Below are 57,671 nucleotides of genomic sequence, written 5' to 3'. Positions count from 1 at the left end.
AACGTGTTCTAGTTTAGAACATGTTGCAGTTGTGCGACATGCCCCCGCCATCAACCCCACCAGACAACGGGCACCCTTCGCCCGTCCCCGACCACTCAGTGGGAGTCAACACAGTTCTGCCCACCCAGATGTAGCGGGAATCGACTCCTGGCGACGATTCCCGCTACATCTGCGTGGAGGCGGCGGCCGAGAGCGCAGCCACGATCCTGGCGATCACGTCGTCGGGGTGGTTGACGAGGTCGTTCCAGGTGAAGTTGAGTACCGTCCAGCCGGCGGCGATGAGGTCATTGCGGCGAGTGCGGTCGTTCTGGAATGCATCGGCGTCACGGTGATAGGCCATTCCGTCGATCTCGACGGCGACACGCTCGGCGACGAACGCGAAATCGATGACGTACCGCCCGCTCGAATAGTTGGCGATCCAACCGGTGATGCCGGCCGCTTCGAACAGACCGACCGTCAACCGCTCGGCCGAGGAGCGCGCGCCCGAGCCGACGCCCTCGAGCAGGCGTCCCATCGCCGTCGCCCCGACGGTCCCGCGCCTCCTGTCGTAGACGGCCCGAAGTTGCCGCTCGGACACACGGCGCAGGAGCAGTGCCCGATCCAGAACGGATACGTCTCCTTCGACAGCGCCCTCGAGAACGGACAACGGCAATCCAGTCACCATGAGGTGGGAACGTTCGACCACATCACGATCGTCGAGACGACGAACAGCCCGGACGCCGGGTACCGGCTTCACGTGGCCACCGGGAGTGGCGGTGACCGTGACGGTCGCCGGCGGCGAGTTGGCGACGCCATGCCAGTAGGCGGCACCCAGTCCGGACAGAATCGCGGTGCCACCCACTCTGAGAACCGCGATACGGATCGTGCTGCGCGGGGTGACCGGATGATGGGCGAGACGGTAGATGCCGTAGGCCTCCCGCACCCAATCGCCCGACCCAACCAGCCTGCGCAGCGCCGAGTTGTCGAGACCGTGTACATCGGCCTCTGCCGCGGTCACCACCCCATCACGTTCGAGCGCGAACTGGCGGAGTTGCTTGCTCAACTTCACCCGATTTCGACGCACCAGCCCACCGACGGGTTCCCCGCCCCGGCGCGCTGTGCAGACGTAGCCAGAATCGGCACCCACCGACGATTCCCGCTACGTCTGCGGCGGGTGCCGGCCGCGGCCCCTGGCGCGAAATTTCTGCAACGTGTTCTAATTCTAGGTGAGAACACGTTCCACCCGTGGCGCATGAAGGGACTTCCATGGCCGGCGCGACCGAACCGACAGAGACCACCACCTCCCCGGAGACCGACACGGAGACCTACGACGTCGTCGTCGTGGGCGCGGGTGCGGCCGGCCTCAGCGCGGCCATCACCGCAGCCGCGAGTGGCCTGAAGACCGTGATCATCGAGAAGTCTCCGTACTGGGGTGGTTCGACCTCACGCTCGGGTGGCGGCGTCTGGATTCCGAACAATTCCGTACTCAAGCGCGACGGCGTCGACGACACCGTCGAGAAGGCGCGCCAGTACGTCCACGCCATCATCGGCGAGCACGCTCCGGCCGAGCGGATCGACGCCTACATCGACCGTGGCCCCGAGGCGCTCGACTTCCTGATGAAGCACGCCCCGTTGGAACTCGAATGGGTGAAGAACTATTCCGACTACTACCCCGAGGCGCCGGGCGGGCGGCTCGGCGGACGGTCGGTGGAGCCCCGGCCCTTCGACGCCCGGGCGTTGGGCGATGATCTGCAGACCCTGCACCCGCAGTACACCAAGGCGCCGCTGAACATGGTGGTGTTGCAGTCGGACTACCGCTGGCTCAACACCGGACTGCGGCATTGGCGTGGTCCGCTGCGGATGGCGAAGGTCGGCAGCCGATTCTTCTGGGCCCGTTCCCGCGGCAAGAAGCTGATCGCGATGGGCGCGGCGCTGGCCGCCGAACTCCTGCTGGGCGTGCGACAGCTCGGCGTGCCGCTCAAGCTGAACACAGGTCTCACCGACCTGCTCACCGAGGACGGCCGCGTGGTCGGGGTGTTGGCCGAATCCGCGGGCAACCAGTTCCCCATCCACGCCCGACACGGCGTCATCCTGGCCTGCGGGGGTTTCGAGCACAATGCCGAGATGCGGCAGAAGTACCAGCGCGAACCCATCGGCTCGGACTGGACCACCGGCGCCCCGTCCAACACCGGCGACGGCATCAACGCCGGACTCAAGGTCGGTGCCGCGGTGTCGTTGATGGACGACTCCTGGTGGGGCCCGACGATTCCGCTGCCGCGCGGACCGTGGTTCGCGCTGTCCGAGCGGTCGGTGCCGGGCACCTTCATCGTCAACGAGCGCGGCGAGCGGTTCATGAACGAGTCCCTGCCGTATGTCGAAGCGGTGCACCAGATGTACGGCGGCGACTTCGGGCAGGGCGACGGCCCGGGTGAGAACGTGCCGTCCTGGCTGATCATGGACCAGAATTGCCGCAACCGATATCTGTTCGCGGGGGTCAATGCGCGCCAGCCGCTTCCGAAGAAGTGGTTCGACGCCGGGGTGGTGGTGAAAGCCGGTTCGATCCGCGAACTCGCCGACAGGATCGGGATTCCCGCAGACGCGCTCGCGAACACCACCGAGCGGTTCAACGGTTTCGCCCGCTCCGGTGTCGACGCCGACTTCGGTCGCGGCACGAGCGGCTATGACCACTACTACGGCGACATCACCAACAAGCCGAACCCGAGCCTGGGTGCGCTGACCAAGGCTCCGTTCTACGCGGTCAAGATGGTGCCCGGCGATCTGGGCACCAAGGGCGGCATCGACACCGACGCGAGCGGTCGTGCCCTGCGGGCCGACGGGTCCGTCATCGATGGCCTGTACGCGGCCGGCAACACGAGCGCGCCGGTGATGGGGCACACCTACGCCGGGCCCGGCGCCACGATCGGCCCCGCCATGGTGTTCGGCTATCTCGCCGCGCTCGACGCTGCCGGCCGGGCCGCTGCCGCATCCACCACCACGACCAGCACAGGAGCCTGATCACCGTGCCCATCGATCCCGCGAGTGCCGTCGGCGCCGAACTGCCCGAGGTCAGCTTCGAATGGTCGGCCTCCGACGTCGCGCTCTATCACCTCGCGGTCGGCGCGGCTGCCGACCCGATGGACACCGCCGGGCTGGCCTACGTCGACGACAAGTCCCCCAAGGTGCTGCCGTCGTTCGCCACCGTCGCCGCATCCTTCCACGCGACCGAGGCACCGAGGGTCTCGTTCCCGGGCATCGACATCGACCTGGCCAAGGTGGTGCACGGCAGCCAGCAGGTGACCGCGCACCGCCCGTTGCCGGCGAGTGGGAAGGCGACCACCCGGACCCGGATCGCCGAGGTGCAGGACAAGGGTTCGGCCGCCGTCGTCATCCAGGAATCGGTGACCACCGACGACTCGGGGCAGCCGCTGTGGACAGCACACTCGTCGATCTTCGCCAAGGGCGAGGGTGGATTCGGCGGCGAACGCGGCACGTCGAACAAGGTCGCCTATCCCGATCGCGAACCGGACCATCGCCTTTCGGTGCCGACACTCCCCCAACAGGCGCTGCTGTATCGCCTGTGCGGTGACCGCAATCCGTTGCACAGTGATCCGGCATTCGCTGCAGCGGCGGGCTTTCCGCGACCCATCCTGCACGGCCTGTGCACCTACGGCACCGTCTGCCGCGCGGTCACCGACGCCGTACTCGACGGCGATGTGACCGCGGTGCGCGACTACTCATCCACCTTCGCCGGTGTCGTCTTCCCCGGCGAGACACTGAACGTCAACGTCTGGGATGAGAACGGGACGCTGTTGATCGCGGTGACCGTCGCCGAGCGCGACAATGCGCCGGCGCTGGGGAATGTGGTGCTGGCGATCTGAACGTGAGCCGAACCGCTGGTCGAGGAGCGACCGACCGAGTGACCAAACCGCTGGTCGAGTAGCGACGAACGGAGTGAGGAGCGTATCGAGATCAGTCACCACCGGTGGTTCTCACCACACCACGGTGGGCGTCGTCCCGGGACGACGAATCGGACAGTAGTCTCGACGCGGACCATCCGCAGTCAAACCCACGCCCACCCGGGCGATCCCGCGAGGAGACCTGATGAGTGATTCGCTGCAGTCCCTGCTCGACAACGACCGGCCGGCCGTGGTGGCCGACCTCGTCAACGTGATCGATTCCGAGGTATCGGATCAGAAGGGACTCGGTGGCGCCGCCGTGAAGACCGCCTACGCCGCGGCACAGAAGGTGAAGCCGGGCGTGGTGTCGTCGGCGACCAACCTGATGCTGCCCGACTTCCTCGCGGCGCTGCAGCCGTTCTGGGATTCGAAGCCTGCCGGGACGCCGTTCGCCGATCACCTGGTGGCCAACGGCGACGCCGCGGCCGAAGCATTGCTGACGGTGACCGACGATCAGGCGGAGTCCGCCCGACCGGCACTGGCCAAGGTATACAACTCGCTGCGCGGCAAGGCCAAGGGATATGTCGCGGCGTCGCTTCCGCGTGTCGGCGCGGCGATCGAAAAGCACGCCGCCTAACACCTCACCTATCGACCCGATGCGCTCATCGACCGGCCCGCACGGCCGATCGGTGGGCGCATCCGCGTATGGGGGTGCGCCTGGCGTGGATGGGTCAGGCTGCCGAGGTGACGATGAGCAGCAGGCCGACGACGACGGCGATCAGCGCGCCGAGCATCGACAGCACTCGCCACACATGCACCCGCGCCGGCGTGTAGTCGGTACGTTGCGAAGAGGCGACTTGTGGTGACGCCATGACTTCTCACTTTCGGTAGTCCGGGTCAACGCTGACCAGCTGGACGGCGATCACCGGTCTCGTGGTACTGCAGTGATAAATGTGTCACAAGTTTTCCGGTGATCGCGCTCACCGACGGCGCGTGTCATGATCACGAAAAGGCAACAGGTCGGAGGGCACGTGGTGCAGACGGCAACGAGGAGCACACGGGGCTTGGACCTCCGGTCGATCTGGCTCATCACCATCGCGTGTGCCGCCGTCAGCATGGTGGTCGCCGCGATGGCCGCGCTCAACACCGCACTGCCCGCGATCGCCGTCGACACCGGCGCCGATTCCGCTCAGATGACGTGGATCGTCGACGGGTACACCTTGGCGCTGGCGGCGCTGTTGCTGCCGGCCGGGGCCATCGGCGATCGGTTCGGGCGACGGGGCGTCCTGATCGTCGGCCTGTTCGCTTTCGCGGCCGCGTCGGTGCTGCCCATCTGGATCGACGAGCCGGTGCAGTTGATCGTCACCCGCGTCCTGGCCGGTGCGGCCGCCGCGCTGATCATGCCCGCGACGCTCTCGCTGATCACCTCCGGCGTCCCCGAGCATCGCCGCGCCATCGGCGTCAGCGTCTGGGCTGCGGTCGCCGGTGGCGGCGCCATCGCCGGCTTTCTGGTGACCGGTCTTCTGCTCGAGTTCTTCAGCTGGCATTCGATCTTCATCACGTTCGCCGCGTCGGCTCTGCTCACCGCGCTGCTCAGTCTCACCATCGGCACATCCCGTGACAGCAATCCCGGCCGGTTCGACATCGCCGGGTCCCTGACGTCCATCCTGGCGGTCACCGGGGTGGTGCTCGGTCTGCTCGAGGCACCGCACCGGGGCTGGGCCGACCCGCTCGTACTCATCAGCCTGGTCGGCGGACTCGCCTTGGCCGTCGCCTTCGTGATACTCGAATTGCGACGCATCTCTCCGCTCCTGGACGTGCGATTGTTCACCAACCGCGCTTTCGGCTCCGGCTCACTGTCGATCGCCATGCAGTTCTTCGCCTCGTTCGGCGTGTTCTATCTGATTCTTCAGCAGCTGCAGTTGGTATTCGGCTACACACCGCTGCAGTCGGCATTCGCGCTGATGCCGATGGTTGCCGGCGTCGGTGTGTTCGCGTTGCTCGGCAACTGGATCGCCGTGCGGTTCCACGCCCTGCGGTTCGTCCTGGCCGGCGGCATCATGCTGTGCGGCATCGGCATCGTGCTGTTGGGGGCCGTCACGTACGACAGCTACTGGGGTGCGTTGTGGATCATCGTGCTGTGCGCGATCGGGATCGGCCTGGCGACCGCGTCGTCGACCACCGCCATCATGGCGAACACGCCGATCGACAACCAGGGTGTGGGTTCGGCGGTCAACGACACCGCGCGCGAACTCGGCGCGGCCATCGGGATCGCGGTGGCCGGCAGCATCATGGCCGCCGGCTACTCGTCACGAATCGGACCCGTCGCCGACAATGCGCAGGCGCAGCTCACCGCGGCAGGTGAGCGACGCATAACCGCCGGCGACCCGATCGTCGGGCAGATGTTGGTGCAGCAGGCAGGTGAAGCCGCCGAATACATCCGGCGATCGTTGGCCGAGGCGACGGCCGTGGTCGACCGGCTGAGTGAGCAGGCCGGTCCGCTGGCCCTGCAAATCGCGACCGACGCCCAGAACGCCTTTCTCGAACCGATGCGCCAGGCCTACATCGTGCTCGGATCGGTGCTGATGGCCAGCGCGGTGGGGCTTCTCTGGCTCGCGCCGCGTCGCGTGGTGCCGCACTCGGCCGCAGGCTCCGATGCCACCGCAGAGACCGACGCGGTATCTGTCGGAGCAGCCGACGCCGACGAGGGGCCGTCCACCACCCCGCCGATCGAGTAGGGCCGAGCTTGCGAGGGCCGGTATCGAAATCGCCCAGCCACCGGATACCTCAGGAAACCGCGCCCGCGACCTCCCCGGCCTCGGCAGCCGCGTTCTTCGCCCACTTGTAGTCGGCCTTGCCGGCCGGGGTGCGCTTCACCTCGTCGACGAAGACCACAGTGCGCGGGACCTTGTAGCCGGCAAGCGATTCCCGACAGTGCGAACCGATTTCGTCGATGGACGGCTCGGCAGCGCCCTCGGCCACCGCCACGACGGCTGCCACCCGCTGGCCGTACTTGGCGTCGGGCACCGGTACGACGAGCGCGTCAGCGACAGCGGGATGGGCATGCAGCACCGCTTCCACTTCTTCTGCGTACACTTTCTCGCCGCCGGTGTTGATGCACTGCGAGCCACGTCCGAGAAAGACGATAGTGCCGTCGGCTTCCACGGTGCCCATGTCACCGAGGATCGAGATGCGGGTCCCGTCCGGCAGTGTCGGGAATGTCTTGGCCGTCTTCGCCTCGTCCTTGTAGTAGCCGAGCGGAACGTTGCCGATCCGAGCGATGTAGCCGACATCGCCCGAGCCGGGCTCGATCTTGCGCAACCGCTCGTCGACCACCATCATCTTGTCGGTCGGCGGCACCCGCAGGTTGCCGTTCTCGTCCATCATGATCTCACCGTCGTTGCCCGACTCCGAGGCACCGAAGTTGTCGCGCAGCAACAGGTCCGGCTTCACCGCGAGGAACCGCTCACGCACATGTTGGGACCAGATCGCACCGCCGGAGGTGACCGAGAACAGGGAGGAGAGATCGACCTCGCCCTGGCGGCGCTCGAACTCCTCGACCAGCGGCATCCCCATGGCGTCACCGACGATCAGGATGATCTGCACCTGTTCCTTCTCGACCTCGGAGACGATCGCCGACGGTGTGAAGTCCCGTTGAATGACCAGGCGCCCACCCAGAGTGAAGAAGGTGAACAACGAGTACGACGCAGCGCCATGCATCAACGGCGCAGCGAGCAGGAAGGCCATGGACGGGAAATCTTTCACCGCGGGGGCAATTTCGGCCAGATCCTTGCGCGCCTCACCGTACGGGTTGCCACCCGACAGCGGCTTGCGGAAGAAGTCGTCATGCTGCCACATGACACCCTTGGGGTATCCGGTCGTGCCGCCGGTGTAGAGCAGGTACAACTCCTCGCCGGTGCGCGGTTCGAAGTCGCGTTCGGTGGGCTTCGACGCGGCGTCCGCGAACGACACGACTTCCACCGACCGGTCTCCGGGTAGGTCGACGGCGGCGTCGGACAGTTCGGGTACCAATTCGCCGATCACGAAGACCACACGCACATTGGGCAGGTCGGCCAGGAGTTGCGCCACGCTGCGCTGGTGTTCGGGCAGTTCGACGATGATCGCCCGCGAGTCGGAGTTGTCGAAGATGTAGTGGAGTTCGGAGTTGGTGTACCGGTAGTTGATGTTGACCGGAACGGCACGGATCTTGAGCAGTCCCAACAGGCTGGTGACATGTTCGACGCTGTTCTTCAGGAACAGGGACACATTGTCGTGCGCGCCGATTCCCGCCTCCGACAACAGGTGTGCGACCTGATTGGCGAGCTGATCGAGTTCGGCATAGCTGATCTGGCGACCCTGATAGCTCAGCGCGATACGATCGGGCACCGAGTCGGCGACCGTCTCGAACACGTCGGCCAGATTGAACTTCATCATTTCTCCTTGGTGAGCGCCGGATCTAACTGGAACGGGTGAGGACAAGACCGCTGGTGGGCACACCGGTGCCGGCGGTGACCACGACACCGGCCGCATCGTCGACCTGGTTGACCGACGTCCCGCGCAGTTGCCGGACGGCTTCGGCGATGCCGTTCATGCCGTGGATATACGCCTCACCGAGTTGACCGCCGTGGGTGTTCAGCGGAAGCTGCCCGCCGACTTCGAGCGCACCCGGTTGCCGCACCAGGTCTTTCGCCTCACCTCGCGCACAGAACCCGAGTTCTTCGAGTTGCATGAGTGTGTACGGCGTGAAGTGGTCGTAGAGGATGGCGAGATCCATGTCGGATGGCCCGAGGCCGGACTGCTTCCACAGCTGGCGTCCCACCAATCCCATCTCGGGCAGCCCGGCGAGTTCGTCGCGGTAGTAGCTCGACATGATGAATTGGTCGTCGGCGCTGCCGGCGGCTGCGGCCGAGATCACCGCCGGGGTGTGCGGCAGGTCCTTGGCCCGCTCCGCGGACACCACCACGATGGCGACACCACCATCGGATTCCTGGCAGCAGTCGAGCAGATGGAGTGGTTCGGCGATGTAGCGCGACTGTTGGTGATCCTCCAGGGTGATCGGTGTGCCGTGGAAGAATGCGTTCGGGTTCACTGCGGCGTGCTTGCGGTCCACCACCGCGATCCGGCCGAAGTCCGCACTGGTGGCGCCGTATTCGTACATGTAGCGTTGCGCGACCATCGCGACGAAGGCGGCCGGGGTGGACAGGCCGTGCGGGTAGGAGAACGCGTTGTCGGTGCCCGACGAGTTCTCCTGATTGGCCACGGCGCTGTTGACCTGGCCGAACCGCAGGCCGGATCGTTCGTTGAACGCACGGTAGGCGACGACGACGTCGGCGACGCCGGTGGCCACCGCCATCGCCGCCTGCTGCACCGTCGCGCAGGCGGCACCGCCGCCATAGTGGATGCGCGAGAAGTACGTCATCTCCCTGATGCCGACCGACCGGGCGACGGCGATCTCGGCATTGGTGTCCATCGTGAACGACACCAGGCCGTCGACATCGGCCGGCGTCAGGCCGGCATCGGCGATCGCGGACTGGACCGCTTCGGCCGCCAGTCGCAGTTCGCTGCGTCCGGAGTTCTTGGAGAACTCGGTGGCGCCGATCCCGGCGATGGCTGCTTCTCCGGACAAGGTGCCCATCACGCATCTCCGTCGATGGTCAGCGTGACCGTCGAGATCACATGTTTGCCCAGCGAATTGGTACCGGTGACTGCCACGGTGATGGTGTCATCGTCGGCGATGTCGGTGACCTCGCCGGTGAACGTCACCGAGTCGTAGGCGTACCACGGCACACCGAGTTTTAGGTTGATCGATCGAATCCGCGCCGCCGGTCCGGCCCAGTCGGTGACGAACCGCTCCACCAGCCCGGTGTCGGTGAGGATGTTGACGAAAATGTCCTGGGACCCTTTGGCCTGTGCCAGGTCCCGGTCGTGGTGCACGTCCTGGAAGTCGCGGGTGGCCAGCGCCGTGGACACGACGAAGGTCGGCGATGCGTCGATGGTCAGCGGCGGCAGAGTGTCCGCGACCCGGACCGGTTGCGGGGCGAGGCTGGTCACTGCTGTCCTTTCGTTGTCGCAGGGGTCCAGGCATACAGGGTCCATGGGTCGGTTCCCGTCTCGGTGTCGGCCGGGAAGTCCAGGAACGTGACTTCCACCGGCATCCCGATCGTGACCGCGGCCGGATCGACGCCACGGAGCTCGCCCAACATCCGGACGCCTTCGTCGAGTTCCACCAGCGCCACCACGAACGGCAACTGCCGTCCGGGCACCTTCGGGGCGTGGTGCACCACGTAGCTGAACACCGTGCCCCGGCCGGAGGCGACGAGGTAGTCGGTGGTGGGTACGGTTCCGTCTGCCTGGCGCGGTTTCCACGTGGCCGGAATCGGCGGGTGCCGCAACGTGCCGTCGTCGAGCTGCTGGATGCGCAGTTCGTGGGCTGCGACACCGCCCCAGAAGAACGCGGTGTCGCGTGACGCGCTCGGCTTGAGCATCCGGGTCGGATCGAGATCATCCGGTATCTGCGGTGCCTCCGGTTCTTCCGGTTGGGTTTTCGCCGACGGCCGGAACTTCAGGATGCGGAAGGACATCTCGGCAACCACCTCGGCACCGACCGACCACACGTTGCGGGTGGTGAAGAACCAGCCTTCGCCGAGGGCGGTGTTCTTGGGGCCGACCACGTCCGTGAGTTCCGAGGAGATGCTGACCTGCTCGCCGGGCCGGGTGTAGCGGTGATAGACGGTGTCGCAGTTGGTGGCGACCACCGAGGTGTACCCGGCCTGGTCGAAGAGTTCGGTTGCGCGCCCGAGCGGGTCGTCGGCGGATCGCTGACCGTGCAGGCCGCGCATCGTCCACACCTGCGCCATCGCCGGCGGCGCGACGACGCCCGGGTGGCCCGCCGCGCGGGCGGCGTCATCGTCGACGTAGATGGGGTTGGTGTCCCCCATCGCCTCCACCCAATTGTGGATCATCGGTTGGTTGATCGGGTCTCGGCCGGTGACCGGTGCACTCGGGCCATCGGCCTTGATGGCCTCAGCCGCGGAGAGGATGTCGGTAGGTGTGCTCATCGCGGGGCTCGCAATCGGAGGTCGGCGGGGGTGATCTCGATACGCCGCTCGCCTAGCGGCTCGCAGCTACTCGACCACCAGAGGGCAGCACCCGTCTCCACCGGTCGAGCCACCGACCACCAGAGGGCAGCACCCGCCTTCCCCGCCGGTCGAGTAGCCGACGAGCGGCAGCGAGGAGGCGTATCGAGACCTCGTGACACCCGCGCCCTCATCGCTTTGCCCTCGGCAATCCCAGCCCCGCGGTGGCGATCATGTCGCGCATCACCTCGTTGACGCCGCCGCCGAAGGTGATGACGACGTTGCGCTTCTGCTGCACGTCGAGCCAGTCCACCAGGGCCGCGGTCTGGGGATCGGTGAAATCGCCGTAGCGCCCGACGATGTCATTGATCAGACGGCAGACGTGTTGCAGCCGCTCGGTGGCGAACACCTTGGTGGCGGCGGCGTCGGCCATGGAGATCGCCTCCCCGGTGGAGGCGACCTGCCAGTTGAGGAGTTCGTTGATGCGGGTGTAGGCGTCGATCTCGGCCAGCGCGCGCCGGACGTCGGGGTGCTTGGCGATGACGGTGCCGTCGGCGCCGGACTGCTGGGCCCAGGCGCGAACCCGCGCGGCAAGTCCATCGATCCGGCCCGCGGGACCGAGCATCACCCGTTCGTGATTGAGCTGGGTGGTGATCAGCTTCCACCCATCACCCTCATTGCCGACGCGCATCGACACCGGCACTTGCACGTCGTTGTAGTAGGTGGCGTTCACGTGGTGGGCGCCGTCGGCGGTGATGATCGGGGTCCAGCTGAAACCTGGATCGCGGGTGTCAACAATGAGGATCGAGATGCCCTTGTGCTTCGGTGCGTCCTTGTCGGTGCGGACGGCGAGCCAGATGTAGTCGGCGTCATGACCGCCGGTGGTGAAGATCTTCTGCCCGTTCACCACATAGTGATCACCGTCGAGGACGGCGCTCGTGGTCAGCGAGGCCAGGTCGGTGCCCGCCTCGGGTTCGGTGTACCCGATCGCGAAATGCACCTCGCCGGCGAGGATGTCGGGCAGGAACTGTCGCCTGAGTTCGTCGGTACCGTGCTCCTGCAACGTGGGACCGACGGTCTGCAAGGTCACCGAGGGCAACGGGACGTCGGCGCGGACCGCCTCATTGGTGAAGATCTGCTGCTCGATCTGACCGAAACCTTTGCCGCCGTATTCTTTCGGCCACCCGACACCGAGCCACCCGTCCTTGCCCATCTGCCGGATCACCTTGCGGTATGTCTCGCCGTGGCGTTCGGTGAGCATCACCCGCGCGTCCTCGGCGCTCACAAGATTCGCGAAGTATTCGCGTAGCTCAGCCCGCAGCGCCTTCTGTTCGGGGGTGAGATCAATGAACATCTGCTGCCTGCCCTTTCGGGTCGAGACGGGCGTCGGAATCGTCGGCGATCTCGTCGAGACGGGCGTCGGGCCCGCCGACCAGCCGGGCGAGGTCCTTGGCGATCGAGAAGTACCGGTGCAACGGATAGGTCACGTCCACGCCGATGCCGCCGTGCAAGTGGGTCATGATCCGCAGCGTTGCCGGGATCTCGGCGGCCACCCAGTAGGCGGCGATACCGAGATCTTGGGTGGCGTCGAGTCCTTCGCTCATCCGCCAGGCGGCCGCGGTGGTCGACAGGTCCAGCGATCGGGCAACCACGTAGACGTCGGCGAGTTGCTGGCCCACGGCCTGGAACATCGCGATCGGCTTGCCGAACTGCTCACGATGCGTGACGTGGTCGGCGGTGAGTCGAGCCGCGCCCGCCACGAGGCCTTGCGCATAGGTCGCCAGCGCCAGACGGTAGCGGTCCCGAACCGTGTGCGCGTCGGCGGCGACGACGTCGGTCGCGCTCACAGCGACACCGTCGAACCGCACGGTGAACTCACCCCACCCGCTCGAGGTCGGTGTGCGCGTCTTGCTCACCCCGTCCGCGTCGGAGGCCACCAGCACCGCGCCGTCGTCGGTCGTCACCAGCAGCGCCGACGATCCCTCCGCATGCAGGACTCCCGTCTTGGTGCCGGTGAGCCGGCCGTCGCGCACGGTGGTGCGGGGTGTCTCGGTGAGTGCATCGCCGAGTTCACCGACGGCGACGGCGTGCCACGCGTCGTCGGTGAGCGTCTGCCCCCATCTTTCGCGGACCGACGGGTCGGCGCCATGGATCGCAAAAGCTGACACCAGCGAACCCACCGCCGGGGTCACCGCCGCCGACTCCCCCATGCGTCGTAGCAACGGCAACAGGTCGATCACCGAGACGTCGTCGCCGCCGAGGTCGGCGGGCAACGGCAACGCGGTCAGCCCGGCGTCGACGACAGACCGCCAGAGGGCGTCGTCGAACCCGCCCGGAACCACTGCCTCCGAGTCACGCCGACCGAACATGGTCTCCCAGTCCGGTTCATGCCGCGCGAATACCTCTGCGGCGGCATCGCGAACCGCCACCGCCGTGTCGTCGAGGGCGAAGTCCACCCCGGTGCCTCCTTGCCACAAATTAGAACTTGTTCTAGTTGTATCAGATGGCGTGTCCGGTGTGGGAGTAATGGCCCCTCAACTGCAGATTCCTCGCGGTTCGATGCGCCGTCGGAAGGTCAGCCGCGGGGCAGGCCGAGAATCCGTTCCGCGGCCGCCGTCCGCAAAATCTGGGTGGTGCCCCCGGCGATGGACAGGCACCGGTTCTGCAGCAATGCGTCCGAGGCGTCGGAGGCGGCCACCCCGTCGACGCCGAGCAGATCGAAGGCGAATTCCGGCACCGCCTGACGATGCCGGACGCCGATGAGTTTGCGCACGCTCGACAACGCCCCCGGGTCGTGGCCCGCCAGGCGCCGGGTGACCGCACGGGCGTCGATGACACGACCAGTGTGGGCTTCGGCCACCAGCCGTCCGAGACCGGCCAATTCGTCGGGTGTCAGCTCGCGGGTCATCGCCTCGACCTGACGCAGCAGGGAATCCATCTCTTTGCCCAGGCCCGAACCGCCCATCGCCACCCGTTCGTTGGCCAGGGTCGTGCGGGCCAGTCGCCAGCCGCCGTTGACCGGACCGACGACGCAGTCGTCCGGGACGAACACGTCGTCGAGGAACACCTCGTTGAAGTTCGCGCGGCCGGTGAGTTCGCGCAGCGGCCGGATGTCGATGCCGGGGGTGTTCATGTCGATCAGGAAGTAGGTGATGCCCTTGTGTTTCGCGGCGTCGGCGTCGGTGCGCGCCAGGCACACCCCCCAGGATGCGTTGTGTGCCTGGGAGGTCCAGATCTTCTGCCCCTGCAGCCGCCAACCACCTTCGGCGCGGGTGGCTTTGGTACGCAACGCCGCGAGGTCGGAGCCCGCCTCGGGTTCGCTGAACAGCTGACACCACACGATGTCCCCGGTCAGTGTCGGCGACACGAAGCGTTGCCGTTGGTCGTCGGTGCCGTGTTCGAGGATCGTCGGGATCGCCCAGGCACCGATCACCAGGTCGGGCCGTTCGATCCGCGCGCGGTCGAACTCGTCGTCGATGAGCAGTTGCAGTGCCGCGCCGGCACCCAACCCGTAGGGCGCCGGCCAATGCGGCATCAAATAGCCGGAGTCGGCCAGGCGCGCCCGACGCCGCGACGGATCGAGGGCGGCGATGTCGGCCGCTGTCGCCCGGACCTCCGCGCGCCGGTCCTCGACCGCGGACAGATCGATCCGAAAGTTCCTTCGATGCCCCGCCATGCCGAGCCGGGCGAGTTCCCGAGCCGATGACACACCCTGGCCCAGTGCGGCGCGGGAGGTCAGCGCGGCACGCAGATAGAGGTGAGCGTCGTGTTCGTAGGTGAAGCCGATGCCACCGAGGATCTGCACGCAGTCCTTGGCATTGGCCGTGGCGGCCTCGGCCGCCACGATATCGGCCGCGCACCTGCTGACGGCGAGCTGCGCAACGACCTCCTCGTCGTCGGCCGCGAGACGTTCGTCCACCGCGCGCGCCAGATCCCACGCGACCGCGGTGAGCTCCTCGCTGCGGCACAGCATGTCGGCGCAGATGTGTTTGATCGCCTGAAACGAACCGATGGGTGCACCGAACTGGGTACGCACCCTGGCGTAGTCGACGGCGGTGTCCAGCGACCACCGAGCGATGCCGCTCAGGTAGGCGGCGGTCGCGGCCGACAGACTCGCGGTGATCAGATCGGCATCCGGCAGGTCGATGAGATCCGCGCTCTGCACACCGGTGACCTGCACGCACGACACCGACTCGATGCCGCTGATGACGCCCTGCGCCTCGGCTGTGGTGGCGCCCACGCCCGGGGGCAGGAGTCGCCAGGAGATCCCGTCGCCTCCGTCGTCGAACGGAAGAAGCACCGCGCAGCCGTCGACGTGCCCGGGCACCAGGCCCACGTCAAGCGCGCCGTCGTCCGGAGGATTTGCCGTGATCCCGGCGTACGCAGCTGCCGGAGCGACCACGGCCACCTCCCCGGAGGCGACCCGCGCGAGCAGGTCACCGGCTCGCGCATCGTCGGACCGCGAGAGCCCGAGCGCGGCGGCGACCATCGGACCGATGGGACCCGGCACCAGGCTGATACCGCACTGCTCGATCATGGCGGCGACATCGATGAAGGTCGCACCCAAGCCGCCGGAGTGCTCGGGCAGGGCACCCGCGAAGACACCGAACTCGGCGAGCTGCGCCAACAGACCGATCCACTGGTCGGCAGGCTTGTCGATGTCGGCGCGGACCAGCTCGGTGGTCGAGACGCTACGCGCCCAGGTCGCGATCGCGTCACAAACGGCGATCTGTTCGCTTGACGTGGCGATTGTCACGTGAATCCTCTGTATGTCAGGTTGTGACGGGCAAATAGAACCTGTTCTAATATGCCATGGGTGTTTGCCATCCGGTAGGCACCGTTCGAACCGACCACGTGAGGATGTCTTCGAGCACATGGCACGATCTGCAGCGGCCAAGGCGCCCGTCGAACCCGCGGCCCCGACCGCGCCAGCCGCTGGTTCAGCGCCGAGCGGGACCGAGACCGGTTCGGCGGCGCAACGCGAACGACGCCGTCGCATCCTGGATGCGACGCTGGCGTTGGCATCCAAAGGTGGCTACGACGCGGTCCAGATGCGCACCGTCGCCGACAAGGCCGACGTCGCCGTGGGCACGCTCTACCGATACTTCCCGTCCAAGGTGCATCTGCTGGTCACCGCCCTCGCGCGCGAGTTCGAGCGAGTCGAGTCGCGGGTGGATCGTTCACAGCTGCGCGGCGACAACGCAATCGAGCGACTGCGCCATGTGCTGGACATGATCACCTATGCGATGCAGCGCGATCCGTTGCTCACCGAGGCCATGACGCGGGCGTTCATGTTCGCCGATGCGTCGGCGACGGCCGAGGTGGACCAGGTTGCCGGGATCATCGACCGGCTACTCGCGGGCGCCATGGTCGACGAGGGTGAGCCGGGCGAAGAGGATCTCGCGATCGCACGCGTGATCTCGGATGTGTGGATGTCGAACCTGGTGCAGTGGCTGACCCGACGCGCGTCGGCCACCGACGTCACCAACCGCCTCGAACTGACGGTGCGGTTGTTGCTGAAGGATCGGATTCAATAGGTCTGCGGAGTCATCCGGTCTATTCGCGAGAGCCCGAACCCAACTGCCGATCGAGTAGTTCGAGCCGCTAGGCGAGAACGTATCGAGATCAGCCGCTTCCTACCGCCGCAGATCCGCCGCGATCATCGGCCACGTGCGCTTGAGGTCGGATTCCCAGTACTGCCAGGAATGCGTCCCGGTCGGCCGCGCAATCAGTTTCATCGGCACCCGCAGTGACCGCAGCCGCGCCGCCATGTCCTGGGTGCACTGGTTGACCGCCGCCTCGATCGCTCCGCCGAGCACCACCTGATTCGCCAACACCAACGGATTTCCCTGCACCAGTTCGGCATTCATCTGGTCGTACCTGCCAGGCAGTCCGGTACCGCTGGTCATGTAGACCTTGGTGCTGCGCAGCTTCGCCGCCCGGAGGTAAGGGTCGTTGGCCCGCCAGCCCGGTCCGCCGACCGGACCCCACATGTTGGTGAGATTGCCCTGCCCGCGGTCGGCCACCACCATCCGGATGTAGGCCTGCCCCAGCGGGTCACTGGTCCGCGCGCACCCGCTGTAGGCGGCCACCGAGCGATACAACCTGGGGGCGGCGATCGCCAGGTTCAGCACCGACGTCCCGGCCATCGAGATGCCCGCGATGGCATTGACCTTGGTGGTGTCGAATTCCTTGTCGATGAGCGGCGGGAGTTCTCTGATCAGGAAAGTCTGCCACTTGTTGCGCCCGAGCACCGGGTCGTCGCGCTCCCAGTCGGTGTAATACGAGAACGCACCGCCGATCGGGGTGACCACATTGACGTTCTTGTCGGCGAAGTACCTCACGTAGTCGGTCTTCGCCGTCCAGGTGGCGGAGTCCTCACCACCGCCCGCTCCGTTGAGCAGATACAGCGTCGGCCGCGGCTTGCTGGTGTTGCGCGGTCGCAGCACGGTGATCGGGATCAACTTCCGCATCGACGCCGACCACACGATCAGCGTCGTGTGTTGCGGGTTGTCGTGGATGACGGTGTCGATGCGGGAGACCTTGACGTCCGGCACGGGCGCGGCCTGCGCGGCCGCCGCACCGAGTGTGAGCCCCACGGCCACGGCCATCGTGGTGGCCACCCACGCGCGCCATCGACGTCCCCCGAGTACGTTCACCGGCACTTTCCCTCCAGCCTCACAAGTCACAGTTGTCACAACCTTAACGGTTGAGCCACTCAACCAACAGTCGGAGAGGTGTGCTCGTTAGGTACTTGTGACGTGCGGGCGCCGGCCGACTCGGCAGCCACCCCGAATCGCCAACACCACCTTGCTTCGGAAGCAAGGTGGTGTTGGCGATTGCGGCTATCTGTCAGGAGTGGGTGAACTTCGGCTCGCGCTTCTCGACGAACGCCGCCATCCCCTCGGTCTGGTCGTCGGTGGCGAATGTCGAGTAGAACAGTGACCGCTCGGCGCGGATTCCCTCGCCGAGGCCGGACTCGAAGGCGCGGTTGACTGCGTCCTTGGCCAGCGATGCCGCGATGAACGACTTCGACGCGATCGTCTCGGCCACCTCCTTGGCCGTCGTGAGGCAGTTCTCCTTGGGCACCACCCGCGACACCAAGCCGAGCTTGTCGGCCTCGTCGACCTTCATGTTCCGACCGGTGAGGATCATGTCCATGGCCTTGGCCTTGCCGACCGCGCGGGTCAGTCGCTGTGAGCCACCGATACCCGGGATGACGCCGAGATTGATCTCCGGCTGACCGAACACCGCGTTGTCACCGGCGATCAGGATGTCGCAGAGCATCGCCAATTCGCATCCGCCGCCGAGGGCGTAGCCGGTCACCGACGCGATGGTCGGGGTGCGCAGGCGGGCCAGGTCGTCCCAGGCGCCGAAGAACTGCTCACCGACGACGTCACTGTAGGACTTCGACGACATCTCCTTGATGTCGGCGCCGGCGGCGAATGCCTTTTCCGACCCGGTGATCACGATTGCCCCGATGTCCGGGTCCTTGTCGAATGCGGTTGCCGCGCCGACGACCTCGGTCATGAGCGTGGTGTTGAGCGCGTTGAGCGCCTTCGGCCGGTTCAAGGTGATGACGCCGACGCGTCCTTCGCGCTCGACGATGATGGTCTCGTGGTCAGACACTCGAATCCTCCTGCGGTGCGGGGTTGATGACAAGTTCCAGGCCGTCGGGCAGCGGCGCGAAGAAGGCGTCCACCTCGGCGGCGGTTACGGCAGCATGATCGGTGTGGCGCCACGCAGGGTTGCGATCCTTGTCTATCACCTGCGCGCGGATACCCTCGGCCATATCGGGATTGAGCAGGCTGCGCAGCGACACCCGGTACTCACGCTTGAGCGTCTCGGGCAGGGTGGGTTCGGCCTGCCGCAGCGACCGCAGGGTCACGGCCAGCGCGAGCGGGCTCTTGGCGGCGATGGTGGCGGCGCTCTTCTTGGCATCGTCGGTGCCGGCGGCACTGCAGCGGTCGATGATCTCGGCGATGGAGTCGGCGGCGAAAGCCTGAGTGATCCACTCCCGTTGCCCGGCGATCTTCGACTCGGGCGGTTCCTGTGCATACTTGGCGAGCGCGTCGTCGAGCGATGTCTCGCCGATGGCCCGACGGAATGCCTCGAGGTCGGCGGCCGGGACGTAGTGGTCGGCGAGACCGAGCTCGATGGCGTCCGCGCCGGACAGCTGGCCGGCGGTGAGCCCGGCGTAGACACCGAGGTTGTCCGGTACCCGCGCGAGCAGGTGTGTGCCGCCGACGTCGGGCACGAATCCGATCCCGACCTCGGGCATGGCGAGCCGCGTGCGGTCGGTGACGACGCGGGTATTGGCGTGCGCGGAGACACCCACACCGCCACCCATCACGATGCCGTCCATGATGGCGACGTAGGGCTTAGGGTAGCGCGCGATGTCGGCGTTGAGTCGGTATTCGTCGGCCCAGAACAGTGCGGACGGGCACGCTGCGGCCTCGGCGTCACCGGCGCCGGAACTGCTCAGCGCCGAGGCGTCACGGTGAATGGCCACGATGTCGCCGCCGGCACACAGACCGCGCTCGCCGGCACCGACCAGCACCACCGCGCTGACCTGCGTATCGGATGCCCAATCGCGCAGCAGCTCGTCCATGGCGGTCACCATTGGATGGTCGAGCGCATTGATCGACTTCGGCCTGTTCAATGTCAGGGTCGCGACCCCGGCGTCGACCGTGGACAGCACGGACGGTTCGTCCACCATGATCTGATCTCCTCGCGCAGATTTGTCCCGATACCCATCAGATACTTGCATATCCTAGTAAGGGAGTACAGCGCAGGTCCTGAGCAGCTCAGTCGCGGGCGCGGACGAACACTTCCATCGTCGTCGTCAGTACCTCGCGGTCGTCGCGATCGACCAGCACCCCGCCGACCGTCACGAGCGCACGCCCCGGTTTGTCGAAGACGATGGTGTGGACTGTCATCGACCCGGTGAGCGTGTCGCCGGGCCGGACCGGGCGCAGGAAGGCGACGTCGAGCAGACGGCGTCCGGCGATCACCTGCCAGTGATCGAAGACCGCCCGCACGGCCAGTCGCTGGAACACCGCCAGGGTGTGTATCCCGCTGGCGATGAGCCCGCCGAAGGCACCCGACTCAGCGACATCGGAGTCGATGTGAAAGCTCTGCGGGTCCCACTGGGTCGCGAAGTCCAGCAACTCGGTCTCGCTGATGGTCAAGGCCTCGAACTGGTAGCGACGTCCCGGTTCGATGTCGTCGGCAAAGGCCCGTCGAGTTTCCGTGGTCACGGCGGCCACGCTATCCGGCGCCAAGCGATGTGGCGCGATCGGCTGGAGCGGGCGAGGTGCGCGGTGGCCTGGTTCGCACCGAGGTGGCCGCAGATGCGCTTGCCGCCAATTTCTTCCGACGATCCCGACCCCGTCACGCCGACCGCCCACCTACGGTGAGCTCACCGGGACAGCGTCACGAGGTCCCACCGTCGAGAAGGAGTAACCAGATGACCATCCGCGTCGCCGTCTGCTACGGCCAACCCAACGATCCCGCCGCGTTCGATGAGTACTACGAACAAGTACACATCCCGCTGGCCTCGAAGGTGCCCGGACTGACGGAGTACACCTGGGGCAAGGTCGCCACCCTCGACGGTTCGGAGCCGCCCTACTACGCCGTCGCGAACCTGTACTTCGCCGACCAGGAGGCCCTGATGGCGGCTGCCGGGTCGGAGGAGATGGCCGCCGCCGGCGCCGACGTGGCGAACTTCGCCACCGGTGGCGTCACCATGTTCACCCAAGAGGAGTCCTCGGTTCTGCGCTGAACGCTATAGCGCACGACACCTACGGGCCGTCGTCCTGAACGGGGCGACGGCCGCCCCATCGGTGTGCGCTGGTATACACCGAAGCAGCCGAGAGCAGGAGGACCGCGTTGATCACCTCAGCAACTCCATTGGAGTTCGCCCACGGACCCGCCTGGGGTAACCGCCTGGCCCTGGCTCCGTTGACCAACATGCAGAGCAATCCGGACGGAACTCTCGGTGACGACGAGTACCGCTGGCTGGTGCGGCGCGCCGAGGGCGGCTTCGCCATGGTCATGACGTGCGCGGCACATGTCAGCCCCGGCGGCCAGGCCTTCCCTGGGCAACTCGGAATCTGCGACGACAGTCAGCTGCCCGGCCTGACCCGGCTCGCCGACGGTCTGCGGGCCGCGGGCGCAGTGTCCTCAGTGCAACTGCAGCACGGGGGGCGGCGGGCGAACACGACGTTGACCGGTCGGCCCGTCGTCGCGCCGTGGGGCGACCCGTCCAAGGGTGCGGTGGCACTGACCACCGACGAGGTCGAGCAGGTGGTGCGCGATTTCGTCGATGCTGCTGTCCGTGCTGAGAAGGCCGGCTTCGACGGCGCCGAGATCCACGGCGCCCATGGTTACCTGATCGGCCAGTTCCTCGACGCGCGACACAACGACCGAACCGATCGCTACGGCGGGTCGGCGACCAACCGTTTCCGCATCGTGCACGAGATCATCAGTGCGACCCGAGCCGCCACGTCGTCGGGATTCCAATTGGGACTGAGGTTGTCGCCGGAGCGCTACGGAATCGCACTGGACGAGTCGCGTGCCCTGGCCGCCGAGGTGCTCGCGGCCGGCGACCTCGACTATCTGGACCTGTCGCTGTGGGATGCGTTCAAAGAGCCCTACGAACAGCAGCATCAGGGACGCCGGCTGATCGACCACTTCATGGACCTCCCCCGCGGCGACACCCGGGTGGGCGTAGCAGGCAAGATCCTCGATGCTGCCGGTGCGCAGGAATGCCTCGATCGCGGAGCGGATTTCGTGCTCATCGGCACCGCCGGCATCATTCACCACGACTTCGCACGGCAGGTCCTCGCCGACCCCGCGTATCGCGCCACCGAACAGCCGGTCTCCGCATCCCACTTGACCGCCGAATCCGTGGGACCGCGTTTTCTCGAGTATCTGTCAACGAACTGGGACGACTTCGTCGCCTGACTGCCTACAGTGGACCGATGAGCACCGACCTCCCGCCCGCCGACCGCCGTACCGTCGATCCGCGCCGTCACCAGCTCGCCGAGGTCATTCAGTTACCTGCCGATCAGCCGATCACGATGCTCAATCTACTTCGGTATCGCGATGTGGCCGACTACTCCGCCGCCGATGACCTCGCCCCGGAGCACCCGATCTCGGGCGAACAGGCATATCGCCGCTACGGCGCGGCGGCGATGCCGCACATCGAGAAGGCCGGTGCCGAGGTGGTGTACCACGGCGACTGCGGTCCCACCGTGATCGGCCCGCCCGACGAAAACTGGGACTCGATACTGTTGGTTCGCTACCCGAGTCCGAAGGCGTTCTTGGACATGATCCCCGACCCCGAGTACCAGTCGTTGTCGCGCCATCGCACTGCAGCGCTGGCCGATTCGCGGCTCATCGCGACGACCACGTCGTAGCGAGAGCCGCCCGCCGCCTGCGGCGTAACGGTTCTGGCCGCACCTGTGGGTTCTGGCCGCAGTTCCGGCTCCAAGCCGGAACCTAGAGCTGCGGCCAGAAGATCCGACCGGCCGAGCTCAGATGGCCGTCGGGTGGAAATCAACCGCCATTTCCGGCCCACCGCTGTCCCGGTAGTCGGCGAGGTTCACCGGATCGTAGGCCGCGACCTCATCCATCCGGCGTGTCGCGCTCGACGCAACGAACTCATGCCCGGAGTCGACAGCCCCCATCGGGCGTGAGAACGCCTCGAGAAACCACCGATAGAAACCCTTCCTCGACTCCTGCAGCGGGACCGCGAACGCGTCGGTGTTGGTGAGGAATCGGCTGATCGCGCTCACCACACCCACGGCAACCTGTCTGGATGTGTCTGTCGGCGCAGGCTCGTCGTCGGTGAACGCAAGACCGTGTTCACGCGCACGATTCATCATCCACACCAGCGGGATGTCGCTGATCCTGCTGTCCGCGTAGCCGCCACCGACGTTGCAGTGCACTCCGGAGAACCAGACCTGCTCGATGATCTGACTGTCCGGCGCGTCCGGCTGCGCCTGCCACAACGTCGGCTTGAATGGTCCGCGCTTCTCGTCGATTGCCAACGCGTGATAGGCGGCCTCGACGGTGGAACTGAGCTGGGTGTCGTGAAATGCCCATCGCCGGTTGATCCACTCGAAGACCTTGCCGCTGAGCGGAATCCCCAACGATCCGACGGTGTCCCACACCCCGATGAAGCGGATCGGCACCTCATGTGAATACTGTGCGCGGAACTCGACGGCGCGTTCGCGGCTCGGCGCCGACGACCTGTCCCGATCACGGTAGAGCGCGAAGGCCTCGTCGAGACGGCCACGGTTGTCTCGCGTCAGCAGGCCGGCGTTACGGATGAAACCGGCGATGCTGCGCGCCGTGTACGCGCCGCGGCTGAATCCGAACAGGAAAATCTCGTCGCCGGGTTCGTACATCTCGACGAGTTCGAGGTACCCCTTCTTCACGTTCTTGGACAGCCCCAGACCGAGTGCTCCGCCGCGAACCTTTTGCCACGACTTGGTCCCGACTCCGGCCACGTAGACCGAATCCTGGATCACGCCGTCATCGTCGGCCCCGGCGATCGCCTCGTACAGCTTGACCACGTTCGTCGGGTGCTTCTGCCCGAACGCATTCCACGTGCCGTCGCAACAGACGATCAGCCGTTTGGGCATGTTGAGTCGGTCTCCTTCTCAGGTGGAACAAGTTTTTTCGATCGTATGCGGTGTCGAGTGCTTCACGCGTCGCGCGATTGATCGACAGTTGCCGCCTGGCCCGTTGACAGGTCACGGCGTCCGCAGCACACTGCGCGCCCTCGCGTCGATGGCGTCACGTATCCAGTCGGGCTCGACGACGTCGAAGGAGTGCTCGAGCAGCAGAGCCCACACCATTCTCAGTGCGCGGGTCCGATCGCCTAAAGCGCAGCCGGGCACGCACGCCCACCCCTGTCGGCGTGGTCGTCTCGATGAGTGAGACGCTGCGTCCAAGCCGGTTCGCGACACCCGACACATACGCTCGGCACCGTTCACCGTCGCGACGAGGTACCAGGTGTCGCCGGCCACGATGAGCCTCTGGCAGCGCGGCGACCACCTTGCGCATCGCGCTGGCGAATGCCCGCGAATCCAGTCGCGCGGTGCCGGCCAACAATGATGTCGCCTCATCGACGGTCAGCCCCGCCAGACCCATGCGATAGCCCGACAGCAACGCGAAACCACCGTGCCGGCCGCGTTCGGCTCGCATGTTCGCCATCATCCGGCAAGGCACGACAGAATCTGTCAGGTATCGACGTCTGGCTGACTGATCTCGCAAGCATTGTCACCCTCCGGGTGCGGCGACGGCTGACTCGTGCATGTCGGTGACGAGCACCCCCGCTCGGCGCCGCAATCGCGACACGGCAGCGAGAATTCGATCCGAAGACGACACGCAAGCGCAGCCGCCTCGGCGCACTCGACACGTTCGCCGACCAGGTCACGCGGGGAACGCGAGCAGGTGGCCAACCGTTCCTGCGCGCGTTCCCAGACCCGCTCGAGTTCGGCGACCAACAGCTGCGCCTGTGTTCGGGCGATTCGCCTGTGCCGGGCCCGGTTTCCGCCCGGAATCAGCTCCCATGGACGATCTTCCATCCGGACCTCACTCAGGCATGCGGCCACCCGGTGGACACGACGTAGGCGACCCGGCTGGCGGGCTGGTCACCAGGTCTCGCGTCCTCCGGGTGCCACCGCGAGCGGCACGCTTCATCATCATGACGAGGACATGTCGGATTCGGTCACTCGGGATCGGGCCATCGGTCGACCGCACGTCTGCCAGCGCTACTTGGCCAGGACTCCGCCGTCGACCGGAAGGATGACACCGGTGACGAAGGCGGCGTCATCGGAGCCGAGAAACGCCACCGCGGCAGCAACATCTGCAGGAACACCAATTGGAAGCGGGTGGAGGTCCTCCAACTTCTTCAGCGCCTCGAGGTCATCCCACAATGCCCGGTTGATGGCGGTCGGAAAGTACCCGGGCGCCACGGCGTTGACGTTGATCAGATCGGGTGCAGCCTCGATTGCCAGGGCACGAGTCAGATTGTGGACCGCACCCTTGGCGGCCGAATAGCTGGCCACGTCGGCCTGCCCGATATCACCCGCGATGGATCCGATGTTGACGATCCGTCCGCGGGCGCGACCCGAAGACGCCTGTCCCTTCATCACGCGCAACGCCGACTTGCAGCCGTTCCACGTTCCGGTGAGGTTGATGTCCACAGTTCGGGTGAACTGCTCGTGGGACTCCTCGACAGCTGATGCACTGCCCAGGAATGCGCCCGCGTTGTTGACCCAGACATCGATGCTGCCGAAGACCTCTACCGCCTGGTCCGCCACCGCGTCCAACGCGTTGGGGTCTGTGATGTCGGCCTGGACGTAGAGTGCGCGGCCGCCGTTCTTCTCGATGAGGTCATCGGTATCGACCTCGAGGTCATCTTCGAAACCATTCGGCAGCGCATTCTTGCGCAGGTCGACGCACACTATGCTGGCGCCTTCGCCGGCGAGTCGCAACGCGATCGCGCGTCCGTGGCCCGAGCTCGAACCTGTTACCACCGCCACCTTGTTCAGGTATCGCGCGACCGGCGTCGCCCATCCGGTACTCGTCTGTGTCACAGCGCTGTTCCAATCTCTGAGTAAGTATTGCCCGCAGGCACGGTCACCACCGACCTCATGACTCGACGCTCACCCGTGTCCGCAACTCGCCGACCCCATCAATCGAGACCGTGACGACGTCACCGTCCTTGAGGAACACCTTGGGGTCCATGCGGAACCCAACCCCGCCGGGTGTTCCGGTGAGGATGACGTCCCCGGGCGTCAACTCGGTGACCTCGGAAATCAGCGAGATGAGTCGGGCGACCGAGAAGATGAGGTACGAGAGGTTCGAGTCTTGCACGGTGTCGCCGTTCAGGACGGTTCTGATGCCGGCATTCGCGACATCCACTTCGTCCGGCGTGACCAGATACGGGCCGAGAGGTGTCGTCCGATCCCAGATCTTCCCGGCCATGAACTGGTGGGTCTTGTACTGGTAGTCACGCATCGTGATGTCGTTGGCCACTGTGTATCCGAGGACGTGGTCCAGGGCATCCTCCTCGGCGATCCGGCGCCCCCCACGCCCGATGACGACGGCGAGCTCACCCTCCCAGTCCACCTGCTTCGATTCCGGCGGCAACACGAGGGCATCACCGGCGCCGATCAGGCCAGACGCGTACTTGGGGAACAGCACGGGGTACTCGGGTAGATCACGGCCGGTCTCGGTGATGTGCGACATGTAGTTCAGTCCGACGCACACGATCTTGCGGGGGTCCACCACGACCGGGAGAAGTGTCACATCAGCCGTATCGACGGCGTCGGCGGTCTTGCGGGGCGCGTCGCGGAGCACGTCGGGGGTGGTGGTCAGACCAATGGCCGAAACGCCGCCGAGCGGGATGAGTGACGTCCCGCGGACCTCACCCACGTGGTCGACGCCGTCGTATTGGTAGCTTGCGTATTTCATTGCGCGGCCTCTCCGATATGGCGCCAGGTCGGCAGCTGCCCGCCCCACAGGTTCACCGTCGACGGTTGCGGTGTCCACTGGCGCGCAACATATTCGGCGCGATCATCGTGGAACTTCTCCATCTCAGCAGAGAGTTCGACATGATTGCCGGCGGGGTCTTCGAAGAAGACGAAAAGGTTGTTGCCCGGGCCATGGCGTCCCGGTCCCCATGAGACGGGAACCTCGAGATCGGTCAATCGGTCGCACCACGCCTTGAAGTCTTCCCACTCGGCGAGGTCATACGAGTAGTGGTCGATGTTGCCTGCCCGCCCGACATCGACCACGGCGAGCGAATGATGGTCCCGGTCGCTGCGGAGCCACGCGAACTTGCCGTCCACGAGCTGATCGGTGATCCGGAATCCGATGACGTCGGTGAAGAACTGGGCCATCGCCGGAACGTCGGCGGAACCGATGGTGATGTGTTGATACTTGACCGGCCGGGCCTTGGTGCTTCCGGCGGCTTCGCCTTGCCTCCAGACGGCGCTGTGGAACTGCACAGTATTGCCGTCGGGGTCACGGGTGCTGATGATCTCGACGTCACCCATCGCGCTGTCGACGAACGAGGCGTCGCCGTCCTCGACCCCAATGCCCGACTCCTGCAGTCGTTTTCTGATGCTCGCCAGGCCGTCGGTGTCTCTCACTTCGAAGGCATAGTGCGCCAGGGCGCGCTCGCCCGGCCGGAGGTCGAGCACATGATGGCCCAGTCCCCACCCCATTCGCAGCACCCCGCCTGCCAACTCCTCGTGGACGACGAGTCCGAGCACTCGGGAATAGAACTCGGCTGCGCCTTTGACATCGGGCACCTGCAGCCCGATATGTGACACGGCCGTGTGACGAAGGACGCCGGCGACATCGCCATCCTCCTGCAACATCAACCTTGCTGGCCTCATGGGACCCACCTTCTGATTCTGACGCCGCGACTGCGGCGGATTACCGTATTACGATCCTACGCAGAATCCGGTCCTGCTATCAAGGACTTTCGTCCTGTCGGGTGAAACTTCGTGCCACGAAGGGCGCCGACCCCCGTCTGAACACCTGCGCCGCAGAACACCGCCCTCACTGAGCGGTCAGCGCAACCAGTTCGGAGATCCGGTCCGCCGCGTCGCGCACCTGCCTGACCACTTCCGGGATGCGGGCCTCTGGGATTCGGCTTCTGACTGCCACGACGCTGATACCCGCGACAACACGCTCGCGATCATCGCGAATCGGGGCCGCGACACCGATCGCATCCGCGTCCAATTCGCCGCGCCCCACCACGTACCCGACCGACCGTATCTCGGCAAGGCGCTCCACCAGTGCACTTTCGCTGGTAATCGTCGCGTTCGTGTATTGCTGCAGACGCGACTCCGTGAGCAGTTCACTCACCACGTCGGCATCCTCCCAGGCCAGCACCACCAACGCGGAGGCGCCCGCGTTCAGGGGAAGCGCACTCCCCCGTTCGTAGCTGAGACGGACTCGATGCTCGAAAGGCTCTTCCTTCTCCAGGCACACCGCGCGGGCACCGGAGCGACGGGTCAGGAGAGCCGTCTCGTCCGTCGCTCGTGACAATTCCCGCATCACAGGCAACGCCACCTGCGAGAGCCCGTACGATGCCCTGGCAAGCCGGGACAGTTCCAGCACCTTCAAACCGAGCCGGTAACCACCAGCGGGATCCTCTTCGAGATAGTGCGCCGCGGTGAGGGATTGCAGATACCGGTAGGCGGTGGACTTTGCTACCGAAAGTTCCTCTGCCACCTGCGATCCCGAGATATTCAAGCGGCCGGGGGCGAACAACCCCAGAATGTCCAAAGCCCTGTCGGCCGTACTGTTGCGCTCGCGGTACACGCTGGAGCGGACTGGCCGCCCGTCAGTCATGATCTGCGGAACTGGGGAAACAGTGCATCAGCATTGTCGCGGTAGATGCGCTGACGCAGTTCGTCACTGAGCGCCGGGGTTCGGGCCAGCTCCGCCTGCAGGTTCACCGCAGACTCCGCCGGAGTGAACGGATAGTCACTGCCGTAGTGGAGATTCGAGGGGGCCGCGACCATGAGCAGGCCGGCCAGAAGCTCGTCCACCGGCGCGCCGGCGAGATCGTAATGCAGCCGCTTGAGCGCCTCGCGGACGCTCGGGGGCGCCGGCGACCCCTCTGCGGCCAAGAGAGGCAACAGCAATTCGACCCTGTTCGCCACGATCGGCAGCGCGCCGCCCCCATGCGGCACGATCACCTTGAGATCCGGATGCCGGTCGAGAACGCCGGACAGAATCATGTTGATGACCGACCGAGTGGTCTCAAACAGAAACTCCATCATCGGCCGGGGGCAGCCGAGAGCCAGGTGCTCACCGTGATACGGCGTCGTCGGGTGAAGGAAGACCACCTTGTCACGATTCGCGACCTCGGCATAGATGGGCGCCAGACGATCGTCGCCGAGATACATCCCGTTGTGATGACTCAGGAGCACAATCCCATCCGCGTCCAGATCATCGAGCGCATATCGCAGTTCGCTGATCGACGGCCCGATGTCGGGTAGCGGTAGCGAGGCGAAGAAGCCGAATCGACCGGGATGCGCGCTCCGCAGCCGAGCCGCGTCCTCGTTCACCATCCGCGCGAGCTCCGCGGCCTCGCCCGGGTTCCCGAAATGCACCCCAGGTGTCGAGATCGACAGCATGGCGGTGTCCACACCCAGTCGGTCCATCGCATCGATGGCCTGGCGTTCACTCCACCCCGGAATGGCACGTCCACCGTCAGGGTGCTGATGGCCGTTGGCCTCCATGGCGTCCCGATAGAAGTCCGGAACGTAGTGGGCATGAACGTCTATCCGCCCTGTCCCACCGTCACTTTGGTTCATCGATCACTCTCCACTCGAGTATCGCCGTCACTCGCTGCGACGACAGGAAGGTCGTACGGCGCCGCCACAATTCAGGAATCAGCACCTGCTTTGTAGGACCGTATTATGGTACTATCACAATCGTCGCCCGTAGCGCACTGCCGATCCAAAGGAAGCCAACAACCATGCCGGACAACCGCGTGACAGCCCGAGCCGCCATCGCCACAGGCGATGCCGACCAGCCATTCGAGATCGATGAGATCGAACTCGACGACATCCGCCCCGACGAACTGCTGGTGCGGATGGTGGCCACCGGGATCTGCCACGCCGACATCAGCGCGGCGACCGGGGTGATCCCTTTCGACCTGCCGGGCGTGCTCGGACACGAAGGGGTTGGGGTTGTCGAGGCGGTCGGCGCCAAGGTGGACACCGCCAACGTCGGCGACAAGGTACTGTTGTCCTTCACGTCGTGTGGCCGATGCCGCCACTGCCGGTCCGGCCACCCTGCCTACTGCGAGTCGCATCTTCGACTGAACCTCCTCGGCGGACGGCGGGATGACGGCTCGGCCACGGTTCGCTACAAGGGCGCCGACATCAGCGCCCACTTCTTCGGACAGTCCTCATTCGGTGAACGTGCAGTGGTTGACGAGAAGAGTGTCTATGTCCTACCTCCGAACACCACGGAGGAAGAAATGGCGATCTTGGCGCCCCTCGGCTGCGGAATGCTCACCGGCGCCGGTGCGGTACTCAATGTTCTGCGACCGAATCACGGCAGCACCATTGCAATCGCGGGAGCAGGAGCAGTGGGAATGGCGGCCATCATGGCCATGAAGTTCACTCCCGCAGCGCAGGTGATTGCCATCGACATCATCGACTCTCGGCTTGAACTCGCACGTGATCTCGGTGCGACCGCGACGATCAACGCAGCGAAGGAAGATGTGCAGCAGCGCCTGCTCGAACTCACCGACGGGGAGGGAATCACTCACGGACTGGAGACGAGCGGCAACGTCACGGCGCTGCAAGCACTGGTCGAGTCCTTGGCCGTCGCGGGTGAACTCGCGCTGATCGGCGCACCTCCGGCTGGATCTCGAGGATCATTTGAGGTCCAGAAACATCTTCCGGGCAAAGTGATTCGCGGAATTACGATGGGCGATGCGGAGCCCCAATCGTTCATAGCGACACTCATCGACGCATACCGCAAGGGACTCTTCCCGATGGATCGGCTACAGCGCCACTACAAGTTCGACGACATCCGTACCGCAATCGCCGATGCCAAATCCGGTGTCGCCATCAAACCCGTCCTCGTCTACTAGCAGCCACTCTCGAGGCAACCGGTGGTCATTGATGTCGGGGAGTCAACGCGCAGACAGACACAACCCTGGAGGAAGCAAATGACAGACAGTCTCGCCCTGCTCATCGACGGAAAACTCGTGGAGGCAGCCGACAACGCGACGTATGAATCGACTTCCCCGGTCACCGGCGAAGTACTCGCAACCGTCGCCTCGGCAGGCTCGGAGGATGTGTCGCGCGCTGTGTCAGCGGCGCGGCGCGCCTTCGAATCGTGGCACCGCGCGTCGTATCTCGAACGCCGCCGCGTCCTGCTGGCCGCAGCGGACTACCTCGAGCAGAAGGCAGCGACCAGCCAGGCCATCATGGCACTCGAGGTCGGCCTGCCGGCACCATTGACCGCGTTGAACATTCAGGAGGGCGCGGCCACCCTCCGTGAGGCTGCCGGACTGACCAGCGCTCCGCTCGGCGAGATCTTGCCGTCGTACGACCCGCAGACGAGCAACCTGAACATGCGAGTTCCCGCCGGCGTAGTGCTTGCCATCGTGCCCTGGAACGCACCGGTGATCCTTGCCGCACGGTCAACTGCGATCGCTCTCGCCGTCGGAAACTCCGTCATCGTCAAGCCGAGCGAGGAGTCGCCGAACAGCGCAGGTCATCTCCTGGCCGAGGCGCTGAGTCACGCTGGTGCACCAGACGGCCTGATCAACGTCCTCAGCACGGCGCCCGAACGAGGACCGCAGGTCATCGAAGAACTGCTGAGTCACCCGTATGTCCGACGTGTCGTGTTCATCGGCTCCACGCGCACCGGCCGCAAGATCGCCGCACTCGCCGGCGAACACCTGGTGCCTGCGGTGATGGAACTCGGGGGCAAGAACTCGACCATCGTCTTGGATGATGCAGATCTTGACGCTGCGTCGGACATGTTGGTACACGCCGCGTTCACCTACGGCGGTCAGGTGTGTATGGCCACCGATCGGATCATCGCGACGGATCGGATTTTCGATGATCTCACCGAACGCGTGTTGGCGAAGACGAGCGCGTTGAGAGTCGGGGATCCGCGCGATCCTGCCAACGACTACGGGCCGTTGATCAATCAGCGTGCGGCGGAAGGCTTTCGCACGCTGGTCTCCGACGCCGTCAACAGTGGCGCTCGTATCTTGCACGGTTCGGGGGAAACCGACGGCCTCTACGCGGAACCGGTCGTTCTCACGGATCTTCCGACGACCGCCCGAGCTTTCTACGAGGAGGCGTTCTCCCCGGTGGTCTCGCTGCAGCGCGCGTCCGATGAAGCCGACGCCATCCGCCAGGCAAACGACACCGAGCTCGGTCTGATGGCCAGCGTCATCTCCGGAGACGACGGTCACGCGCTCAGCGTCGCCAACCGGATTCATTCCGGTGCGATCCACGTGAACTCGTCCTCGATCGGCGACGAACCGCATGTCCCCTTCGGTGGCATCGGCGCCTCCGGTTTCGGTCGTCTGGGCGGGCTCGAATCGGTTCGCACCTTCACCGAGCAGCGCACAATCTATCTGCACGGCAACCAGCTGGCCGTCCCAGTCGTCAAAGAATGACACCACGGGATCACTCACTGACACCGGGTCGCCGTCGCTTTCAGGGCAAAACTGCCCTGATCATCGGCGGCACCGGTGTGATGGGCAGCACGTTCTGTCGCGCTCTCGCCGCCGAGGGGGCCGATCTCGTCATCGGCGCCCGCAACTCGTACCGACTACGAACATTGGCCGACGAACTCCGCGACGAGTACGGCATCCGAGTGGCTGCCGTCAGCGCAGATCTGTCACGACCCGAAGAAGCTGAGCGACTTGCCGATCAGGCCTGGCAGGCGCTCGGAAAGCTGGACGTCGTCGTGTGCAGCGCCTTTCCGGGCAACGCAGCGGCCGCTTCCGGCGACATCCTGTCGACTCCAGACGACGTGTGGCAAGCGTTCTACGAGGTGATCGTCTGGGGACCACTGCGGGTGATGCGCAAGCTCGCCCCGCTGATGAAGTCTGCCGGCGGTGGGTCGTTCATCAGCCTCATCTCCAGCACAGGACTCGCCCCCATTCCGGGGCATGACGCCTATGGTCTGGCGAAGGGGACCCTACTGCTGTTGACGCAGTACATGGCGAAAGAGTGGGGCCCGTTCAATATCAGGGCCAACAGCATCAATCCCGGCGTCATCGCCACCGACGAGGACCATGACTCGATGGCGGAATACGCCAGACAGTCCGGCATCCTGCAGCGCACCTCACTCAACAGGCTGGGCAGGATGGACGAGGTCGTCGGGGCCATGTTGTAGCTGGCGTCCGACGAAGCGAGTTTCACTTCCGGCCAGCTCATCAGCGTCGACGGTGGGCGATTCTGACACGTCCCTCCCTGGTCGTATCCGCAGTGTGACGGGCGACCGACGGGTTAATCACTGGTCGATACCAACGAAGTTCCCTGCCCGAGCGACGTTTACGGTCAACGATTTTCGTCGAGCATGCCACAGGGGCCCATCGCCGCAGGCGATGGGCCCCTGTGAGTTACAGGTGTGCCGACTGAGATCTACTTGATCGGAAGGTCGCGCTGGCCGCTCTGCACGTTGATCCAGATCAGGTCGGTGAAGTCGTCGACACAGTAGGGTCCGGTTCGGCCCCAACCACTGTCGCGCACGCCACCGATCGGGGCCTGGATCTCGTCATCGACGGTGGGGATGTTGACGTGAACCGCACCGGTCTTGATCTTGCCGGCAAGCTCGAAGCCGCGATAGGTATCACCGCTCAGGATCGAGGACGTCAGTCCGTACATCGAGCTGTTCGCGATGTCGAGGGCCTCCTCGGCGCTGTCCACCGGCTGAACAATCGTCACCGGTCCGAACGTCTCCTCGCACGACGCCACCGCATCATCAGACACGTCGGTGAGAATGGTCGGCGCGTAGACCTGTCCCTCATAGGTGCCACCGGTCACCAGCGTGGCGCCCTTCTCGAGGGCATCCTGCACTCGTGCGTGAACCAGTTTCACTGCGTCCCTCGTGATCAGCGGGCCGACGATGGTGTCGGGTGCCTCCGGGTCACCTTGCGGAAGCTCCTTGGTCTTGGCAGTGAGCTTGGCGAGGAATTCGTCGTAGATGCTGCGATGAACCAAGATCTTGCGAGCGTTCATACAGATCTGGCCTTGATGGAAGAACGCGCTGAAGGCCGCGACCCGCACCGCATAGTCCATGTCCACGTCCTCGAGGATGATCATCGGGTTGTATCCGCCGAGCTCCATGACCGAACGCTTGAGGACACGGCCGGCCCGCTCGGCCAACATACGGGCAGTCTGCACACTCCCGATGAAGTTGATGCATCGGACATCCGGGTTCTCGAAGAACTCATCGGCAATGGGCGCCGCCTTGCCCGGAGCATGGGTGACGATATTGATCACACCGGGCGGGAAACCCGCCTCTATCGCGACCTGGGCCACCATCAGACCCGCGGAGATCGGTGCGAGTTCCGACGGTTTCACCACGACAGTGTTACCCGCGGCAATCGGCGCGAGCACGGCCCGCCACGACAGGATGTTGGCGCCGTTCCACGGTGTGAAACTCGCGACCACTCCAAGTGGTTTGCGCACGGCGGTGGAGTACGTGCCCGGCACATCCGACTGCAGGATGTCGCCCTTGGGCTGATACACCCAGTTGGCGGCCTGCCGCAGCGTCTGAATAACCAAGTCCTGCTGGAAGTTGGCGAAGAAGAGCGTGCATCCGGTCTCCTTGGCCAGGGTGAGGGCGAACTCGGCTCGACGGGCGTCGACGATGTCAGCAGCCTTCAGGAACAGGTCGACCTTCTTCATCGGCGCGAGCTCCGACCACGCCGGGAACGCGTTCTGCGCAGCCGCGATTGCGCGCCGTGCATCGTCACGGTCGCAGTCCGCCACCATGGCGTACAACTCGCCTGTGTACGGCTCGTAGTCGTCGAAGTGCGTTCCGGCACCCGCCGGACTCCACTCACCGTTCACAAAATGGTCGAACGTTGGAACGTTCTGTCTGACAATGGTACTGGTCATGCTATTTCCTCCGAGGGCTGTGTTGACGCGCAACGTGGTCCGACCAGTTGCACACTTTTGGGGACTCTTTCGATCGCTTATCAGATGGAGCCGCTCAGGGCGGTACTCACTAGACCGGAGCCTGCCAGGCGATACCCTCTGCTTCCGCCTCGGCGATCTCGCTCTCCGAGTAGCCGGCCCAGGCCATCAACTCTCGCGTGTGGGCCCCACGCTCGGGCGCCAAACGATGGGGCGGCAGCTTCACATCGCCAATGCGCACCAACAGGTCGATCAGACGGATGGTCCCTTGTGGGGCGTTGACCGCCGCCGCACGACGGAGCTCGACATTTTCCGGGTCGGTCAGGAACGCATAGCCGTTGTACGGGACGGGTTCGACTGCGGGAACGCCTTCGGACTTCAGTTTCTCCAACGCCTGCGCAGTTGTCATCGAACCGAACAACAGGGTCAGCTGATCCGCCAGATCCTCTGCCTCGTCCTCATCCCACCGGGCTCCCGGCGAGTCGGTCGGCCGTGCGCCGGAGGCCATGCTGATGCCGGTGGCGCGTTCGAGGGCAGCAACCTCCTCGTCGGTTTCGGCCACCACGACGATCCACCCGTCCTCGGTCTCGAAAAGCCGGTTGGTGGGACCGAATCCGAGCTGAAGCGTGTCGAGGCGACCCGCACCGATCGGTTCCTTGTCGGCCTTTCTGCGCACGATGTGCGAAGTGTGTGCCAATCCGACGTTGAGCTGCGGCACCTCGGCGACCTGTCCCTGTCCGGTGCGCTGCTGATGCACCACTCCGAGCAGGATGCCGACTGCGCCGAGCAAACCCGCCCCCGGATCCTCGTTGCCGGGTACATAGATCGGATCGTTGAATCTTCCGGCCACTTCAAAGGTCTGGCCTGCGTAGCCCGATTGCATCGGCGCGAAACTCTGCCGGTTCTTGTCCGGGCCGGTCGAACCCCACCCCATCGCTTGCTGGTAGACGACCTCGGGGTTGAGCTTGCGAACCTGCTCGACGCCGAATCCGATGCGTTCGGCGGCACCCGGCCGCATGTTGTGGTGAACGACATCGGCCCACTCGGAGAGTCGATCGCGCAGTCGCTCCGACTTCGGGTTCTTGAGGTCGAACGCAACCGAACGCTTGCCGGCCTGACAGTTGTGGAAGATGCGAATCTGCCCGCGCAGTGGATCACCAAATGTCGTCTCGAGTTTGATGACATCCGCACCGAGATCGGCCAGGACGCGCGACGCCCACGGTCCGGCGTAGTAAGAACCGACGTCGAGGATTTTCAACCCTTCGAGTGGCGGTACGGCCGTGTCATTCTGTTTGATCTGAGCGGGCTCCTTGGCCGAGGCCGAAGCGAGTTCGGCACGAATCTGCGCGGAGTGTTCACCGACGGTCGGCGCCGGACGCCGGACTGTCCCCGGAGTCTTCTCCAGCTTGATCGCCGGACCGACCTGTTCGATCTCGCCGAACTGCGGGTCGTCAACGGTCACGATGAGCTCGTTGTGCACCACCTGAGGCGCGTCGTAGGCCTCCGTGGGACGGAAGTGCTCGACAGCGCAAACGTCGATCTCCTTGAAGATCTCCAACCATTCGTCGCGCGTCTTCGAGGCGATGATGTCGGGCACCTCGGCGTCGATGATCCGCTGCTCTTCCTCGGTCAGCAGGATTCCCATGTCGAGACCGGCCGGGTCGATGCCGATCCGGTCCTCGAGACCGAGCTGGCGGATCATCCGACCCCACGCGCCGAGCGCGCCGGTGTGAGTGCTGAGGTACTCACCGTCCTTGCAGATGAACGGGCGGACGATTTGACGAATCTTGCCGCGGCCGGTATGCCACGACGCAGACTCGTCGCCGATCATTCCCCACAGCATCATGAGGTAGGCCAAAGCGCCGTCGTACAGCGAGGTCTCGACGTATCGGCCGACGCCGTCGATGTGGCGCCTATACAGGGCCGACAGGATGGCGATGTCGATCAGATAGCCCGCCCCCTGACTGGCGAACGGCTGCGCCTCATAGATCGGCCCGTCCCGATAGCCGTCCTGCTCCCCCATCGTGCCGACGATGGCATGCACGATGGCGTCGTGTGCAGCCAGATCGGAGTGGCTGCCCTCTTGTCCGAATGCCGTGATCGCCGCACAGATCAGACTCGGGTGGGCCTCATGTAGCTCCGCGAAGTCGTAGCCGAGGCGTTCAGGCACTCCCGGCGCCCAGCTGTGCACGAAGACGTCGGCGCCGGCGAGCAGGTCGTCCAGCACCGCACGATCGTCTGCCTTCTTGAGATCGAGCTCGATGCTGCGGGTGCCGCGCCGCAGCACTGAGTGTGCCACCGGCTCGATGGACCGGTACGGGTCGCCACCGGGACGCTCGACCCGGATGACGTCGGCGCCGTAGTCGGCCAACAGGCCGGTCGCGAAACCGCCGGCCAACCCCTCCGATACATCGACGACTGTCAGCCAATCAAGTGGTCCGGACATTGGATTCTCCTTTGCGTACGAAAATTCGAGTCGGTGGCACATAGAGCCCAGAAGGCGTGGTCAACCCTGGACATGTGCGGACAGTCCGCTTCTGAAGCGCGGATGGGCTATGTCGATGAGCGCCCGGGCGCGTTCTGTGGTGGTGCGTCCACGCAGTTCGGCGACACCGAACTCGGTGATGACCGTGTCGATGTCACTGCGCGCGGTCGTGGTGATGCCCGACGGGATGCTGGGCGTGATCCGGGAGATCTCACCGGATCGGTCGGTCGATGCCAAGGCGATGATCGAACGCCCTCTGCGCGATGCCGCTGCACCCCTGATGAAGTCGACCTGGCCGCCTATCGCACCCATGTACTTCATGCCGGCCATTTCGCTGTTGACCTGGCCGGTCAGGTCGATCTCGATCGCTGAGTTGATCGATACGAACTTGTCGAGTTTCGCCAGCACGTCGTGTGCATGCGTGATCGTCACGGGCCGGAACATGATCTCGTCGTTCTGCGAGACCTGTTTGTACAGGTCGCGGGTACCGAATACCGAGCCGATCACCGAGTGCCCCGGGAACACACTCTTGCCCTGATTGGTCACGGCCCCACTGAGATGGAGCTTCATCAGTTCATCGGTCATCAGACCGCTGTGAATCCCGAGATCCCGATGCCCATGCAGTTCATGCAAGATCATGTCGGGAACGGTGCCGATACCGACCTGAAGCTGACTGCCGTCGTCGATGAGTTCGGCAGCGAATTGTCCGATGCGGTGCGCCTGTTCGGTCGTAGCCGCCGGCGCCACCTCGAGCAACGGCATGTCGACGTACTCGTAGGCATCCACTTCGTCGAGCGCAACGGTCGTCGAACCCGGTGTGTACGGCATCGCAGTGTTCACCTGGGCGATCACCGTCCGTGCTCCAGCGATCGCTGCCTGGAGGTAGTCATCGACGATGCCCACGGAATGGCGTCCATCTCGCGACTCGGCGCTCAAGTGAAGGAGGACCACGTCTGGCGCGAGCCGAGTCTCGAAGAGTGCGGGAATCTGCGACAGATGGCACGGAATGACCTCGCACGCACCACGTGCCACCAAACGCCGGGCAGTGCCCAAGGCACCGAAGGACAGAAAGGACAGGCGTGAAGAAGCGTCGAATGTATCCGAGAACAGCGTGCCGACGAACAACCGCACCGCCGGTAGTTGGTGTTCATCCGCGACGAGCTGGCGGGTGAGCGACAGCGGTTCGGCTGTGCCCTGCGGAACGACGATGAGGTCGTTGTCTCTCAAGTGCTGCGCGAAGTCGATCATGCCCCTGCTGCTTTCATCGTTCTGTCACTCTCCGGTCCACTGTGGCGTGCGACGCTCTTGAAAAGCCCTCGGGCCTTCGAGCGCATCGTCGCTCAGGTACACCGGTTCCCAGAGCTTCTCGGCCTCGTCGTACGCGCGTGTACGCTCCTGCGCCGCGGCGAGATACACAGTGCGCTTGGCGGCCGCCACCGACAGCGGTGCGTTGGCCGCGATACCTTCTGCCAGTTTCTGCGTCACCGCCCGCAATTGGTCCTGCGGTACAACGCGGTTCACCAGGCCAAGGGTGTACGCGCGGTGGGCATCGATCGGATCCCCGGTCAGGAGTATCTCCATCGCAACACGCGGTGGCATCAGCCAGGGCAGCGGCACGGCCCACGGGGCCCCGCGGCCGACCTTGACCTCGGTGATGGCGAAGCGTGCGTGCTCGGCCGCCACGACCAGGTCGCAGTTCTGCGAGAGGAGGAAGCCACCGGCGTAGGCGACGCCGTTGACTGCCGCGATGATTGGCTTCGCCACGTCGAGCGTCCGACCGGGCTGCGGGATGTAGTCGATCGGTGGTACCCGCGTCGATTGGTCGGCCATCTCCTTGAGGTCACCGCCCGCGGAGAATGCGCGATCGCCGGCTCCGGTCACGACGAGGACCGCGGCGCGCTCATCATCGTTGAAGCGCTGCATGCCGGCCGCGAGGCCTTCGCGGACTTCTTTGTTCAGTGCGTTGCGCGCCTCGGGTCGATTGATTGTCAACCAGGCGACCGGCCCCTCGAGGGCATACTCGACAGACATTTTCTTGTTCCTCAGTAGGACTTCGGCAGGCCGAGTGCGTGCATGGAGAGGTAGTTCAACACCATTTCTTGGCTCACGGGCGCGAGCCTCATCAGCCTGGCCTCGCGGAAGTACCGCTCGACGTCGTACTCCCGGGCGTAACCCATGCCCCCGTGTGTTTGCATCGCGCGGTCAGCGGCGAAGAAGGCAGCGTCGGCGCACAGGTATTTGGCCATGTTGGCCTCGGCACCGCACTTCTGTCCTCGGTCGTAGAGCCACGCGGCCTTGCGCGCCATCAGGCGAGCGGCCTCGAGTCGCATGTGCGCCTCGGCCAGAGGGAATGCGATGCCTTGGTTCTGGCCGATCGGGCGATCGAATACGACCCGCTCGTTGGCGTAGGTGGTCGCCTTCTCGAGCGCAGCGGTTCCGATGCCGAGAGATTCGTGTGCCAACAGGACTCGTTCGGGATTCAACCCATCGAGCAGATAGCGGAAACCCTTGCCTTCTTCGCCCACCCGAGCTGATTCGGGGACACGGAGTTCGTCGATGAACACCTGGTAGCTCTGTACCGCGTTGCGCCCCATCTTCGGGATCGCCTGCAACTGTACTTTCTCGGGATCGATGTCAATGAGGAACAGACTGATCCCGTCAGTCGACTTCGACACCTCCTCGCGGCGGGTGGTGCGGCAAGCCAGCACCATTTTCGTCGACTGAGCGGCCTTGGTGATCCACACCTTCCGCCCGCTGATGACGTACCCCGACCCGTCCTTCTTGGCAAAGGTGGAGATGCGTGAGGTGTCGGTACCGGCATCCGGCTCCGTCAGGCCGAAACACACGTGCAGGGACCCATTGGCCGCCTGCGGCAAGACCTCTTCACGCATTTCATCCGAGCCATGCTTGGTGACGGTGTTGATACCGAAGATGGTGGGGTGCAGGGGTGAGCAGCCATTCATCGCGGCACCGGAGGCCGCCACCTCCTCGAGCAACAGCGCCGCTTCGGTGACCCCCATGCCCGCGCCGCCGTATTGCTCGGGAATCGCCATGCCCAACCAGCCGCCTTCGGCAAAGGCGTTGTAGAAGTCCCACGGGAACTCGTGCTCCTCGTCCATCTTCCGCCAGTACTCATCGGGAAACTTGCCGCACAGTTCCCGGACAGCCTTCTTGATGACGAGTTGGTCGCTGGTGAGGTCGAACTCCATGATGTCCTAGTTCTCCGTTCGAGTCATGATCGTGTGCGCGTGCTGATAAAGCGGTTTGTCAACCATCTGGCCCTGATATTGGAAGACTCCGGGACCATTCACCGCCACAGCGTCGAGCAGCCCTCGGGCCCAGGTGATCTGCTCGTCGCTGGGTGCGTACGCTCTTCTGATCGGCTGCACCTGATCGGGATGGATGCACCCTTTCGCCGCGAATCCCATGTCGCACGCGAAGCGGCTCTCGGCTTCCAGGGCCTCAGAGTCTCGGATGTCGAGGAAGACTGCGTCGATCGCTGCTTTTCCGGCGGCCTTTGCCGCGAAGAGCACCTGTGACCGCGCGTTCTCGATCGGCGAGTGGTAGGCACCGCTTGGCGATCGGCTCGATCGGCCTCCGAGGTCTGCGGTGAGATCCTCCGCTCCGAAGAACAACGCCGCACAGTTCGCTGCTTGCGCTATCTCCCCGCTGTTGACTACCCCGCGAACTGTCTCGCACAGGGCAATCACCGTCAGGTCAGGTGTCTTGAGTAGCTGGCCGGCCGACTCGACCTTTGGCAGCACGACTTTCGTGGCGCCGACATCACGCAGCATGTCGACATCTGCGGCATACCACGGTGAATCGAGGCCGTTGATGCGCACGAAGAACTTGTCGGGATCACTGCGGAGGTGCTCGCGCACAGTCTCACGCGCCGACGATTTCTCGTCGTCGTCGTGCGCGATGGCGTCCTCGAGGTCGATGATGACCGCGTCAGCAGCGGAGAGCGCCTTCTCGAACCGAGCCGGACGATTCGCCGGGCAGAAGAGCAGTGAGGGACCGATTGTCGGGAGCACGCTCATGACGACTGCTCTGAGGTGCTCGGCACTGCCGCGGTGGTGCTCGGCACTGCCGCGGTCGGTTCATCGACACCATTCGGTGCGGGCTTGCGCCAGAAGAGCGCGAGCTGCCCGGCGCCGGCCAGTACGCCGAGGCCCAGAGCGAGCATGCCTCGCTGGGCGCTTGTCAGGCGATTGTCGAGGCCGAGCATGTTGTCGACGCTGTAGCGTCCGGGTCCCAGCGCGGCGACGGCCACCGCCGCAGCACCCAGATTCAGCACATATTCGTAACCCTCGCTGGTGATGAAGAACCCGTTGGGCTGGTGCACCGACCGCGCGGCGACCACCATCGTTCCCACGACTGCCGAGGATGCGACCGGGGTGGCAGCTCCCAGTATCAGTGAGGCACCGGCGCCGACCTCGACGACACTGCTTGCCACCGCTTGAGCGCGTGGCTGCCGAAAGCCGATCGAGCCGAACCACCCCGCGGTGCCGTCCAGCGACCTGCCGTGTTTGACACCGTGCGCAACCATGGTTGCGCCGACGACTGTCCGCAAGGCAAGGCGGCCCACCGCTTGGCCGGCCTTGCCCGTTGTTCGGCCACTGCCGGTAACTCGCGACGTCACGCCGGTCATCGAGCCCTCCTTACTGGTTGGAATGGGTGGTCCGCAGAGGACACTTCCCGTCTGCGGACCACCCACGTCTGCCAAGCGCCCCCACATTCAAGTCACCTCTCGGCTGCTGGTGAACGAGCGCTCGTCACGTTTGTCAGTCGCTGTGTTCCAGATCACGACTTCTGGGATTACCGTAATACGGTAGACCATATAACGCAACCTCGGGACACCCATCCGGCCCCGATGGAGCCGTCCGCCGCCGACGCAGCAGCCCCCTTCCCCCATCGCGGTCTTGCGCACAACCGAATCCCGTAATACGGTATTCTCACTAGAGGTGATCTGCGCCACATGGCGCGTACGCGAAACCTCTGTTCAAAGGAGATGATTTTGTACAAGCTATTCAGCGTCGACGATCATGTCATCGAGCCGGCACACGTCTGGTCCGACTACGTGCCCGCCAAGTACAAAGACCGCGCTCCGCATGTGGTCGAGGAGGATGGCCGGCAGATCTGGGTCTGGGAGGGCGGCCGCGAAACCACCATGGGACTCAACGCCGTCGCCGGCAAACCTCGTGAGGAGTGGGGCCTGGAGCCGGCCCGATTCGAGGACATGATCCCCGGGTGCTACGACCCGGAGGAGCGACGCAAAGACCTGCTCTCGAACGGCATCTTCGGCTCGCTCGCATTTCCCACGCTCCCCGGATTCGGTGGCCGAAAGTTCGCGACGTTCGAGGACAAGGACCTGGCGCTCGCGTGCGTGCGCGCCTGGAACGACTACATGTTGGAGGAGTGGTGCGCAGCCGCCCCTGACATGTTCGTGCCCATGACGATCGTGCCGGTCTGGGATGTGGATCTCGCCGTCGCCGAGCTCGAACGAAGCGTCGAGAAGGGTTCCAAAGCTCTCTGCTGGCTGGAGAACCCGGCGAAAGTCGGACAGCCCGGCTACCACAGCGGGTACTGGGACAAGCTGTTTGCGGCGACGCAGGCGATGGATCTCCCGGTGTGTATGCACATCGGCTCCAGTGGCGCGAGTAGCCTGGGAACCGCCGAGGAAGAGGACAACCAGATCGATGTGGTTCAGATCGCGTCTGCGTTCACGACCGCAGCACATTGCGCCATCAACATGATGTGCAGCCCGATTCCGCGAAAGTTCCCTGATGTGAAGCTCGTCTGGTCTGAAGGCGGCATCGGGTGGATCGGCGCGGCACTCGAGCGAGCGGACCGCCAATGGGATCGTCACAAGTACTGGACGCACCTGGAGGGCGACCACATCATGCCGTCCGAGGTGGCGCGACGCAACATGTGGTTCTGCATGATCGAGGAGCCGATCGGTTTCAAGTACCGCCATGACTTCGAGATCGACCGCATCCTGTGGGAGTCGGATTACCCGCACGCCGATACTCCGTTCCCGCGCGCCCAGGCCGGCGCGAAGGAGGTCTTCGAGGGCGTGCCGCAGGACGAGGTGGACAAGGTCACACACCAGAACGCCGAGAAGCTCTTCGATTTCAAGCTGAACGACGAGTTGGTAGCGGCGTACCTGACTCCCAACGCCTGATCGCGTCGCCCACAACTCAACACATGTCGGGCCCCGTGGCCATCGGCGTCCATTCGGACGGCGCCGGCCACGGGGCCGATGTGTTCGCTGCCGGTTTGGCCGTCCAAGTGGAAGAGCCCCGGCGAATTTGCGGACAGGGCCACTACACCGTGCGGAGTCGCCGGCGATATCGTGGCCCGGGTGGACACCGACGATCGTGTCGTCGCTTTGACGTTCGACGACGGCCGTCCCCAGAGGTCGTCGACGAAATCGTTTCGGCGCTGCGGGACAAGGGTGTCAGCGCCACGTTCTTTGTGGTCGGGTCGCAGGTTGTCGAGCATCCAGAAGCGGCACAGGCACTCGCGGCGGCGGGTCACCAGCACGGTAATCACTCATTTACCCATCAACGCATGTGGATGGGATGTCGAGCCTCTCGATTTGGGCGCGACGACGACGCAAGCTATCACCAACTACGTCACGGACGAGGTTCGTCCTGGATCGGTCGTCTTACCAGCCATGAACCTCAGACAGACGGCCGGCGGTGGAACCACTCCGCGATGAGCGCTGGTGGCAGCCTTGCCCGACGCCGCAACGCCGTCGATGTCCGCGGCTTCGGTAGCCCAGCAGAAGAATCGGCACCGATGCCAATGGACAGCATCGGTGCCGATCTACCTCACGGGCCGTTGATCACAACCCGCTACAGCTGGATTGCCTTCATCTCGAGAAACTCCTCCAGGCCCGCCACGCCCATCTCGCGACCGATTCCCGACCGCTTGTAGCCACCGAAGGGAGCAATCGGATTGTACTGTCCGCCATTGATATCGATCGATCCGGTCCGTACGTTTCGAGCGAAGGCGATCGCGCGATCTTGATCCGCCGACCACACCGCCCCGGACAGGCCGTAGTCAGAATTGTTGGCGATCGCCAGCGCCTCATCCTCGTCGGCGTAGCGAATGACAGACAGTACAGGTCCGAAGATCTCCTGTTGCGCGACAGTGGAATCGGGATGTACGTCGGCCAAGACGGTTGGCTGCACGAAGTAGCCACGCTCGAAGCCCTCCGGCGGTTCAGCTCCGCCTGTGACGACCCGGGCCCCCTCGCTCTGAGCGATTCCGATGAACTCCCGGATACGATCACGCTGAGCCGCCGATGCCATCGGACCCAATTTCGTCTTGGGGTCCAGAGGATCACCGGGCGCGTAGCCCTTGGCGACGCTGGCCACCATCTCGAGCACGTCATCGTACTGGGCGTCCGAGACCAACATCCGGGTCCAGGCAGTGCAGGTTTGGCCGCCGTTGAGGAAGGCGTTGCCCACACCAACCTTCACAGCCGCGCTCAGGTCGGCGTCGGGCAGGATCACGTTCGCCGACTTTCCGCCCAGCTCGAGGGTCACCCGGGTGATGTTGCGCGAGGCGACTTCGGCCACCCGCTGCCCCGCCCGCAGCGATCCGGTGAACGAAACGGCATCGATGTCGCGGTGACCAGCGATGGCTTCGCCGACCGAAGTACCGTAGCCGGTCGCGAGATTCACCACGCCATCGGGCAAGCCGGCCTCATCGAGGACGTCGAACAGCAGGTAGGCGGTGAATGGGGACACCTCGCTGGGCTTCAGCACGAAGGTGCAGCCTGCCGCCAACGCCGGCGCCAGCTTGTTCGTGATCTGGTGCAGCGGGTAGTTCCACGGCGTGATCGCCCCCACCACGCCAACGGGCTCACGGGCGACGATCGAGGTGCCGGCGACCGAGTCGAACTCGTAGGATTCGATGAGGTCGGCGACACCACCCACCACCGTTTGCGGCAGCGCCGCCTGGATTCTGCCCGCAATCCTGAGCGGACAACCCATCTCCGTGGCAATCGTCTCAGCGAACTCGTCCTGACGCTTGGCGAGTCCGTCACGGATACGCCGCAAGTAGTCTGCGCGATCTGACACCGACGTGCGTGACCACGCGGGGAAGGCATCGCGGGCCGCCGCAACAGCTGCATCGACGTCCGCGGCAGATCCTGCCGGCACCGTACCCAGTTGTTCTTCGGTGGTCGGATTCTGTACCGGTATCGTCTCGTCAGAGACTGGGTCGACCCATTTTCCGTTGATATAGAACGTATCTCGACTGTTCATCAATATCCCTCGTTGTCTGAGAAGGTGAGCGGCGCTACTGCCCGTCGGCGCCGGACGTACTCGTATGGTGAGGGCCACCGCAGGGTTATCAGTCCATCCCTGCGGCGGCCTTCACAATTCACATCTATCTGTCACACGGCGGTGGAGTCCGAAGCCGCCGACCGATCCCCGGCGTGGGTCACCGACGCCTCCGACGCGTCTCCCGGATTCCGGGCCTTTCGACGTGCGTGCAGAAGCACCGACACCAGGGCGATCATCGCCCACGCGCTCAACAGCACCCACGGGAACGGACCCGCGCCGAGCTGCGTGAGGATCGCGGCGATGACGAACGGTCCGAGAACGCTGGTCATACGCCCCCAACCGAATGTGAAGCCCATGCCAGAAGCACGCAGGTGGGTCGGATACTGGCCGCCTGTCGTCGTATCGATGAGGGGAACGAATGCGCCGCCCGAATAGAACATCATCAGCGCGCCGATGGCGAGAACCTCCGGACTGGGTGCCAGCGCGAGCAACACTGCGCCCACGATGGCCACCGATGCGACAAACACCATCGCAATCCACCGATGGATGTAGCGCATCGCGATCATCATGGTCAGCACACCCACCGGTCCGCCGATGGATCCGATCATCGCGGTGTTGAGGAGATCCTCACCGGTGTACCCGCGAAGCTGCAGCAGCGTCGGGAACCACACAGACATCGCCTGCGCCGCGAACTGGAAGAACGACCACAATGCCATCAGCAGAAGAGTCGGGATGAGCAGGCCCCCGCGGAAGAGGTCCGCCCATTTGCCCCGCTCCGCTTCCTTCTCGTCGCCGCTCGAATCGGCGAGCGGCAGGCTCGCCACATCCACCGGCTCGGGAGAACGGTCGAGCGAGTTCAACGCCGCTTCCGCATCGTCGTGACGTCCGCGCGACATCAGCCACAGCGGCGATTCCGGCAGCAGGAACTTCAGCGGGATAGTGAGCAAGAGACCGAGTCCACCGAGCGCAAACACCCAGCGCCACGCGTCCGGGCTCATGGGAATGATGATCCGGGCGAGCGTCGCGACCACGATGACCGACGTGGTACCGAAGAACGACACGAAAGCGGTGCGGGTACTGCGCCGTGACGGTGGACTGATCTCGATGACATACGTGATGGCAACGATGTAGAGCGCGCCCAGCGCCCATCCGGTGAAGAATCTCAGTGCCACGAACTCGGGGAGTCCTTGGATGAAGGCGAAGCTCAGCGTGCCCAGCGAACCCAACAGAACGCCGCCCTGCAGAACCCTGATCCGGCCGAAGCGATCGGCGATCCTGCCGCCGAGCGCGCCACCGACCATCATGCCGAGCAGCGTCGCACTGGTCAGCTGCGCGATGTTGCTGACCTCGAACCCGAGACGATCCCGTAGACTTGGCGCCACATAGGACAAGCTCAGCTGATCGGCGAAATCGAAGAGAACGGCCATGCCGAGCGTCAGCAGAATGCCCATCATGCGCCAGTCGAGTGGCACCCGCTCGAGCCGAGCGAGCGCGACGCGCTCACGCTGGGACGTGTAGTCGACACTGGGGCTGTGTCCACTCATGTGTATCTCCTTGCAATAGTGAAAATCGAGTGATGATGTGGCGCATGATTTTCGGCCAGGCAAAGGGGCAATGGCCTGGTCCATGCGCGCAGACGCCGATCAGATATGACCACATTCGGCATACGCTGGTTGACCGGTTTCAGCCGTCAATCAGCGGATCAGTTATGTGGTCGGCCCACCTGCCGGGTCGACTCATCTGTCGCGTGACCCATACAAATCCGTCCCGACTGTCGTCTGGGTGCCCGGAGCGCTGCCCGAAGCGATCCCGTCCGGCCCGAAGTGATGCAGACGACGCTCATACACCCGCCAACCATCGGCAGTACGCCGCCACTTGTCGTCGTAGCAGATGGCAACGGTCCAGTCCGCGCCGGAGCGATCGGCGTCATGGAACCAATGCGCGCACAACGCGTAGAACCGGCTCGTGGCCTCATCGCCGTTGACCCGAATGGCGTGGTTACCCATCATGTGCTGAGTTCCGGCGAACTGTGGCATTGTTTCGACGAAGAAGTCCATCAGCTCGTCGCGACCACGAATCACCTGCACCGGAGTTGCTTCGGGGAGATGGAAGTCGACACCGTCCGCCGTGAAGATCTCCTGCGGGATGTCTTTCCAGCGTGCGGCATCGAGCAGGAAGGCGTAGAGATCCATCCGTTCCCGGATATAGTCCTTGTCGCGAAGGATCTGCACTTCTCGGCGCAGCACACTCAGCTCGTCGAGGACGCCACTGAGGGCATTGCCGGCATCTGACAACGTCATTCATTACTCCTTATGCGCGACTCTGCCGCAGGCGTGGATTGAGGGCCGGGAATCGGTGACGTGAGAACACTGCGTCCACGCTCCGCGAAACGCTGCCGGGGATCGAAGGAATCGGCTGGCCCGCAGAGCGATCGACACCGAGGGATTGACGCAAAGGATCGACGTTGCCGAAGGAGGTGTACACGCATCTGCCTCTCACTGTGTGTCAGCTCCCCGATCGAGCCGTATGTGTCCCACATCACCCCCGGTGGGATTACTGTAATACGGTATTCTCACGGTCGCAAGAGTGTCGGCGCCAGTGGCCGAGTTGTTCTGTTCAGCAGAACGGAGCCGGTCCATGCTTGCTGACCGGCCGGCCCTGTTGAGCGCAGCCTCAAGCCGTCGGTTCACCAACAATCACCGCACGCGGACGCAGCCGCGGCGTCGCGCGTACCCCGTCAGTCGTGAAACCGCTGGTGATCATCATCGGATCACCGCTCTCGTCGGAACGGCGCCTCAGCCGGGGACGAGCGACACGGCTTGCGTGTGCGTCTCGCGACACTGGCCCCGAATGCTCAGAGGACGAACTCGCGGTCTCGCATGTGGGCGGGAATGCGGGGGTCTCGCTCCTGCAGTTCGGTGTCGCGAACAGCCCCGGTCTCCGAGATCGCCGTCAGCCACGGCGTCACACTGGCGCTCCAGTTCCAGCGGTCCATCTCACTCGCCGAGCGCCGTCCACTCAACCCGCGAACGAACTCGTATCGGTCGGCGACGACACACTCCACTGCGTACCCCTCGCCGGCGACCATGCCCCACTGTTCGACCGTCACGCGCAGGGGCGGCAGACCCTGGTCACTCACCCGCTCAGAGAAGTTTCGCCCCAATTCGACCAGCGCGTACCGAATCTCGGTTGTGTCACGACGTCCCAGTTTTCCGAGAGCCATCCGCAGATCATGCTCGTGCATCACCAGATCGATGATGAAACCGCGGCCGGATTCGCTCTCCACCGTGAGAGAGTCGCCCACACGGGGAGCGACAGCAGCCCACCGATCCCGCACGGAATCGACGGACGTGGCCGACGGCGCCGAACCTGCGAACGCATCTGGGCCGCAGGCGGCAAGCACATTCGACTCGCCATCGACCAATCGCTCCGCCATATCGACCAGATGCCCGTAGACCCCCAGGACCGATGCATCGGTTCCTACGGCCACGACGGGCAACTGCCACTGATCCGCCTCGATGTCGGCCAACAGCTCGTCGATCGCCTGCTTGGTATCGCCCCACATCTGCCTGAGGTCGTAGCCCTTTGTTGGTGTGACTTCGTTGTGCACAGCTGTCTCCTTTGCGTTGTGAATCGGTGTGGTCTGATCCCTCGATGCGACGGTTCTACGTCGTCACGGAAAGCCGAAGTGGCGTGAGGAAATCGAGGAGTCCAGCGGTGAAGATGTCGTTGTCGTCGCCGGCGACCATGTGTCCCGCCCCGCTGACGTCGATGCGCTGTGCCGTGGGTACGAGCTCCTGCAGCTCCGCTGCACCTTCTTGACTCACCACACGCGATGAGCCGCCACGGACCAGCAATGTCGGCAGTGTGAGACTCCGGGCGGCGGTTCGGCAGCGTTCTTGCATCTCCTTGTCAGCGTCGAAAGTCTGGGCCTGCGGATCATCGGAGATGAATCGTGGATCCCAATGCCAGAACCATCGCCCTTCGCGCAGCCGCAAGTTCTTACGCAGACCCTCTGGCCGCGGTGCACGCACCCGGTTCGGGATGTAGGCACTCACCGCGTCTGCGGCTTCTTCCAGCGACGAGAACCCGTGCGAGCCACTTCGCATGAACGCATTGATCTCCGCACTGCCCTCCGCTTCGATCCGCGGGGTGACGTCGACCAAGACGAGTCCCCGCGCCAAGCCAGGGGTTTGTCCCAGTGCGATCAGCGAGGTGATGCCCCCCATGGACGCGCCGACCAGAACCGGTTCGACCTGCAGGGTCGCCACGACCTCACGCAGGTCGGCGATCATCGCATCGACGCCATAGTCGGCGTCTGCCGCCCATTCGCTGTCTCCGTGTCCGCGTGCGTCGATGGCGATCGCCGTCCATCCGGCGGCGGCCAGCCGTGCGCCGGTCTTCTGCCATGAATGCCGCGTCTGACCACCTCCGTGCAGGAGCAGAACCGTTCCGTACTCGACGCCATGCGCTGCTCCCCACCGATCTGCGGCAAGGTCCACTCCGCTGCCGCGGAACGTCACTGGTTCACTGCGGCTGACCATCCCCGATCCTCCTACTCTCGAACCCCGTGGCATCAAATCACTCCGCGATCGCTGAATTCGTGGACTGCGCCGAACATCTGATCCGGCGAAATGGTGATGCCCTCGCCGTGCAGGCTCGTTTCGGCGAAGTCGATGGCTCGATCGTTGAGAAAGGACTTCGTGCCGGCGATGTCCTCGACCGACCAGGTGATGGAGTAGGCGCGCGGTTGCCGCTTCCGGAGGAAGTCGGCCACGCTCCCCTCTTCTGTCAGCGGTTGGACGAGTCCGACGACGTGCGGACCACGGACGCTTCCGAGATCCTTTGGGCCGAAGGAGATGTAGTACGTGGAAGTCGGGTTTGCGCCGTCCGTTCTCTGCTGACCGACCAGTGTGCCTCCCCAGACCTCGGTCAGATGTTGTGCTGCCGCCTCCGCGTAGGGAACGACGAAGTTGACCGAGCGCAGGCCACGTAGTCCGGCGGCATTCCCGTTGACCCATGTCGCATCCCATGGCGGGTTCATGAACCCTTCTGCAGCGCCGAGCATCAAACCGTGAGTCGATCGCGGATGAGTGGTGATGGCGAAGCGGTTTTGGGTCACCAGCTCGTATCCGCGTGACAGCAACTCCTCGCGCGCGGCATCGAGACTTTCCACTCCAAAATGGAAGAAGTGATATCCGTATCCGTACCTCGCCACAAATCGTTGCAGCACAGTGTCGTCCGGCTTCTTGTGCGGGGCGATGCTTTCGATCATCAGGTTGCCGACATAGAACAGGTTGTAATCGTAGTGTTCTTCGGCCAGACGACTCGGCGCCCCTTCGCGAAAGAACACTGCACCGAACACATCCATGTAGCGTCGCCGCGCCGTGCCGAGGTCATCGACCACCACGGTCGCATGATTGATGCCCAACGTGTTCATGGCTCCTGAACCCGCCACACGCTTCTCCTTCTACGCCGTAGGTCTCTTGGTTTCGGTGGTCACAGAACTCCGGCGGACCGCAGCTTGTCGATTTCGGGTTCACTCACACCGAGCTCGGAGAGAACCTCGTTGGTGTGCTCGCCCAGCGCGGGCGCCGACTTGTATTCGAACTCGTGTCCGTCCACATGAATGGGACTCCGCACAGTCTCGAAGGCGCCGAGCACCGGGTGATCTTCCTTGATGAACATCCCCCGCGCGTTCATGTGCGGATCAGTGGACGCACCCTCCAGGTCGTTGGCCGGACCGATGGCGATGTGATGCTCCACCGCGAGGGTCATCCAGTCATCCAGGGTCCGCTCGATGATGATCTGCTGCAGGACCTTTCGGAGCTCGACGTCATGGAACGCGTAGTCGATGACGAGCGTACGGTCGTGCCGATCCTTCAGGTCGGGACGCTCCACCGCATCGCAGAAGCGATCCCAGAACTTTGCCTCGACGCAGCAGAACAGGATGAACTTGCCATCGAGCGTCTGGTAGTACTGATACTTCGCACTCGAGGACACATCGTGGGCGTCCGAAGGCCGATGGCATTTGCTCGGATTGAGCTCTTCTATTGTTCTGAGCCAATCGGCCGCGAGCACCGCGTCGGCACACGAGATGTCGATGAAACATCCCTCACCCGTGCGGGCTCGACGTGCCAGTCCGGCCGCAATCGCGTATGCACCCTCGAGCGGGCCGAGCACCACCCCACCGCTGGACAGCGGCGCTTCCTGGCCCGGAATACTGCGGACGAGGCCATCGTCCCCGAGGGACCGCCCATCACTGACGCCGGCCAGCGCCTCCATCATATTGCCGTGCGTCGGTATCTCGCGATACGGCCCACTCGCCCCGAAACCGGTGATCTGGCAATACACGATGTCGGGTCGGATCGCTTTCACCGAGTCGTAGTCCAGTCCCAGCTTCCGGTTGGTGTCGCCGACGTTGCCGGTGATGAACACATCCGCCGAGCCCAGCAGCTTGCCGATCAGATCGTGCCCGTCGTCGGTCTTGGCGTCGATCGTGACACTCCGTTTCCCACGATTGACGGCGAGATGGAAAAACGACCAGTCAGGAGCCATCAAGCCCTGGACGTTGCGCAGATAATCACCGACCCCTGGCACCTCGATCTTGATGACGTCGGCACCCTCTTCACCCAAGAGCGATCCCAACCGACCGACTGCGAGCAGGACTCCTGACTCCACCACTCGGAAACCATCGAGCAAACCGGCCATTCTGATGCCCTCTTTCTCTGCTAGCGGTAGGCAAACCGCAACTCGAGCGCTTGCAACGCCAGTCGGGAGTTCGACCCACCACCGCGTGACTTCGTACTACCGTAATACTGGATTAGATCATACGGTTGTGACCGGGACTACACAAGGCACCTTGCACGCGCCACGTCACCGAGGCCAAACTGGTATCGAATGCCCTCCGGCCGCAGGTAGGCGACACAGATCCACGAGCCCAGCCGCCGCCTCCCTGCCGCGTCCTATAGGCATCTGCCCTGCTGGGCCGTAGGATCGAATGATCGTTGCACGGTATGACAATCGGAGGGATCATGCAGCAACAACAGGTACATCGCGAGGCCGCCCCGCTCCGTATGCAGGTGGTCAACCTGCTTCGGGGTGAAATCGTTGCCGTGCATTTCGAGCCCGGCGAACGGTTGATCGAGCGCACCCTGTGCGAGCGGTACGGAGTCAGTCGCACGGTGATCCGAGAGGCACTGAGGCAACTCGAGTCGGAAGGACTCGTCAACATCGTCCCCAACAGGGGGCCAGTGGTGGCCACGCTGTCGGCAGAGGAGGCACGTGGCCTCTACGAGGTGAGGGCGGTGTTGGAAGCCCTGGCGGGCCGCGATTTCGCCAATCGCGCCACCAAAGCCCAACGCGCCAGCCTCAAGGAGCGCATGAAGCGCCTGTCCGCTGCATATGCCGCAGGCGATGCCTACAAGATCGTGGCGGCCAAAGACGAGTTCGACGACGCCTTGCTCGATGGCGCCGGCAATCCGGCCATCCGGTCCACCCTCCTCGGGATCCGTGCGCGCACGAGCCTTCTCCGACGGTTGCTGATGTTCTCGGCGGAACGAAACGTTGTCGCTGAACGCGAGCTCAAGGAGATCACCCGGGCCGCCACCGCGGGCGACGCCGAGGCAGCCTGGGCCGCCTGCGAATCACACGTACAGACTGCGGCCACCCTCGCCCTGGAACTGCTGGAGCAATCTACCAACGCCGACCGAAGCGCTGTTCGCGTCGGCTCGGCCTGAGACACCGGCGCGCCGGTACAGCGGCCCCGAAATGGCGCTGTACCGGCGTTGATCACAGGCCCGGGGCCGGCGAGACAGGGAAACGTCACGTGACGCCCTCTATGGCACCCTCTGGGGCCCAGTCGGAAACACCGATCAGCCCATCACACGCACCGATGCGCGCCGTCGAGTCCAGGGCCAAATTGTATTACCGTACTCCGAGATTACGGAGTACGGTAAGATAGATGCGGGTCACACAGTCAGGTAGATTATGACCCGCGTCATTGTCTGTATTTGCGTCCATGTGAGGTGCCATGAAGCCCGCCGCGTTCGAGTACCACGCGCCGTCAACGGTCGAGGAGGTGGTGGATCTCTTGGCCGAACACGGCGACGAAGCCAAACTCCTCGCCGGCGGCCAGAGTCTGGTGCCGCTGATGTCCTTACGCCTGAGTCAGCCAGAGCACCTGATCGACATCAATGGCGTCGCCGAACTGTCGTCAGTCAACTGCACAGATGGTCGGGTGGCCATTGGCTCCATCACTCGCCAGCGTCAGGTCGAAACGTCACACGAGGTGGCACGAGTGGCACCGGTCCTGCCGGCGGCCCTACGCCATATCGGACATGCCACGATTCGCAACAGGGGAACGGTCGGCGGCAGCATTGCCCATGCAGACCCTTCCTCTGAGCTTCCGGCGATGTTGTTGGCCACCGATGGGGCCGTCATTGCTCGCAGTTCCAGCGGCAGTCGGACCATCCCGGCGGCCGACCTGTTCGAGAACTTCCTGACCACGACAATCGAACCGACCGAACTGATCACCACCGTCGTGGTTCCCTGCAGCCCGGCCAAAACCGGCTGGTCCGTGCGCGAATTCTCTAGGCGTAGCGGTGATTTCGCCATCGTCGGAGCAGTCGCCGGCATTTCACTCGACCAGGCGCACACAACCGTCACGCACGCATCCATTTCCCTGTTCGGTGTCGGTTCGAAGCCTGTACGCGCGGCGGTCGCCGAGAAGGAAATCCTCGGCCAGACGGCATCACCGAGCTTGTGGGACGACGCAGCTGCCGCGGCAGCATCCGAGATAGACCCACCGTCGGATGTCCACGGCTCTGCGGCGTATCGCCGCCAGCTCATGAAAACGGTTCTACGGCAATGCCTGACCGAAGCCTACGATCGATCGGGAGTCTCACGATGAAACGAATGCCCATTGAAGTCGTCGTCAACGGCGTTGAACGCGAGGGCTTTGTCGAGCCGCGTAGGACCCTGGCCGACTTTCTCCGAGAAGATCTCGAACTGACCGGTACCCACCTGGGCTGCGAACACGGCGTCTGCGGAGCATGCACGGTGGAGCTTGATGGCGTGCCCGTTCGTTCGTGCCTGGTGCTGGCCGTGCAGGCGGCCAACAAGTCGGTGAAGACCATCGAAGGCGTCGCGGACGGTGGCGAACTTCATCCGCTACAGAAGGCCTTCCGCGACAACCACAGTTTCCAGTGCGGTTTCTGCACGCCGGGCTTCGTCATGACTGCACTATCACTCTTGCGGGACGGGGTCGCCGAGACCGAGATTCGTGAAGAGCTCGCCGGAAACCTGTGCCGGTGTACCGGCTATCAATCGATCGTCGATGGTGTGTTGGATGCCGCTCGCCGCGTACACGAATCAGAGGGACAGGTCGCACAATGAGGTTGGTCGGAGCCAGTGTCCAGCGGGTCGAGGATGCCCGCATCCTCACGGGCAAAGGCAAATATGTCGATGATGTAAAGCTGCCGAGGATGCTGCACGCCGCATTCCTCCGAAGCCCGTTCCCACATGCTCGTGTCAACGGTATCGACGCCGAGGACGCTCGACGTGTCCGGGGCGTCGTCGCCGTGCTCACAGGTGACGACATCGCCGCGGTCACCAAGCCCTACACCGACTTTCCGGTCTTCCTCCCACCATTTCTGCACTCGCCGACGTTGCCGCTGGCGACCGATCGAGTGCGCTTCGTCGGCGATCCCGTTGCGATCGTCGTGGCCGAGAACCGCTACATTGCCGAAGACGCCATGGAGTTGATCGATGTCGACTACGACCCATTGGACGCAGTCGCCGACATGGAATCAGCCCTCGATCCGAACAGTGTGAACATCTTCGAGGACCTCGGCAGCAACGTGGCTTACCGAAAGGACACCACGTTCGGTGACGTCGACGCTGCGTTCGCGGAAGCCACCCACGTGGTGCGCGAGACACTGCGCCAGGAACGTCAGGCCAATGTGCCGATGGAGACCCGTGGGGTCGTGGCCGATTACGACGCAGGCTTGGGAAGTCTGACGTTCCATGCCTCGACTCAGTCGCCTCAGACACTTCGCACCAGTCTCGCGAATCTCCTCGATATCCCACTGGAGCGAGTCAGAGTACTGGCGCAGGACGTCGGTGGCGGTTTTGGGCTCAAGTCCGCCATCACTCGCGAAGACATCGCGATTGGAGCCGCGAGCCGGTTGCTCGGTCAGCCCGTCAAGTGGATCGAAGACCGCAACGAGCACCTGCTGGCCTCCGGACATGCGCGCGATGAGCGGATGGACGTGGAGCTGGCCCTTGCTGACGACGGGACGATTCTGGGTCTGCGCGCGACGCTCGTCATCGATCAGGGCGCCTACACATGCCTGGGCATTCCGGCGGCCCAGTTCCCCGACCTCATCCTGAAATACCTTCCCGGCCCATACCGAGTCGGAGCGCTCGCGTTCACCGGAATAGTGGTCACCACCAACAAGTGCACCGTGGTCCCCTATCGCGGCCCGTGGGAGATCGAGACCTGGGTTCGAGAGCGGATTGTCGACCTCGGCGCTCGCGCTGTCGGGCTCGATCCGACCGAATTCAGACGACGCGCGCTCTTCGATGGAGACGCCGACGATCACGGGATCACCGGATACAGCCTTGCCGGCATCACGTCGCGTCAGTCCATGGACCGCGCTTTGGAACTGGCGGAGTACAGCAAGTTCCGCGAGGAACAAGTACAGGCTCGGGCTGCGGGGCGTGCACTCGGCATCGGATTCGCCACCTATCTCGAGGCCGCGCCGGGACCAATGGGCGCCCGCGGCTATTCACCGGAGGACGCGACGGTCCGAATGGAACCCAATGGGCACGTGGTGGTCATAACGTCCCAGCAGCCGCACGGGCAGGGTCATCAGACGACGTTGGCTCAACTCGCTGCAGACGAACTCGGCGTACCGTTTGATCACGTACGCGTGATGTACGGAGACACCGACCAGACCCCGTACAACCTCATCGGCACCGGCGGTAGTCGAGCGGCAACATGGGCGAGCGGAGCGGTCGTGAAGAGCGCGCGCGTGGTGCGGCAACAGATCCTCGACACCGCCGCCGAGATGCTCGAGATCGACGCATCCGACCTCGCCATCGCGGATGGCGTTGTCGCACCGAATGGTGCTCCGGCGAGCGGGATCCCGATATCGTCAGTCGCCCACAAGGCGTACTTCAGCGACAACTCCCCGTTCTATGGTCAGGAGTGCGGGCTCGAAGCCACCGAGACCTTCACCGAGGACGGCGTCGGCGGTAGCGGCTGGTCCGGCGGCACCCACCTGTGCATCGTGGAACTCGACCTGGACACCGGAGCCGTCGACATCGTGCGCTATATCGCCGTTTCCGACTGCGGTCGGCTCATCAATCCGGCCATCGTCGAGGGCCAGATCCGCGGCGGCGTCGCCCAAGGTATCGCCGGTGTCCTCTACGAAAAAGTTCTCTACGACACCGACGGCGGCTGCCAATCGGGCACATTCATGGACTATCTGCTGCCGACGTCGGCCGAGGTCCCCCTGATCGAGATCGAACACATCGAGTCGGCGCCGACCGGCGGAATCGACCATCGCGGAATCGGCGAAGGCGGCGCGATCGTCGCACCGGCCGCCCTGACCAGCGCCATCGAGGACGCACTGGCGCACCTCGATGTACGCATCACCGAGCAGTACCTTCCGCCGGCCCGCATTCTCGAACTCGCCGGCGTCGTCGCAGCCGAACGATAACCACGACCTTCACCTCGTCATCCACCAGGAGGAACAACACATGCAACTCACCAACTCGTTCACCATCCCTGTTCCGGCACAAGTCGCATGGGAGACGCTGCTCGACCTGGAGCGAGTGGCACCTTGCCTGCCCGGAGCGAGTGTCGACCGGTTCGACGGCACTGTCTGCGACGGTCGCGTCAAGGTGAAACTCGGCCCGATCAACCTGCAGTACCGGGGCGAAATGATCATCAAAGAGCAAGACGACACCGCGCACCGCCTGACCATGCACGGAACCGGCAAGGAGATGAAGGGCTCCGGATCTGCGAACGCTCGGATCGAAGCGGTCTTGACCGAAGCGGACGGGATAACCACCGTGACCGTGGAAACCGATCTGGGACTCACAGGGCGCCCGGCCCAGTTCGGTCGCGGCATGATCGCCGACGTCAGCAACAGTCTGATCTCGACCTTCGCAGACAATCTCGCGAAGCTATTGGCTGACGATGGGGCAGCACCTTCGGCAGCTGATACCACCGATAACCCCGAATCCAGTCCGCC

At 64.6% G+C, this 57,671-nt stretch carries 51 protein-coding genes and 1 pseudogene (1 of these 52 cut by a window edge); 18 read left to right on the top strand and 34 right to left on the bottom strand.

All coding sequences use genetic code 11. The features are described 5' to 3' along the window. Positions 1 to 163: 163 nt before the first annotated feature. Positions 164 to 1,126 (bottom strand): PDDEXK-like endonuclease domain-containing protein, encoded by a 963-nt coding sequence (locus NWF22_RS15345; protein ID WP_309249714.1) that lies wholly within the window; start codon positions 1,124 to 1,126, stop codon positions 164 to 166. 119 nt (positions 1,127 to 1,245) lie between these two features. Between NWF22_RS15345 and kstD the strand changes: the two genes are divergently transcribed. From kstD to NWF22_RS15330, 3 genes are all read left to right on the top strand, one after another. After that, the gene (gene kstD / locus NWF22_RS15340; protein ID WP_160903537.1) at positions 1,246 to 2,994 is read left to right on the top strand and encodes a 3-oxosteroid 1-dehydrogenase; all 1,749 of its coding nucleotides are present in this window, start codon (positions 1,246 to 1,248) and stop codon (positions 2,992 to 2,994) included. A gap of 5 nt (positions 2,995 to 2,999) precedes the next feature. After that, on the top strand, positions 3,000 to 3,857 hold the full coding sequence (gene chsH3 / locus NWF22_RS15335) for an enoyl-CoA hydratase ChsH3 (protein ID WP_160903538.1): 858 nt from the start codon (positions 3,000 to 3,002) through the stop codon (positions 3,855 to 3,857). Between the two features lie 223 nt (positions 3,858 to 4,080). Further along, positions 4,081 to 4,512 (top strand): DUF6918 family protein, encoded by a 432-nt coding sequence (locus NWF22_RS15330; RefSeq protein ID WP_160903539.1) that lies wholly within the window; start codon positions 4,081 to 4,083, stop codon positions 4,510 to 4,512. 94 nt (positions 4,513 to 4,606) lie between these two features. Here NWF22_RS15330 and NWF22_RS15325 read toward each other — a convergent pair whose 3' ends face one another. Next, the gene (locus NWF22_RS15325; protein WP_202398899.1) at positions 4,607 to 4,747 is read right to left on the bottom strand and encodes a hypothetical protein; all 141 of its coding nucleotides are present in this window, start codon (positions 4,745 to 4,747) and stop codon (positions 4,607 to 4,609) included. 243 nt (positions 4,748 to 4,990) lie between these two features. Between NWF22_RS15325 and NWF22_RS15320 the strand changes: the two genes are divergently transcribed. After that, complete coding sequence (locus NWF22_RS15320; RefSeq protein ID WP_233751683.1) at positions 4,991 to 6,613, top strand: MFS transporter; 1,623 nt, start codon at positions 4,991 to 4,993, stop codon at positions 6,611 to 6,613. A gap of 49 nt (positions 6,614 to 6,662) precedes the next feature. On the opposite strand, the gene NWF22_RS15315 is transcribed toward NWF22_RS15320, so the two are convergent. From NWF22_RS15315 to NWF22_RS15285, 7 genes are all read right to left on the bottom strand, one after another. Beyond that, complete coding sequence (locus NWF22_RS15315; protein ID WP_160903729.1) at positions 6,663 to 8,306, bottom strand: AMP-binding protein; 1,644 nt, start codon at positions 8,304 to 8,306, stop codon at positions 6,663 to 6,665. Between the two features lie 25 nt (positions 8,307 to 8,331). Beyond that, complete coding sequence (locus tag NWF22_RS15310; RefSeq protein WP_160903541.1) at positions 8,332 to 9,510, bottom strand: lipid-transfer protein; 1,179 nt, start codon at positions 9,508 to 9,510, stop codon at positions 8,332 to 8,334. Then, positions 9,510 to 9,926 (bottom strand): MaoC family dehydratase, encoded by a 417-nt coding sequence (locus NWF22_RS15305; protein WP_309249713.1) that lies wholly within the window; start codon positions 9,924 to 9,926, stop codon positions 9,510 to 9,512. The genes NWF22_RS15310 and NWF22_RS15305 overlap by 1 nt, the downstream gene beginning before the upstream one ends. Next, complete coding sequence (locus tag NWF22_RS15300; RefSeq protein ID WP_160903542.1) at positions 9,923 to 10,933, bottom strand: bifunctional MaoC family dehydratase N-terminal/OB-fold nucleic acid binding domain-containing protein; 1,011 nt, start codon at positions 10,931 to 10,933, stop codon at positions 9,923 to 9,925. The genes NWF22_RS15305 and NWF22_RS15300 overlap by 4 nt, the downstream gene beginning before the upstream one ends. 208 nt (positions 10,934 to 11,141) lie before the next feature. Further along, the gene (locus NWF22_RS15295) at positions 11,142 to 12,305 is read right to left on the bottom strand and encodes an acyl-CoA dehydrogenase family protein (protein ID WP_160903543.1); all 1,164 of its coding nucleotides are present in this window, start codon (positions 12,303 to 12,305) and stop codon (positions 11,142 to 11,144) included. Beyond that, positions 12,295 to 13,407, bottom strand: coding sequence for an acyl-CoA dehydrogenase family protein (locus tag NWF22_RS15290; protein ID WP_160903544.1), 1,113 nt, complete (start codon positions 13,405 to 13,407; stop codon positions 12,295 to 12,297). The genes NWF22_RS15295 and NWF22_RS15290 overlap by 11 nt, the downstream gene beginning before the upstream one ends. Positions 13,408 to 13,526: 119 nt before the next feature. Then, complete coding sequence (locus tag NWF22_RS15285; RefSeq protein WP_160903545.1) at positions 13,527 to 15,707, bottom strand: acyl-CoA dehydrogenase family protein; 2,181 nt, start codon at positions 15,705 to 15,707, stop codon at positions 13,527 to 13,529. Positions 15,708 to 15,825: 118 nt separating this feature from the next. Between NWF22_RS15285 and kstR the strand changes: the two genes are divergently transcribed. Further along, complete coding sequence (gene kstR / locus NWF22_RS15280; protein ID WP_160903546.1) at positions 15,826 to 16,488, top strand: cholesterol catabolism transcriptional regulator KstR; 663 nt, start codon at positions 15,826 to 15,828, stop codon at positions 16,486 to 16,488. Positions 16,489 to 16,587: 99 nt separating this feature from the next. Here kstR and NWF22_RS15275 read toward each other — a convergent pair whose 3' ends face one another. From NWF22_RS15275 to NWF22_RS15260, 4 genes are all read right to left on the bottom strand, one after another. Next, the gene (locus NWF22_RS15275; protein WP_160903731.1) at positions 16,588 to 17,562 is read right to left on the bottom strand and encodes an alpha/beta hydrolase; all 975 of its coding nucleotides are present in this window, start codon (positions 17,560 to 17,562) and stop codon (positions 16,588 to 16,590) included. 241 nt (positions 17,563 to 17,803) lie between these two features. Continuing rightward, entirely contained in the window at positions 17,804 to 18,580 is a 777-nt protein-coding gene (locus tag NWF22_RS15270) for an enoyl-CoA hydratase (protein ID WP_160903547.1), read from the bottom strand. Continuing rightward, positions 18,573 to 19,670 (bottom strand): enoyl-CoA hydratase/isomerase family protein, encoded by a 1,098-nt coding sequence (locus NWF22_RS15265; protein WP_160903548.1) that lies wholly within the window; start codon positions 19,668 to 19,670, stop codon positions 18,573 to 18,575. The genes NWF22_RS15270 and NWF22_RS15265 overlap by 8 nt, the downstream gene beginning before the upstream one ends. An 88-nt stretch (positions 19,671 to 19,758) precedes the next feature. Beyond that, a complete protein-coding gene (locus tag NWF22_RS15260; RefSeq protein WP_160903549.1) occupies positions 19,759 to 20,211 on the bottom strand; it encodes a MaoC/PaaZ C-terminal domain-containing protein in 453 nt (150 codons plus the stop codon). Between the two features lie 209 nt (positions 20,212 to 20,420). On the opposite strand from NWF22_RS15260, the gene NWF22_RS15255 reads away from it, so the two are divergent. From NWF22_RS15255 to NWF22_RS15245, 3 genes are all read left to right on the top strand, one after another. Next, a complete protein-coding gene (locus tag NWF22_RS15255; protein WP_160903550.1) occupies positions 20,421 to 20,735 on the top strand; it encodes an EthD family reductase in 315 nt (104 codons plus the stop codon). 107 nt (positions 20,736 to 20,842) lie between these two features. Further along, on the top strand, positions 20,843 to 21,919 hold the full coding sequence (locus NWF22_RS15250) for an NADH:flavin oxidoreductase (RefSeq protein ID WP_160903551.1): 1,077 nt from the start codon (positions 20,843 to 20,845) through the stop codon (positions 21,917 to 21,919). Positions 21,920 to 21,936: 17 nt separating this feature from the next. Continuing rightward, positions 21,937 to 22,374, top strand: a complete 438-nt coding sequence (locus NWF22_RS15245) for a DUF1330 domain-containing protein (protein ID WP_160903552.1) — start codon at positions 21,937 to 21,939, stop codon at positions 22,372 to 22,374. A gap of 117 nt (positions 22,375 to 22,491) precedes the next feature. Here NWF22_RS15245 and NWF22_RS15240 read toward each other — a convergent pair whose 3' ends face one another. The 7 genes and pseudogenes from NWF22_RS15240 to NWF22_RS15210 all read right to left on the bottom strand — a co-directional run bounded on the left by NWF22_RS15240 (position 22,492) and on the right by NWF22_RS15210 (position 29,310). After that, complete coding sequence (locus NWF22_RS15240) at positions 22,492 to 23,604, bottom strand: T6SS phospholipase effector Tle1-like catalytic domain-containing protein (protein ID WP_160903553.1); 1,113 nt, start codon at positions 23,602 to 23,604, stop codon at positions 22,492 to 22,494. A gap of 382 nt (positions 23,605 to 23,986) precedes the next feature. Beyond that, positions 23,987 to 24,163: pseudogene (locus NWF22_RS15235) on the bottom strand (helix-turn-helix transcriptional regulator); the annotation flags it as partial. 575 nt (positions 24,164 to 24,738) lie between these two features. Beyond that, a complete protein-coding gene (locus NWF22_RS15230; protein WP_160903554.1) occupies positions 24,739 to 25,566 on the bottom strand; it encodes an SDR family NAD(P)-dependent oxidoreductase in 828 nt (275 codons plus the stop codon). 55 nt (positions 25,567 to 25,621) lie between these two features. Then, positions 25,622 to 26,446, bottom strand: a complete 825-nt coding sequence (locus NWF22_RS15225; protein WP_160903555.1) for a fumarylacetoacetate hydrolase family protein — start codon at positions 26,444 to 26,446, stop codon at positions 25,622 to 25,624. Further along, a complete protein-coding gene (locus NWF22_RS15220; RefSeq protein ID WP_233751587.1) occupies positions 26,443 to 27,375 on the bottom strand; it encodes a VOC family protein in 933 nt (310 codons plus the stop codon). Before NWF22_RS15220 ends, NWF22_RS15225 begins: the two co-directional genes overlap by 4 nt. Positions 27,376 to 27,541: 166 nt before the next feature. Beyond that, on the bottom strand, positions 27,542 to 28,309 hold the full coding sequence (locus NWF22_RS15215; protein ID WP_258321163.1) for an IclR family transcriptional regulator: 768 nt from the start codon (positions 28,307 to 28,309) through the stop codon (positions 27,542 to 27,544). A gap of 26 nt (positions 28,310 to 28,335) precedes the next feature. Beyond that, positions 28,336 to 29,310, bottom strand: a complete 975-nt coding sequence (locus NWF22_RS15210; protein WP_160903557.1) for an amidohydrolase family protein — start codon at positions 29,308 to 29,310, stop codon at positions 28,336 to 28,338. Positions 29,311 to 29,474: 164 nt separating this feature from the next. On the opposite strand from NWF22_RS15210, the gene NWF22_RS15205 reads away from it, so the two are divergent. The 3 genes from NWF22_RS15205 (at position 29,475) to NWF22_RS15195 (ending at position 32,875) form a co-directional block, all read left to right on the top strand. After that, positions 29,475 to 30,602 carry an NAD(P)-dependent alcohol dehydrogenase gene (locus NWF22_RS15205; protein WP_160903558.1) on the top strand — a complete coding sequence of 376 codons (1,128 nt, stop codon included), beginning with the start codon at positions 29,475 to 29,477 and terminating at the stop codon, positions 30,600 to 30,602. Between the two features lie 78 nt (positions 30,603 to 30,680). Continuing rightward, complete coding sequence (locus NWF22_RS15200; RefSeq protein ID WP_160903559.1) at positions 30,681 to 32,150, top strand: aldehyde dehydrogenase family protein; 1,470 nt, start codon at positions 30,681 to 30,683, stop codon at positions 32,148 to 32,150. Then, complete coding sequence (locus NWF22_RS15195; RefSeq protein ID WP_160903560.1) at positions 32,147 to 32,875, top strand: SDR family NAD(P)-dependent oxidoreductase; 729 nt, start codon at positions 32,147 to 32,149, stop codon at positions 32,873 to 32,875. Before NWF22_RS15200 ends, NWF22_RS15195 begins: the two co-directional genes overlap by 4 nt. 248 nt (positions 32,876 to 33,123) lie before the next feature. Here NWF22_RS15195 and NWF22_RS15190 read toward each other — a convergent pair whose 3' ends face one another. The 7 genes from NWF22_RS15190 to NWF22_RS15160 form a co-directional block, all read right to left on the bottom strand. Further along, positions 33,124 to 34,638: an aldehyde dehydrogenase family protein gene (locus tag NWF22_RS15190; protein WP_258321162.1), complete on the bottom strand. Its 1,515-nt coding sequence runs from the start codon at positions 34,636 to 34,638 to the stop codon at positions 33,124 to 33,126. A gap of 76 nt (positions 34,639 to 34,714) precedes the next feature. Then, positions 34,715 to 37,069 carry a CaiB/BaiF CoA-transferase family protein gene (locus NWF22_RS15185; RefSeq protein ID WP_160903562.1) on the bottom strand — a complete coding sequence of 785 codons (2,355 nt, stop codon included), beginning with the start codon at positions 37,067 to 37,069 and terminating at the stop codon, positions 34,715 to 34,717. A gap of 60 nt (positions 37,070 to 37,129) precedes the next feature. Continuing rightward, positions 37,130 to 38,356, bottom strand: coding sequence for an acetyl-CoA hydrolase/transferase family protein (locus NWF22_RS15180; protein WP_160903563.1), 1,227 nt, complete (start codon positions 38,354 to 38,356; stop codon positions 37,130 to 37,132). A 24-nt stretch (positions 38,357 to 38,380) separates the two neighbouring features. After that, positions 38,381 to 39,139: an enoyl-CoA hydratase/isomerase family protein gene (locus NWF22_RS15175; RefSeq protein ID WP_160903564.1), complete on the bottom strand. Its 759-nt coding sequence runs from the start codon at positions 39,137 to 39,139 to the stop codon at positions 38,381 to 38,383. Between the two features lie 11 nt (positions 39,140 to 39,150). Beyond that, entirely contained in the window at positions 39,151 to 40,317 is a 1,167-nt protein-coding gene (locus tag NWF22_RS15170) for an acyl-CoA dehydrogenase family protein (RefSeq protein WP_129910771.1), read from the bottom strand. A gap of 6 nt (positions 40,318 to 40,323) precedes the next feature. Next, positions 40,324 to 41,148, bottom strand: a complete 825-nt coding sequence (locus tag NWF22_RS15165) for an HpcH/HpaI aldolase/citrate lyase family protein (protein ID WP_160903565.1) — start codon at positions 41,146 to 41,148, stop codon at positions 40,324 to 40,326. After that, on the bottom strand, positions 41,145 to 41,759 hold the full coding sequence (locus tag NWF22_RS15160; RefSeq protein ID WP_160903566.1) for a DoxX family protein: 615 nt from the start codon (positions 41,757 to 41,759) through the stop codon (positions 41,145 to 41,147). Before NWF22_RS15160 ends, NWF22_RS15165 begins: the two co-directional genes overlap by 4 nt. Before the next feature lie 360 nt (positions 41,760 to 42,119). Here NWF22_RS15160 and NWF22_RS15155 point away from each other — a divergent pair, with 360 nt between their 5' ends. Together NWF22_RS15155 and NWF22_RS24565 are read left to right on the top strand one after the other, a co-directional pair. Continuing rightward, positions 42,120 to 43,292 carry an amidohydrolase family protein gene (locus tag NWF22_RS15155; RefSeq protein WP_233751589.1) on the top strand — a complete coding sequence of 391 codons (1,173 nt, stop codon included), beginning with the start codon at positions 42,120 to 42,122 and terminating at the stop codon, positions 43,290 to 43,292. A 23-nt stretch (positions 43,293 to 43,315) separates the two neighbouring features. Continuing rightward, on the top strand, positions 43,316 to 44,050 hold the full coding sequence (locus tag NWF22_RS24565) for a polysaccharide deacetylase family protein (RefSeq protein ID WP_373691911.1): 735 nt from the start codon (positions 43,316 to 43,318) through the stop codon (positions 44,048 to 44,050). Here NWF22_RS24565 and NWF22_RS15150 read toward each other — a convergent pair. The 7 genes from NWF22_RS15150 to NWF22_RS15120 all read right to left on the bottom strand — a co-directional run bounded on the left by NWF22_RS15150 (position 43,969) and on the right by NWF22_RS15120 (position 52,089). After that, positions 43,969 to 45,387, bottom strand: a complete 1,419-nt coding sequence (locus NWF22_RS15150; RefSeq protein ID WP_160903568.1) for an aldehyde dehydrogenase family protein — start codon at positions 45,385 to 45,387, stop codon at positions 43,969 to 43,971. The genes NWF22_RS24565 and NWF22_RS15150 overlap by 82 nt on opposite strands. Positions 45,388 to 45,518: 131 nt before the next feature. Continuing rightward, positions 45,519 to 46,952 carry an MFS transporter gene (locus NWF22_RS15145; RefSeq protein ID WP_160903569.1) on the bottom strand — a complete coding sequence of 478 codons (1,434 nt, stop codon included), beginning with the start codon at positions 46,950 to 46,952 and terminating at the stop codon, positions 45,519 to 45,521. Between the two features lie 192 nt (positions 46,953 to 47,144). Continuing rightward, positions 47,145 to 47,708 carry a nuclear transport factor 2 family protein gene (locus NWF22_RS15140; protein WP_160903570.1) on the bottom strand — a complete coding sequence of 188 codons (564 nt, stop codon included), beginning with the start codon at positions 47,706 to 47,708 and terminating at the stop codon, positions 47,145 to 47,147. A gap of 554 nt (positions 47,709 to 48,262) precedes the next feature. Then, on the bottom strand, positions 48,263 to 49,018 hold the full coding sequence (locus NWF22_RS15135) for a hypothetical protein (RefSeq protein WP_160903571.1): 756 nt from the start codon (positions 49,016 to 49,018) through the stop codon (positions 48,263 to 48,265). A gap of 55 nt (positions 49,019 to 49,073) precedes the next feature. After that, positions 49,074 to 49,952, bottom strand: coding sequence for an alpha/beta fold hydrolase (locus NWF22_RS15130; RefSeq protein ID WP_160903572.1), 879 nt, complete (start codon positions 49,950 to 49,952; stop codon positions 49,074 to 49,076). 32 nt (positions 49,953 to 49,984) lie between these two features. Beyond that, complete coding sequence (locus NWF22_RS15125) at positions 49,985 to 50,848, bottom strand: VOC family protein (protein ID WP_160903573.1); 864 nt, start codon at positions 50,846 to 50,848, stop codon at positions 49,985 to 49,987. Between the two features lie 59 nt (positions 50,849 to 50,907). Next, the gene (locus NWF22_RS15120; RefSeq protein WP_160903574.1) at positions 50,908 to 52,089 is read right to left on the bottom strand and encodes a CaiB/BaiF CoA transferase family protein; all 1,182 of its coding nucleotides are present in this window, start codon (positions 52,087 to 52,089) and stop codon (positions 50,908 to 50,910) included. Between the two features lie 353 nt (positions 52,090 to 52,442). Here NWF22_RS15120 and NWF22_RS15115 point away from each other — a divergent pair, with 353 nt between their 5' ends. The 5 genes from NWF22_RS15115 to NWF22_RS15095 form a co-directional block, all read left to right on the top strand. Next, on the top strand, positions 52,443 to 53,147 hold the full coding sequence (locus tag NWF22_RS15115; RefSeq protein ID WP_160903575.1) for a GntR family transcriptional regulator: 705 nt from the start codon (positions 52,443 to 52,445) through the stop codon (positions 53,145 to 53,147). A 293-nt stretch (positions 53,148 to 53,440) separates the two neighbouring features. Continuing rightward, a complete protein-coding gene (locus NWF22_RS15110) occupies positions 53,441 to 54,319 on the top strand; it encodes an FAD binding domain-containing protein (protein ID WP_160903576.1) in 879 nt (292 codons plus the stop codon). Next, positions 54,316 to 54,804 carry a (2Fe-2S)-binding protein gene (locus NWF22_RS15105; protein WP_202398903.1) on the top strand — a complete coding sequence of 163 codons (489 nt, stop codon included), beginning with the start codon at positions 54,316 to 54,318 and terminating at the stop codon, positions 54,802 to 54,804. The genes NWF22_RS15110 and NWF22_RS15105 overlap by 4 nt, the downstream gene beginning before the upstream one ends. Next, complete coding sequence (locus NWF22_RS15100) at positions 54,801 to 57,134, top strand: xanthine dehydrogenase family protein molybdopterin-binding subunit (protein WP_160903577.1); 2,334 nt, start codon at positions 54,801 to 54,803, stop codon at positions 57,132 to 57,134. The genes NWF22_RS15105 and NWF22_RS15100 overlap by 4 nt, the downstream gene beginning before the upstream one ends. A gap of 40 nt (positions 57,135 to 57,174) precedes the next feature. Then, positions 57,175 to 57,671, top strand: the 5' portion of a protein-coding gene (locus tag NWF22_RS15095; protein ID WP_160903578.1) for an SRPBCC family protein. 199 nt of this gene lie beyond the right edge of the window; the window shows 497 of its 696 coding nt (coding positions 1-497); the start codon lies at positions 57,175 to 57,177; the stop codon falls past the right edge of the window.

Source organism: Gordonia mangrovi (assembly GCF_024734075.1).
In the GTDB taxonomy this organism is placed as follows: Bacteria; Actinomycetota; Actinomycetes; order Mycobacteriales; family Mycobacteriaceae; genus Gordonia; species Gordonia mangrovi.
The sequence above is the reverse complement of the archived record's forward strand: the minus strand, read 5'-3'. Positions and strand labels throughout refer to the sequence as shown.

Coding starts and splice junctions, on each gene's coding strand:
- kstD (WP_160903537.1), top strand. CDS start 1,246: ATGGCCGGCGCGACCGAACCGACAGAGACCACCACCTCCCCGGAGACC.
- NWF22_RS15330 (WP_160903539.1), top strand. CDS start 4,081: ATGAGTGATTCGCTGCAGTCCCTGCTCGACAACGACCGGCCGGCCGTG.
- NWF22_RS15325 (WP_202398899.1), bottom strand. CDS start 4,747: ATGGCGTCACCACAAGTCGCCTCTTCGCAACGTACCGACTACACGCCG.
- NWF22_RS15320 (WP_233751683.1), top strand. CDS start 4,991: ATGGTGGTCGCCGCGATGGCCGCGCTCAACACCGCACTGCCCGCGATC.
- NWF22_RS15315 (WP_160903729.1), bottom strand. CDS start 8,306: ATGAAGTTCAATCTGGCCGACGTGTTCGAGACGGTCGCCGACTCGGTG.
- NWF22_RS15310 (WP_160903541.1), bottom strand. CDS start 9,510: ATGGGCACCTTGTCCGGAGAAGCAGCCATCGCCGGGATCGGCGCCACC.
- NWF22_RS15300 (WP_160903542.1), bottom strand. CDS start 10,933: ATGAGCACACCTACCGACATCCTCTCCGCGGCTGAGGCCATCAAGGCC.
- NWF22_RS15295 (WP_160903543.1), bottom strand. CDS start 12,305: ATGTTCATTGATCTCACCCCCGAACAGAAGGCGCTGCGGGCTGAGCTA.
- kstR (WP_160903546.1), top strand. CDS start 15,826: ATGGCACGATCTGCAGCGGCCAAGGCGCCCGTCGAACCCGCGGCCCCG.
- NWF22_RS15275 (WP_160903731.1), bottom strand. CDS start 17,562: ATGGCCGTGGCCGTGGGGCTCACACTCGGTGCGGCGGCCGCGCAGGCC.
- NWF22_RS15265 (WP_160903548.1), bottom strand. CDS start 19,670: ATGGTGGACGAACCGTCCGTGCTGTCCACGGTCGACGCCGGGGTCGCG.
- NWF22_RS15255 (WP_160903550.1), top strand. CDS start 20,421: ATGACCATCCGCGTCGCCGTCTGCTACGGCCAACCCAACGATCCCGCC.
- NWF22_RS15245 (WP_160903552.1), top strand. CDS start 21,937: ATGAGCACCGACCTCCCGCCCGCCGACCGCCGTACCGTCGATCCGCGC.
- NWF22_RS15240 (WP_160903553.1), bottom strand. CDS start 23,604: ATGCCCAAACGGCTGATCGTCTGTTGCGACGGCACGTGGAATGCGTTC.
- NWF22_RS15225 (WP_160903555.1), bottom strand. CDS start 26,446: ATGAAATACGCAAGCTACCAATACGACGGCGTCGACCACGTGGGTGAG.
- NWF22_RS15220 (WP_233751587.1), bottom strand. CDS start 27,375: ATGAGGCCAGCAAGGTTGATGTTGCAGGAGGATGGCGATGTCGCCGGC.
- NWF22_RS15210 (WP_160903557.1), bottom strand. CDS start 29,310: ATGAACCAAAGTGACGGTGGGACAGGGCGGATAGACGTTCATGCCCAC.
- NWF22_RS15205 (WP_160903558.1), top strand. CDS start 29,475: ATGCCGGACAACCGCGTGACAGCCCGAGCCGCCATCGCCACAGGCGAT.
- NWF22_RS15200 (WP_160903559.1), top strand. CDS start 30,681: ATGACAGACAGTCTCGCCCTGCTCATCGACGGAAAACTCGTGGAGGCA.
- NWF22_RS15195 (WP_160903560.1), top strand. CDS start 32,147: ATGACACCACGGGATCACTCACTGACACCGGGTCGCCGTCGCTTTCAG.
- NWF22_RS15185 (WP_160903562.1), bottom strand. CDS start 37,069: ATGTCCGGACCACTTGATTGGCTGACAGTCGTCGATGTATCGGAGGGG.
- NWF22_RS15180 (WP_160903563.1), bottom strand. CDS start 38,356: ATGATCGACTTCGCGCAGCACTTGAGAGACAACGACCTCATCGTCGTT.
- NWF22_RS15175 (WP_160903564.1), bottom strand. CDS start 39,139: ATGTCTGTCGAGTATGCCCTCGAGGGGCCGGTCGCCTGGTTGACAATC.
- NWF22_RS15170 (WP_129910771.1), bottom strand. CDS start 40,317: ATGGAGTTCGACCTCACCAGCGACCAACTCGTCATCAAGAAGGCTGTC.
- NWF22_RS15165 (WP_160903565.1), bottom strand. CDS start 41,148: ATGAGCGTGCTCCCGACAATCGGTCCCTCACTGCTCTTCTGCCCGGCG.
- NWF22_RS15160 (WP_160903566.1), bottom strand. CDS start 41,759: ATGACCGGCGTGACGTCGCGAGTTACCGGCAGTGGCCGAACAACGGGC.
- NWF22_RS15155 (WP_233751589.1), top strand. CDS start 42,120: ATGATTTTGTACAAGCTATTCAGCGTCGACGATCATGTCATCGAGCCG.
- NWF22_RS24565 (WP_373691911.1), top strand. CDS start 43,316: ATGTCGGGCCCCGTGGCCATCGGCGTCCATTCGGACGGCGCCGGCCAC.
- NWF22_RS15150 (WP_160903568.1), bottom strand. CDS start 45,387: ATGAACAGTCGAGATACGTTCTATATCAACGGAAAATGGGTCGACCCA.
- NWF22_RS15145 (WP_160903569.1), bottom strand. CDS start 46,952: ATGAGTGGACACAGCCCCAGTGTCGACTACACGTCCCAGCGTGAGCGC.
- NWF22_RS15140 (WP_160903570.1), bottom strand. CDS start 47,708: ATGACGTTGTCAGATGCCGGCAATGCCCTCAGTGGCGTCCTCGACGAG.
- NWF22_RS15130 (WP_160903572.1), bottom strand. CDS start 49,952: ATGGTCAGCCGCAGTGAACCAGTGACGTTCCGCGGCAGCGGAGTGGAC.
- NWF22_RS15125 (WP_160903573.1), bottom strand. CDS start 50,848: ATGAACACGTTGGGCATCAATCATGCGACCGTGGTGGTCGATGACCTC.
- NWF22_RS15115 (WP_160903575.1), top strand. CDS start 52,443: ATGCAGCAACAACAGGTACATCGCGAGGCCGCCCCGCTCCGTATGCAG.
- NWF22_RS15110 (WP_160903576.1), top strand. CDS start 53,441: ATGAAGCCCGCCGCGTTCGAGTACCACGCGCCGTCAACGGTCGAGGAG.
- NWF22_RS15105 (WP_202398903.1), top strand. CDS start 54,316: ATGAAACGAATGCCCATTGAAGTCGTCGTCAACGGCGTTGAACGCGAG.
- NWF22_RS15100 (WP_160903577.1), top strand. CDS start 54,801: ATGAGGTTGGTCGGAGCCAGTGTCCAGCGGGTCGAGGATGCCCGCATC.